This is a genomic window from Pseudomonas sp. WS 5412 (genome assembly GCF_012985615.1).
GTDB classification, from domain to species: domain Bacteria; phylum Pseudomonadota; class Gammaproteobacteria; order Pseudomonadales; family Pseudomonadaceae; genus Aquipseudomonas; species Aquipseudomonas shahriarae.
The window spans coordinates 1-56735 of sequence record NZ_JAARMB010000011.1 but is presented as its reverse complement, the minus strand read 5'-3'; the positions used below and the strand labels follow the sequence as shown (position 1 = coordinate 56735).

51 protein-coding genes, 1 pseudogene and 1 riboswitch (1 of these 53 running past the window's edge) are annotated in these 56735 nt (G+C 61.2%); of the genes and pseudogenes, 32 read left to right on the top strand and 20 right to left on the bottom strand.

The genetic code is table 11. The annotated features are described in order from the left end of the window. The 3 genes from HBR94_RS16045 to choV form a co-directional block, all read left to right on the top strand. Positions 1-10 carry the final stretch of a choline ABC transporter substrate-binding protein gene (locus tag HBR94_RS16045; RefSeq protein WP_057960844.1) on the top strand. The gene continues 938 nt to the left of window position 1, outside the view, so the window shows 10 of its 948 coding nt (coding positions 939-948); its start codon lies beyond the left edge, outside the window; it ends in the stop codon at positions 8-10. 66 nt (positions 11-76) lie between these two features. Beyond that, a complete protein-coding gene (gene choW, locus HBR94_RS16040; protein ID WP_057440251.1) occupies positions 77-922 on the top strand; it encodes a choline ABC transporter permease subunit in 846 nt (281 codons plus the stop codon). After that, positions 919-2097 carry a choline ABC transporter ATP-binding protein gene (gene choV / locus HBR94_RS16035; protein WP_029300678.1) on the top strand — a complete coding sequence of 393 codons (1179 nt, stop codon included), beginning with the start codon at positions 919-921 and terminating at the stop codon, positions 2095-2097. The genes choW and choV overlap by 4 nt, the downstream gene beginning before the upstream one ends. 152 nt (positions 2098-2249) lie before the next feature. Here the strand turns inward: choV and HBR94_RS16030 are convergent, their stop codons facing one another. Then, on the bottom strand, positions 2250-4187 hold the full coding sequence (locus tag HBR94_RS16030; RefSeq protein WP_232545555.1) for a BCCT family transporter: 1938 nt from the start codon (positions 4185-4187) through the stop codon (positions 2250-2252). Between the two features lie 378 nt (positions 4188-4565). Here HBR94_RS16030 and betI point away from each other — a divergent pair, with 378 nt between their 5' ends. The 11 genes from betI to yccS all read left to right on the top strand — a co-directional run bounded on the left by betI (position 4566) and on the right by yccS (position 20216). Next, positions 4566-5159: a transcriptional regulator BetI gene (gene betI / locus HBR94_RS16025; protein ID WP_057440248.1), complete on the top strand. Its 594-nt coding sequence runs from the start codon at positions 4566-4568 to the stop codon at positions 5157-5159. A 111-nt stretch (positions 5160-5270) separates the two neighbouring features. After that, complete coding sequence (gene betB, locus HBR94_RS16020; protein ID WP_057444317.1) at positions 5271-6743, top strand: betaine-aldehyde dehydrogenase; 1473 nt, start codon at positions 5271-5273, stop codon at positions 6741-6743. 124 nt (positions 6744-6867) lie between these two features. Next, on the top strand, positions 6868-8568 hold the full coding sequence (gene betA / locus HBR94_RS16015) for a choline dehydrogenase (RefSeq protein WP_057440344.1): 1701 nt from the start codon (positions 6868-6870) through the stop codon (positions 8566-8568). Positions 8569-8814: 246 nt separating this feature from the next. Next, the gene (locus HBR94_RS16010) at positions 8815-9510 is read left to right on the top strand and encodes an RraA family protein (RefSeq protein WP_029297314.1); all 696 of its coding nucleotides are present in this window, start codon (positions 8815-8817) and stop codon (positions 9508-9510) included. A 127-nt stretch (positions 9511-9637) separates the two neighbouring features. Beyond that, entirely contained in the window at positions 9638-11080 is a 1443-nt protein-coding gene (locus tag HBR94_RS16005) for a TldD/PmbA family protein (protein ID WP_057440247.1), read from the top strand. Next, the gene (locus tag HBR94_RS16000; RefSeq protein ID WP_170045179.1) at positions 11080-12396 is read left to right on the top strand and encodes a TldD/PmbA family protein; all 1317 of its coding nucleotides are present in this window, start codon (positions 11080-11082) and stop codon (positions 12394-12396) included. The genes HBR94_RS16005 and HBR94_RS16000 overlap by 1 nt, the downstream gene beginning before the upstream one ends. Positions 12397-12651: 255 nt before the next feature. Then, positions 12652-13542 carry an alpha/beta hydrolase gene (locus HBR94_RS15995; RefSeq protein ID WP_057444320.1) on the top strand — a complete coding sequence of 297 codons (891 nt, stop codon included), beginning with the start codon at positions 12652-12654 and terminating at the stop codon, positions 13540-13542. Between the two features lie 36 nt (positions 13543-13578). After that, on the top strand, positions 13579-15006 hold the full coding sequence (gene mdtD, locus HBR94_RS15990; RefSeq protein WP_057960848.1) for a multidrug transporter subunit MdtD: 1428 nt from the start codon (positions 13579-13581) through the stop codon (positions 15004-15006). Positions 15007-15137: 131 nt separating this feature from the next. Further along, positions 15138-16475: an ATP-dependent RNA helicase DbpA gene (gene dbpA, locus HBR94_RS15985; RefSeq protein WP_232545553.1), complete on the top strand. Its 1338-nt coding sequence runs from the start codon at positions 15138-15140 to the stop codon at positions 16473-16475. Between the two features lie 159 nt (positions 16476-16634). Next, on the top strand, positions 16635-17813 hold the full coding sequence (locus tag HBR94_RS15980) for an NAD(P)/FAD-dependent oxidoreductase (protein ID WP_057440244.1): 1179 nt from the start codon (positions 16635-16637) through the stop codon (positions 17811-17813). Positions 17814-18032: 219 nt separating this feature from the next. Then, entirely contained in the window at positions 18033-20216 is a 2184-nt protein-coding gene (yccS, locus tag HBR94_RS15975; RefSeq protein ID WP_057440243.1) for a YccS family putative transporter, read from the top strand. Positions 20217-20294: 78 nt separating this feature from the next. On the opposite strand, the gene HBR94_RS15970 is transcribed toward yccS, so the two are convergent. Continuing rightward, entirely contained in the window at positions 20295-21032 is a 738-nt protein-coding gene (locus HBR94_RS15970; RefSeq protein WP_057440242.1) for a transporter substrate-binding domain-containing protein, read from the bottom strand. Positions 21033-21289: 257 nt separating this feature from the next. Between HBR94_RS15970 and HBR94_RS15965 the strand changes: the two genes are divergently transcribed. Next, entirely contained in the window at positions 21290-21742 is a 453-nt protein-coding gene (locus HBR94_RS15965) for a GNAT family N-acetyltransferase (protein ID WP_057960849.1), read from the top strand. A 96-nt stretch (positions 21743-21838) separates the two neighbouring features. Here the strand turns inward: HBR94_RS15965 and HBR94_RS15960 are convergent, their stop codons facing one another. From HBR94_RS15960 to HBR94_RS15950, 3 genes are read right to left on the bottom strand one after another with little or no spacing between them, the layout of a single operon-like run. Beyond that, entirely contained in the window at positions 21839-22135 is a 297-nt protein-coding gene (locus HBR94_RS15960) for a winged helix-turn-helix domain-containing protein (protein ID WP_038444032.1), read from the bottom strand. Between the two features lie 17 nt (positions 22136-22152). Further along, positions 22153-22659, bottom strand: coding sequence for a M48 family metallopeptidase (locus tag HBR94_RS15955; RefSeq protein WP_057440240.1), 507 nt, complete (start codon positions 22657-22659; stop codon positions 22153-22155). 42 nt (positions 22660-22701) lie between these two features. Next, on the bottom strand, positions 22702-24822 hold the full coding sequence (locus tag HBR94_RS15950) for an EAL domain-containing protein (RefSeq protein ID WP_057440239.1): 2121 nt from the start codon (positions 24820-24822) through the stop codon (positions 22702-22704). Between the two features lie 318 nt (positions 24823-25140). Between HBR94_RS15950 and HBR94_RS15945 the strand changes: the two genes are divergently transcribed. Both HBR94_RS15945 and alr read left to right on the top strand, forming a co-directional pair. Next, positions 25141-25806, top strand: a complete 666-nt coding sequence (locus tag HBR94_RS15945; protein ID WP_170045178.1) for a polysaccharide lyase family 7 protein — start codon at positions 25141-25143, stop codon at positions 25804-25806. 131 nt (positions 25807-25937) lie between these two features. Continuing rightward, entirely contained in the window at positions 25938-27167 is a 1230-nt protein-coding gene (gene alr / locus HBR94_RS15940) for an alanine racemase (protein ID WP_115129181.1), read from the top strand. Between the two features lie 181 nt (positions 27168-27348). On the opposite strand, the gene fba is transcribed toward alr, so the two are convergent. The 6 genes from fba to tkt all read right to left on the bottom strand — a co-directional run bounded on the left by fba (position 27349) and on the right by tkt (position 33614). Beyond that, on the bottom strand, positions 27349-28413 hold the full coding sequence (gene fba / locus HBR94_RS15935; RefSeq protein WP_029297347.1) for a class II fructose-bisphosphate aldolase: 1065 nt from the start codon (positions 28411-28413) through the stop codon (positions 27349-27351). Positions 28414-28582: 169 nt separating this feature from the next. After that, positions 28583-28918, bottom strand: coding sequence for an MliC family protein (locus HBR94_RS15930; protein WP_057960853.1), 336 nt, complete (start codon positions 28916-28918; stop codon positions 28583-28585). 60 nt (positions 28919-28978) lie between these two features. Beyond that, on the bottom strand, positions 28979-29203 hold the full coding sequence (locus HBR94_RS15925; protein ID WP_057440235.1) for a hypothetical protein: 225 nt from the start codon (positions 29201-29203) through the stop codon (positions 28979-28981). 29 nt (positions 29204-29232) lie between these two features. Beyond that, a complete protein-coding gene (locus HBR94_RS15920) occupies positions 29233-30396 on the bottom strand; it encodes a phosphoglycerate kinase (protein ID WP_170045177.1) in 1164 nt (387 codons plus the stop codon). Next, on the bottom strand, positions 30393-31478 hold the full coding sequence (gene epd, locus HBR94_RS15915) for an erythrose-4-phosphate dehydrogenase (RefSeq protein WP_057960854.1): 1086 nt from the start codon (positions 31476-31478) through the stop codon (positions 30393-30395). Before epd ends, HBR94_RS15920 begins: the two co-directional genes overlap by 4 nt. 138 nt (positions 31479-31616) lie before the next feature. Further along, positions 31617-33614 (bottom strand): transketolase, encoded by a 1998-nt coding sequence (tkt, locus tag HBR94_RS15910; protein WP_057440233.1) that lies wholly within the window; start codon positions 33612-33614, stop codon positions 31617-31619. Between the two features lie 260 nt (positions 33615-33874). Between tkt and HBR94_RS15905 the strand changes: the two genes are divergently transcribed. The 5 genes from HBR94_RS15905 (at position 33875) to HBR94_RS15885 (ending at position 38932) form a co-directional block, all read left to right on the top strand. Further along, a complete protein-coding gene (locus HBR94_RS15905) occupies positions 33875-34870 on the top strand; it encodes a metalloregulator ArsR/SmtB family transcription factor (protein ID WP_170045176.1) in 996 nt (331 codons plus the stop codon). A gap of 19 nt (positions 34871-34889) precedes the next feature. Further along, complete coding sequence (metK, locus tag HBR94_RS15900; protein WP_057960856.1) at positions 34890-36080, top strand: methionine adenosyltransferase; 1191 nt, start codon at positions 34890-34892, stop codon at positions 36078-36080. A gap of 250 nt (positions 36081-36330) precedes the next feature. Continuing rightward, positions 36331-36678 carry a DUF1090 family protein gene (locus HBR94_RS15895; protein ID WP_057440231.1) on the top strand — a complete coding sequence of 116 codons (348 nt, stop codon included), beginning with the start codon at positions 36331-36333 and terminating at the stop codon, positions 36676-36678. 95 nt (positions 36679-36773) lie between these two features. Beyond that, entirely contained in the window at positions 36774-38456 is a 1683-nt protein-coding gene (gene ligB, locus HBR94_RS15890; RefSeq protein WP_170045175.1) for an NAD-dependent DNA ligase LigB, read from the top strand. A gap of 80 nt (positions 38457-38536) precedes the next feature. After that, entirely contained in the window at positions 38537-38932 is a 396-nt protein-coding gene (locus tag HBR94_RS15885) for a DUF1090 domain-containing protein (RefSeq protein ID WP_057440229.1), read from the top strand. A gap of 18 nt (positions 38933-38950) precedes the next feature. On the opposite strand, the gene HBR94_RS15880 is transcribed toward HBR94_RS15885, so the two are convergent. Next, positions 38951-39400, bottom strand: coding sequence for a cytochrome c (locus tag HBR94_RS15880; protein ID WP_057440228.1), 450 nt, complete (start codon positions 39398-39400; stop codon positions 38951-38953). A 127-nt stretch (positions 39401-39527) separates the two neighbouring features. Here HBR94_RS15880 and HBR94_RS15875 point away from each other — a divergent pair, with 127 nt between their 5' ends. After that, positions 39528-40709, top strand: coding sequence for an MltA domain-containing protein (locus HBR94_RS15875; RefSeq protein WP_170045174.1), 1182 nt, complete (start codon positions 39528-39530; stop codon positions 40707-40709). Between the two features lie 78 nt (positions 40710-40787). Here the strand turns inward: HBR94_RS15875 and HBR94_RS15870 are convergent, their stop codons facing one another. Next, positions 40788-41174: an MAPEG family protein gene (locus HBR94_RS15870; RefSeq protein WP_057960859.1), complete on the bottom strand. Its 387-nt coding sequence runs from the start codon at positions 41172-41174 to the stop codon at positions 40788-40790. A 31-nt stretch (positions 41175-41205) separates the two neighbouring features. Next, positions 41206-42039, bottom strand: coding sequence for an EamA family transporter (locus HBR94_RS15865; RefSeq protein WP_057440225.1), 834 nt, complete (start codon positions 42037-42039; stop codon positions 41206-41208). A gap of 234 nt (positions 42040-42273) precedes the next feature. On the opposite strand from HBR94_RS15865, the gene HBR94_RS15860 reads away from it, so the two are divergent. Genes HBR94_RS15860 through HBR94_RS15850 form a run of 3 tightly spaced genes read left to right on the top strand, consistent with a single transcriptional unit; the run spans position 42274 to position 43453 of the window. After that, positions 42274-42600, top strand: a complete 327-nt coding sequence (locus HBR94_RS15860) for a metalloregulator ArsR/SmtB family transcription factor (RefSeq protein ID WP_057440224.1) — start codon at positions 42274-42276, stop codon at positions 42598-42600. Next, positions 42597-43031, top strand: coding sequence for a YeeE/YedE family protein (locus HBR94_RS15855; RefSeq protein ID WP_115129186.1), 435 nt, complete (start codon positions 42597-42599; stop codon positions 43029-43031). The genes HBR94_RS15860 and HBR94_RS15855 overlap by 4 nt, the downstream gene beginning before the upstream one ends. A 2-nt stretch (positions 43032-43033) precedes the next feature. Then, complete coding sequence (locus tag HBR94_RS15850) at positions 43034-43453, top strand: DUF6691 family protein (RefSeq protein ID WP_057440342.1); 420 nt, start codon at positions 43034-43036, stop codon at positions 43451-43453. A gap of 58 nt (positions 43454-43511) precedes the next feature. Here the strand turns inward: HBR94_RS15850 and HBR94_RS15845 are convergent, their stop codons facing one another. The 3 genes from HBR94_RS15845 to HBR94_RS15835 form a co-directional block, all read right to left on the bottom strand. Continuing rightward, entirely contained in the window at positions 43512-44399 is an 888-nt protein-coding gene (locus HBR94_RS15845) for a formate/nitrite transporter family protein (protein ID WP_057440222.1), read from the bottom strand. Positions 44400-44470: 71 nt separating this feature from the next. After that, positions 44471-46402, bottom strand: a complete 1932-nt coding sequence (locus HBR94_RS15840; protein ID WP_170045173.1) for a patatin-like phospholipase family protein — start codon at positions 46400-46402, stop codon at positions 44471-44473. Positions 46403-46500: 98 nt separating this feature from the next. Next, positions 46501-46905 (bottom strand): hotdog domain-containing protein, encoded by a 405-nt coding sequence (locus HBR94_RS15835; protein WP_057440220.1) that lies wholly within the window; start codon positions 46903-46905, stop codon positions 46501-46503. 198 nt (positions 46906-47103) lie between these two features. Next, positions 47104-47211: riboswitch (S-adenosyl-L-homocysteine riboswitch) on the top strand. A gap of 21 nt (positions 47212-47232) precedes the next feature. Here HBR94_RS15835 and ahcY point away from each other — a divergent pair. The 4 genes from ahcY (at position 47233) to HBR94_RS15815 (ending at position 52700) form a co-directional block, all read left to right on the top strand. Then, positions 47233-48642, top strand: a complete 1410-nt coding sequence (gene ahcY / locus HBR94_RS15830; RefSeq protein ID WP_038444076.1) for an adenosylhomocysteinase — start codon at positions 47233-47235, stop codon at positions 48640-48642. Between the two features lie 175 nt (positions 48643-48817). Next, complete coding sequence (gene metF, locus HBR94_RS15825; protein ID WP_057440341.1) at positions 48818-49663, top strand: methylenetetrahydrofolate reductase [NAD(P)H]; 846 nt, start codon at positions 48818-48820, stop codon at positions 49661-49663. 129 nt (positions 49664-49792) lie between these two features. Next, entirely contained in the window at positions 49793-50596 is an 804-nt protein-coding gene (locus HBR94_RS15820; protein ID WP_170045172.1) for a transporter substrate-binding domain-containing protein, read from the top strand. Positions 50597-50819: 223 nt separating this feature from the next. Next, positions 50820-52700, top strand: coding sequence for a DEAD/DEAH box helicase (locus tag HBR94_RS15815; protein ID WP_057440348.1), 1881 nt, complete (start codon positions 50820-50822; stop codon positions 52698-52700). A 228-nt stretch (positions 52701-52928) separates the two neighbouring features. Here HBR94_RS15815 and HBR94_RS15810 read toward each other — a convergent pair whose 3' ends face one another. Further along, positions 52929-53507: a YceI family protein gene (locus HBR94_RS15810; protein ID WP_057440349.1), complete on the bottom strand. Its 579-nt coding sequence runs from the start codon at positions 53505-53507 to the stop codon at positions 52929-52931. 32 nt (positions 53508-53539) lie between these two features. Continuing rightward, entirely contained in the window at positions 53540-54091 is a 552-nt protein-coding gene (locus HBR94_RS15805) for a cytochrome b (protein ID WP_057440350.1), read from the bottom strand. 274 nt (positions 54092-54365) lie between these two features. On the opposite strand from HBR94_RS15805, the gene HBR94_RS15800 reads away from it, so the two are divergent. Both HBR94_RS15800 and HBR94_RS15795 read left to right on the top strand, forming a co-directional pair. Next, positions 54366-55772, top strand: coding sequence for an adenosylmethionine--8-amino-7-oxononanoate transaminase (locus HBR94_RS15800; protein WP_115129189.1), 1407 nt, complete (start codon positions 54366-54368; stop codon positions 55770-55772). An 89-nt stretch (positions 55773-55861) separates the two neighbouring features. After that, positions 55862-56581, top strand: coding sequence for a 16S rRNA (uracil(1498)-N(3))-methyltransferase (locus tag HBR94_RS15795; RefSeq protein WP_170045171.1), 720 nt, complete (start codon positions 55862-55864; stop codon positions 56579-56581). Positions 56582-56618: 37 nt separating this feature from the next. Here the strand turns inward: HBR94_RS15795 and HBR94_RS28720 are convergent. Then, a pseudogene (locus HBR94_RS28720) lies at positions 56619-56735 on the bottom strand (IS110 family transposase); the annotation flags it as partial.

Genomic DNA, 56735 nt, shown 5'->3' with positions numbered 1-56735 from the left:
CGACAAGTAACCGCTGACCCTGGGCCGGCGCGCCGGCCCAGGATGTTTCCCTCTTCGCATGTGGACATTCACTACCATGCTGACTGAACAGAAAATCCCACTAGGCCAGTACATCGCTGCCTTCGTCGAATGGTTGACGCAGAACGGCGCCGATTATTTCGACGCGATCGCATCGACACTGGAAACGATGATCCACGGCGTGACGTTTGCGCTGACCTGGTTCAATCCGCTGGCATTGATCGGTCTGATTGCGCTGCTTGCTCACTACATTCAACGTAAGTGGGGGCTGACTGTATTTGTGATTGCCTCCTTCCTGCTGATCCTCAACCTGGGGTACTGGCAGGAAACCATGGAGACCCTGGCCCAGGTGCTGTTCGCCACCCTGGTCTGCGTGGTCATCGGTGTGCCGCTGGGCATTGTTGCCGCGCACAAACCGATGTTCTACACCGTGATGCGCCCGGTGCTCGACTTGATGCAGACCGTGCCAACCTTTGTTTACCTTATCCCGACCCTGACCCTCTTCGGGCTGGGTGTGGTGCCTGGCCTGATCTCCACGGTGGTGTTCGCGATTGCCGCGCCGATCCGCCTGACCTACCTGGGCATCCGCGATGTACCGCAAGAGTTGATGGATGCCGGCAAGGCCTTTGGCTGCTCGCGCCGCCAGTTGCTCTCGCGCATCGAACTGCCCCACGCCATGCCGAGCATCGCTGCCGGTATTACCCAATGCATCATGCTGTCGTTGTCGATGGTGGTAATTGCGGCCCTGGTGGGCGCCGACGGCCTCGGCAAACCCGTGGTCAACGCGCTGAACACCGCCGACATTGCCCTGGGCTTTGAAGCCGGCCTGGCGATTGTGCTGCTGGCCATCATGCTCGACCGCATCTGCAAACAACCCGACGCCAAAGTAGGGGGTGATGCATGAGCATTATCCGATTCGACAATGTCGATGTGATTTTTTCCAAAGACCCACGCGAAGCCCTCAAGCTGCTGGACGAGGGAATGCACCGCAATGAAATCCTGAAAAAGACCGGGCAGATCGTCGGAGTGGAAAAGGCCAGCCTGGATATCGAGAAAGGCGAGATCTGCGTGCTGATGGGCCTGTCCGGCTCCGGCAAATCCAGCCTGTTGCGCTGTATCAACGGCCTTAACACCGTGAGCCGTGGCCAGTTGTTTGTCGAGCATGAAGGGCGCCAGATCGACATCGCCTCATGCACCCCGGCAGAGCTGAAAATGATGCGCACCAAGCGTATCGCCATGGTGTTCCAGAAGTTCGCCCTGATGCCCTGGCTGACCGTGCGTGAAAACATCAGCTTTGGCCTGGAAATGCAGGGCCGCCCCGAAAAGGAACGGCGCAAGCTGGTGGACGAGAAGCTTGAGCTGGTGGGCCTGACCCAATGGCGCAACAAGAAGCCCGACGAACTTTCGGGCGGCATGCAACAGCGCGTCGGCCTGGCCCGCGCCCTGGCGATGGACGCCGATATCCTGCTGATGGACGAACCCTTCTCGGCCCTCGACCCGCTGATCCGCCAAGGCCTGCAGGATGAGTTGCTGGAGCTGCAACGCAAACTGAGCAAGACCATCGTGTTCGTCAGCCACGACCTGGATGAGGCGCTGAAACTGGGTAGCCGGATCGCGATCATGAAAGACGGCAAGATCATCCAGTACAGCGTGCCGGAAGAAATTGTGCTGAACCCGGCGGACGACTATGTGCGCACCTTCGTCGCCCATACCAACCCGCTGAACGTATTGTGCGGCCGCAGCCTGATGCGCACCCTGGACAACTGCAAGCGAGTCAACGGCTCGGTATGCCTGGATCCGGGCGGCGATTCGTGGCTGGACCTGGCCGAAGGCAACACCATCCAGGGCGCACGGCAAAATGGCGTGGCAATGAACCTGCAGAACTGGGCGCCGGGGCAAGCCGTGGAAGGCCTGGGGCGGCTACCGACCTTGGTGGATTCGAATATCGGCATGCGCGATGCCTTGCAGATTCGCTACCAGACCGGCAACAAGCTGGTGCTGCACGACAACAACAAAGTGGTGGGGATTCTGGGGGACAGCGAGCTGTACCACGCCCTGCTGGGCAAGAACCTGGGCTAAAAGGCAACACAAAACAAATGTGGGAGCGGGCTTGCTCGCGATTGCAATGTATCAGTCAATGAATCTGGTACTGATACACCGCAATCGCGAGCAAGCCCGCTCCCACATTTTGACCAGATGGTGTCAGTGACGACACCACCCGCCTTCAACCATCAGCTATAGACACGGCCAAGGAGCTGCCGATGGCTTTCAAACTGATCGAGCACATCCCGGGTGATCTGCTCCTGGGTGAAGCCCATCAGGTCGTACTCCTGGCCGCCGTTGTGCAGGTAAACCTCGGCGCGGTAGTAGCGCGCACGCTCCTCGTCGGCCTCGATCGACTCACTCGGCGCCGCCAGGTAGCCGTCCAGGCTCACCTCGTAGACAAACGGGTTGCCTTCCATCTCGATCCGCACGCCAATGCAGCGCTTGGATTTACCCAGCAGCGTCTGCACATCCAGCCCTTGGGCGCGCAGGGCCACGGCGGCTTCTTCCAGCGCCGGGGTGACCTTCTTGTCCATAAAGCGCTGCACCACGGCCTGGCTCGGCTGCAGGTCCTGGGCAGTCAGGCGCTCGCTGAAACCACGACGGCCGCGTTCGGCCAATTGCGCCTGCTCCTGTTCGATGGCCACGTCCTGGCGCATGGCTTTGTGCAAACCGAACATAAAGAAGATCAGCACCACCGAGAACGGCAAGCCCGCCAGCACCACCATGGTCTGCATGGCTTCAAAGTTGCCAGCAAACAGCAAGCCGATGGTCACCAGGGTGATCACCGCCGACCAGAAGATCCGCAGCCAGTGCGGCGCATCCTCATCCACGTTGCCACCTTTGCACGACAGGTTGGCCATCATCACCGCGCCGGAATCCGCCGGCGTCAGGAACAGCACAAAACCCACAAAGATCGACACGCCGATCACCACTTTCGACGCCGGGTAGTACTCCAGCAACTGGTAGATCGCCATGGAGGGTTGCTCCAACGCGGTCTTGCCCAGCTCCACGGCGCCATGGTTGAGTACCAGGTCCAGGGCCGAGTTGCCGAAGATCGACAGCCACGCCAGGGTAAAGCCCAGCGGGATCAGCAGCACGCCCGCCACCAGTTCGCGCACCGTACGGCCACGGGAAATACGCGCGATGAACATGCCCACGAACGGTGCCCAGGAAATCCACCAGGCCCAGTAGAACAGGGTCCACAGGCCCATCCAGCGCTCGGACTTCTCACCATCGCCTTCGTACACGTAGAGGTCGAAGGTTTTCAGCACCAGACCGTTCATGTAGTCGCCGATGTTCTGCACAAAGCCGTTGAGCAGGTGCAGGGTCGGGCCAAACAGCAGCACAAAAATCAGCAGGCCGCTGAACAGCACGATGTTCAGGTTGGACAAGCGACGAATGCCGTTCTCCACGCCCGACACGGCGGCGATGGTCGCCACGGTGCTCATCACGATGATCACGATCAGCAGGTTGGTGTTGCTGTGCTCCATGCCGAACAGGTTTTCCAACCCGGACGACACTTGCATCGAACCAATCCCCAGGTTTGTCACCAGACCCAGCAGGGTCACGAACATGCCGAAGCCGTCCACCGCGTGACCCGCCGCGCCTTTGACCCAACGCTCGCCCATCAATGGGTACAGCGCCGAACGCAGGGCCAGCGGCTGGTTATGGCGGTAGGCGAAGTACGCCACGGCCAGGCCGACCAGCGCGTAGATCGCCCAGCCATGCAGGCCCCAGTGCAGGAAGGTCAGCTGCAACGCCTGGCGCGCGGCCATATGGGTGGCGGCGGCGCCTTCGGGCGGGTTGAAGTAGTGGTCCAACGGCTCGGACGCGCCGAAGTACAGCAACGAAATGCCGATGCCCGAGGAGAACAACATGCCGGCCCAGGCGCCGTAACTGAAGTCCGGGGTATCAGCCTTGCTGCCCAGCTTCAGTTTGCCGTAGGACGAAAACGCCAGGCCCACCACAAATACCAGGTAGGCGGCGATAACCACCATGTAATACCAGCCAAAGCTTTTCGAGAGCCAGGTCTGGGCGACTCCCAGCATTCTGCCGGCCTCTTGCGGGGCGATGATCAGAACGGCGGTCAACAACAGGATCAACGCGGTAGAGGTGTAGAACACCCAACCGTTGACCCGCACTTTTTCCGGTGGGGTCTTTATTAGAGAGGCAGAACTCATGGCACAGAGGCTCCGGGCAGTGCGAGAGAGGACACAAGGCAGCGCTTGACCCACGCCATCGATTTTTCGGCAGTCGACGGACGGGTGTTATAAAGACATCCCGAAAAACCCCAGACCCCAGCAACGCGCTGTCATGGGCTGTTTCAAGGGTTTTTACGGATGTCAGATGCGTCTGCCGACACGTAGGAAATACCTGTAGGCAGCGACCATTTGTCGCAGATCTTATTCTTTGTTGATTGAACGTTCAATCAAAACAAAATAGACTGGCCTTCACGCCGACGAACGTTTACGCCCGTTGGCAGGCCTAAGGAGAGGTGCTACATGCCCAAGGTCGGTATGCAACCCATACGCCGCCAGCAGTTGATCGAAGCCACATTGACGGCCATAGATCAGGTCGGGATGGGGGATGCCAGCATTGCGCTGATCGCCCGTTTGGCCGGCGTCTCGAACGGCATCATCAGTCACTACTTTCAGGACAAGAACGGCCTGATCGCCGCAACGATGCGGTACCTGATGAATGTGCTGATCGAGAATGTCCACGAACGCCGGCAGGCATTGAAGGAAGACACCCCGCGGGCGCACCTTCAAGTGATTATCGGCGGCAACTTCGACGCCAGCCAGGTCAACGGCCCGGCAATGAAAACCTGGCTGGCCTTCTGGGCCACCAGCATGCACCACCCGTCTTTGCACAGGTTGCAGCGGATCAACGATCACCGCCTGTATTCCAACCTGTGCTGCCAGTTCCGCCGTGTGCTGCCGCTGGAAGATGCACGCAGCGCAGCCCGAGGCCTGGCGGCCTTGATCGACGGTTTGTGGTTGCGCGGCGCCCTGTCGGGAGACGCTTTCGACACGGAGCAGGCGCAACGGATCGCTTACGAATACATGGATTTCCAATTGGCCAAGCAGGTGAGTTAGAGCACACATAAACGCTCAACCCCTGAACGGCTACTGAACGGTGTTGCCAGAACCTTATGGCTGCACCTTTTGGTGGTTAACGCCAACCACTTATGCACTTGCGAGGACTTTATGGCCCGTTTCGAACTGCAAAAACTCTACATTGACGGCGGCTACAGCGACGCTGGCAGCGATGCCACCTTCGAAGCCATCAACCCGGCTAACGGTGAAGTTCTCGCCAACGTGCAACGCGCCACATTCGAAGACGTTGAGCGTGCGGTGGTCAGCGCCGAAAAGGGCCAGAAAATCTGGGCCGCCATGACCGCCATGGAGCGTTCGCGCATCCTGCGTCGCGCCGTGGAAATCCTGCGCGAGCGCAATGATGAACTGGCGGCCCTGGAAACCCTGGACACCGGTAAATCCTTCTCTGAAACCAAGTACGTCGACATCGTCACCGGCGCCGATGTGCTGGAATACTACGCAGGCCTGGTGCCCGCCATCGAAGGCGAGCAGATCCCGCTGCGTACCACCTCGTTCGTCTACACCCGCCGCGAGCCGCTGGGCGTGGTCGCCGGTATCGGCGCGTGGAACTACCCGATCCAGATTGCCCTGTGGAAGTCCGCCCCAGCCCTGGCTGCCGGCAACGCGATGATCTTCAAGCCAAGCGAAGTCACCTCGCTGACCACCCTGAAGCTGGCCGAAATCTACACCGAAGCTGGCGTGCCGGATGGCGTGTTCAACGTTCTGACCGGTAGCGGCCGTGAAGTCGGCACCTGGCTGACCGAGCACCCACGCATCGAGAAAATCTCCTTCACCGGCGGTACCGACACCGGCAAGAAGGTCATGGCCAGCGCTTCGAGCTCCTCGCTCAAAGACGTCACCATGGAACTGGGCGGCAAATCCCCGCTGATCATTTTCGACGACGCCGACCTGGATCGCGCCGCCGACACCGCGATGATGGCCAACTTCTACAGCTCCGGGCAGGTCTGCACCAACGGCACCCGTGTGTTCATTCCAAAGCACCTGCAAGCCGCCTTTGAAGCCAAGATCGTTGAGCGTGTTGCGCGTATCCGCGTTGGCAACCCAGAAGACGAAAACACCAACTTCGGCCCACTGGTCAGCTTCGCCCACATGGAAAGCGTGCTGGGCTACATCGCCAAGGGCAAGGAAGAAGGCGCACGCCTGCTGTGCGGCGGCGACCGCCTGACCGACGGCGACTTCGCCAAGGGCGCATTCGTGGCACCGACCGTGTTCACTGACTGCACCGACGACATGACCATCGTGCGTGAAGAAATCTTTGGCCCGGTGATGAGCATCCTCACCTACGAGACCGAAGAAGAAGTGATCCGTCGTGCCAACGACACCGACTTCGGCCTGGCCGCTGGTCTGGTGACAAAGGACCTGAACCGCGCCCACCGCGTGATTCATCAGTTGGAAGCGGGTATCTGCTGGATCAACGCCTGGGGCGAGTCCGACGCGAAAATGCCGGTTGGCGGCTACAAGCAGTCGGGTGTGGGCCGTGAGAACGGCATCAGCTCGCTGAACAACTTCACCCGCATCAAATCGGTACAGGTTGAGCTGGGCGACTACGCCTCGGTGTTCTAAACCCGAGTTCTGTATTGCCTGCGGGGCCGCTATCGCGGGCGAGCCCGGCTCCCACATTTTGATTGTGGGAGCTGGCTTGCCTGCGATGGGGCCCGACCTGACCAACTCCAAAGAGGGTGCATTTATGTCCCAAGAATACGACTACATCATTGTGGGTGCCGGCTCCGCCGGTAACACCCTGGCGACCCGTCTGACCGAAGACGAAGGCGTCACCGTTTTGCTGCTGGAAGCCGGCGGCCCCGACTACCGCCTGGACTTCCGCACCCAGATGCCCGCCGCCCTGGCATTCCCGCTGCAAGGCCGCCGCTACAACTGGGCCTACGAAACCGATCCAGAGCCACATATGGACGGGCGTCGTATGGAATGTGGTCGCGGCAAGGGCCTGGGTGGCTCGTCGCTGATCAACGGCATGTGCTACATCCGTGGCAACGCCATGGACTACGACAACTGGGCAAAACTGCCAGGCCTGGAAGACTGGAGCTACCTCGACTGCCTGCCGTATTTCCGCAAGGCCGAAACCCGCGACATCGGCCCGAACGACTACCACGGTGGCGAAGGTCCGGTCAGCGTGACCACGCCTAAAGCCGGTAACAACCCGCTGTTCCACGCCATGGTTGAAGCTGGCGTGCAGGCCGGTTACCCGCGTACCGAAGACTTGAACGGCTACCAGCAGGAAGGTTTCGGCCCGATGGACCGTACCGTGACGCCGAACGGCCGTCGCGCCAGTACCGCCCGTGGCTACCTGGACACCGCCAAGAAGCGCTCGACCCTGACCATCGTCACCCATGCCCTGGCCGACAAAGTGTTGTTCGAAGGCAAGCGTGCGGTCGGCGTGCGTTACCTGATCGGTGCCGCCGAAGAGCGTGTTGAAGCCCGCGCGCGCAAGGAAGTGCTGGTGTGCAGCGGCGCCATCGCCTCGCCGCAATTGCTGCAACGTTCCGGTGTAGGCCCGGCCAAACTCCTGGAAAGCCTCGACATCCCGGTGGTCCACGACCTGCCAGGCGTCGGTGAAAACCTGCAGGACCACCTGGAACTGTATCTGCAATACGCCTGCACCCAGCCGGTCTCGCTGTACCCGTCGCTGCTCTGGTACAACCAGCCAGCCATTGGTGCCGAATGGCTGTTCAACGGCACCGGCATCGGCGCCAGCAACCAGTTCGAAGCGGGCGGTTTTATCCGCACCCGTGAAGAATTCGAGTGGCCGAACATCCAGTACCACTTCCTGCCGGTCGCGATTAACTACAACGGTAGCAACGGTGTGAAAGAGCACGGTTTCCAGGCGCACATGGGCTCCATGCGTTCGCCGAGCCGTGGCCGCGTGCAAGTGAAGTCGAAGAACCCACGGGACTACCCGAGCATCCTCTTCAACTACATGGCCACCGAGCAGGACTGGCAGGAGTTCCGCGATGGCATCCGCCTGACCCGTGAAATCATGCAGCAGCCGGCACTGGACGCGTTCCGTGGCCGTGAAATCAGCCCGGGCATCGACGTGCAAACCGACGAGCAACTGGACAAGTTCATCCGCGAGCACGCCGAAACCGCGTTCCACCCGTCCTGCTCGTGCAAGATGGGCACCGACGAAATGGCTGTGGTCGATGGCGAAGGCCGCGTGCATGGCATGCAGGGCCTGCGGGTGGTCGATGCGTCGATCATGCCGATCATCACCACCGGCAACCTGAACGCGCCAACCATCATGATCGCCGAGAAAATCGCCGACAAGATGCGTGGCCGCCAGTTGCCGCGCAGCACCGCGGACTACTACGTGGCCGGCGATGCGCCGGTGCGTGGCAAGCCGTTGCGTGAAGTGGGTCCGACCGCGCAGTAACCGTTACACCGCGGCGCTCTTATCGCAGGCAAGCCCGCTCCCACATTTGAACGTATTCACACATCAAAATGTGGGAGGGGGCTTGCTCCCGATAAGACCCGACCAGCCAACACCCATCTTCCCAGACTCTTCCTACACTGCCCCGCCCTTGATCCCACCCCCCGCGCCGGCCTAATCTAGTCCCTCGCGCAAACGTTTCACCTTCCTACCGACACGCCGGCTTCTGCCTGGCCACGAGGCTTTCTCATGTTTGATGTCGTTTCTTCGAGCAAATGGCCTACCGGCTTCCTGATCAATCCAAACGTTGAACCGCTGGACCCGAAATGGCTGAAGGAATTCAGCAAGATCCCGGCGGCGGCCGTCAGCGACTGCCTGGGCCGTAACGTCGGTGGCCTGGGCCTGAAAGCCTTCCACGGCAATGCACCAATGCTCGGCAGCGCCCTCACCGTGCGGGTGCGCCCCGGTGACAACCTGATGATTCTCAAAGCCATGCAGATGGCCCGCCCGGGCGATGTGCTGGTGATCGACGGCAGCGCCGACCTGACCCGCGCGGTGTTCGGCGGCATCATGCGCGCCATGGCCCTGAAGGCCGGCATTGTCGGTGTGGTGATCAACGGCGCCCTGCGCGACCTCGACGAATGGCAGACCGGCGAACTGCCGGCCTACGCCATCGGCGGCGTACACCGTGGCCCGAGCACTGACGGCGGCGGCGAGATCAACGTGCCGATCTCCTGCGCTGGCATGCTGGTAGCCCCTGGCGACCTGATGATCGGCGATGGCGACGGCGTGGTCGCCGCCTCGCGCAGCGAACTGCCGGAATTGCTGGTGCGCTGCCATGACCTGCTGGCCCGCGAGAAAGCCACACTGGCTGCCATCGAAGCCGGCACCCTGGACCCTGACCGCTTTGACGCCATCCTGCGCGCCAAGGGTTGCCCGGTCTAAAGCCAAGGCAAAAGCATCGCAGGCAAGCCAGCTCACACATTTTGATTTGTGAGCACATTCAAAAGGTGGGAGCTGGCTTGCCTGCGATGGGGCCCTCAAAGCCATCACCGCCCACAAGGAAGGCCCCATGTTCGACAAACACCCGCAACTCAAACAACATTTCGCCGCCCTGCGCACCCGCGCCGAATTCTTCTCCCTGCGCTACGTGCGCGAGTCCGGCCAGTACCTGTCGGTGCGCAAGAATGTCGCCGAACCGCCGCACCTGGGCCGCGACGAAGGCGCCATGCTCACCGTGCGCCTCAACGGTGTCGAAGCCTACGCGGCCACCCACGATATTTCCCTGGCCGGCCTGCAAGCGGCCCTCGAGCGTGCCGAACAACAGGCCCGGCGGATCAAGCCCCACGCCCTGCTCGACCTGCGCGACCAGCCGGTGTCCAGCGACATCGCCGACTACCTGTCGCCAGAGCTCGACCAAGCCTTCCCGTCCCTGAGCGACTGCTACCAACTGCTCGGCGCAGAGTCAGCGGCCGTGCCCAGGGACGAGCGCCTGGTGAACTGGGAAGTCAGCCTGGGCACCACCCACGTTGAACAGATCTACCTCAACAGCGCCGGCGCGCAACTGCGCCAGGCCCAGCGTTTTGTGTTCCCCGGCGTCAACGTGACCGCCTACCACGGCAACGACAGCCAGACCCGCACCCTGGGTGGCAGCAACTTTGGCCAGCAAGGCGGCTTTGATGTGATCAGCCGCTTCGGCCTGGTAGGCGCCGCGCCACGGGTGGCCGACGAGGCCCTGCAACTGCTGCTGGCCCCCAACACGCCCCAGGGCCCGCGGAACCTGCTGTTGATGCCCGACCAGATGATCCTGCAGATCCATGAATCCATCGGCCACCCGCTGGAGCTGGACCGCATTCTCGGCGACGAGCGCAATTACGCCGGCACCAGCTTCGTCAAGGCCAGCGACTTCGGGCACCTGCAATACGGCTCCAACCTGCTCAACGTGACCTTTGACCCGGACATTCCCGAGCAACTGGCCAGCTACGCCCATGACGACGACGGCACGCCCGCCAACAAGCAGTTCCTGATCCGCAACGGCCTGCTGCTCAAGCCCCTGGGCGGGGCGCTGTCGCAGTACCGCTCGGGCATGGGCGGCGTGGCCAACAGCCGCGCCAGCAGTTGGAACCGCGCGCCCATCGACCGCATGGCCAACCTCAATATCGAGGCTGGCGACCAGAGCCTGGCGCAACTGATCGGCGGCATCGAGCACGGCATCCTGATGTCGACCAACCGTTCCTGGTCGATCGACGATGCGCGCAACAAGTTCCAGTTCGGCTGCGAGTGGGGCCAGTTGATCGAGAACGGCGAACTCAAGGGCGTGGTGAAGAACCCCAACTACCGGGCGATTTCCGCGCAGTTCTGGCGCAAGCTCAGTGCCGTGGGCGATGCCAGCACCTTCAAGGTGCTGGGCACGCCCAACTGCGGCAAGGGCGAGCCGAACCAAGTGATCCGCGTCGGCCATGCATCGCCGGCGTGTGTCTTCAGCGATGTGGATGTGTTTGGGGGAGACGCCTGATGAAGGCTTTCAAGGACCTGGTGGAATGGCTCAAGCAGGCCATCGCCGATGGGGAACAGTTTCATCTGGGCTACGCGGCGGAGTCGTCCGAATTCGTGCGTTTCAACCACGCCAAGGTGCGCCAGGCCGGCCAGGTACAGCAGGCCAGCGTCAACCTCAAGCTGATCAACGATGGCCGGCACGCCGACCTGGCCATCACCCTGGCCGGCGCCCCCGAGGTGGACCGCCAGCGCCTTGCCGAGGGCCTGCAGCAATTGCGCGACACCTTGCCCTTGCTGCCCAAAGATCCTTACCTGCTGCTCAATCACACGGCCTGGCAAAACAGCAGCGAGCAGGCCCAGGCGCTGCCGGACCTCGATCAAGTCCTGGGCGAAATCAGCCAGGGCGCCCAAGGTTTCGACCTGGTCGGCATCTATGCCGCCGGGCCGATCAGTCGCGGGTTCGCCAGCTCGTCGGGGGCTTTTGGCTGGCACCAGGCCAATAGCTTCAACTTTGATTTCAGCCTGTTCCATGCCAATGGCGAAGCGGTCAAGGCCAGCTACGCCGGCGATGCCTGGGACAGCGCGGCATTTGCCCAGCGCTTGCAGCAAGCCCGCGAACAACTGGAGTTTCTTGGCCGGCCCTTGCACACCCTGGCGCCCGGCCAATACCGCGCCTACCTGGCACCGGCGGCCATGGAAGAAATCATCGGCATGCTCGCCTGGGGTGGTTTTTCTGCGCAGGCCATCGCCAGCAAGGGCAGCCCGTTGCAGCGCCTGTATGCCGGCGACCAGGCCCTGAGCCCGCTGGTGGGCATGGGCGAACAGATCACCGGTTCCCTGAGCCCGGCGTTTTCCCGGGACGGTTACCCGCGCAACGACGTGACCTTGATCGCCAATGGCCAGGCGCAAGGGCAACTGGTCAACTCGCGCAGCGCCGCCGAATACGGCTTGAGCACCAACGGCGCCAGCGGCGATGAGTCCCCCAGCGCCTTGCAGATGGCCGCCGGCAGCCTGGCCCAGGCCGATCTCCTCAAGCAACTGGGCACCGGCCTGTACATCAGCAACCTGTGGTACCTGAACTACTCCGACCAGCCGGCGGCGCGCCTGACGGGCATGACCCGCTTCGCCACGTTTTGGGTCGAAGACGGCGAGATCAAGGCACCGGTCAGCACCATGCGCTTTGACGATAGCGTCTACCACCTGCTGGGGTCGCAGTTGGAAGCGCTGACCGCCGAGCGCGAGTTACTGCTGTCGGCCAGCACCTATGGCGAACGCAACACCTCGTCCAACCTGCTGCCGGGCGCGTTGGTAAAACGCCTGACCCTGACCTTGTAAACGCCCGGCTTGTGCTGTGGCGAGGGGGCTTCTCGCCACAACAAGCGCGCGCCTTGCCACAATTTAAGCTGGCTCCTACAGGGGAATACCCTGGGTTCTGATGAACCTTCCCTGGCAGCATCCCGTTGGTTGGCGGACTGTTGTCGACGCTCGAAAACCTCGTTATAACGGTTAGTGGCATCCCGCCACTCTCAACCCATTTGTTCGCAAATGATGCATGACCTCGCCCGGGACTGGGCGAGCCGGAGCGTTGACATGTACCAAGGAAGTTTTGTCATTGATAAGTTGTTCAAGCACTACAACGTTCACGTAGAGCAATTGGGTAACGATCCGCAACGCAAGACCGTGCTGTTGGTCAACGGCGCGCTGTCCACCACCCGCTCATTCGCCCGCACCAGCAAGTGCCTGGCCGAGCATTTCAATGTGTTGATGTTCGACTTGCCGTTTTCCGGCTATTCGCGCCCCCACAACACTGATCTGGACCTGGTGACCAAGGACGACGAAGTCGAGATCCTGCGGGCGCTGGTGGAGCGTTTCCAGGTCAACCACCTGGTGTCGGCCTCCTGGGGTGGCATCTCGACCCTGCTGACCCTGGCGCACAACCCGCCTTCCATCGAAAGCTCGGTGGTGATGGCCCTGGCACCCAATCTCAACCCGGCAATGCTCGAATATGTGGAGCGGGTGCGGGTGCTGATCGAGGCCGATGACAAGTCTGCCGTCGGCCACTTGCTCAATGAGACCGTCGGCAAATTCCTCTCCAGCCGGCTCAAGCGCAATAACCATCGGCACCTGTCGACCATGGCCACCACCGAGTACCGCCAGGCGCGCTTTCATATTCATCAGGTGCTTGCCCTGGGCGATGGCAACTACCTGCCGCAATTGCGCCAGATCGAAACCCCGGTGCATTTTCTCAACGGCACCCTGGACGAATACACCCCGGCCAATGAAGCCCAACTGTTCAAGCAATACGTGGGCCGCAGCAGCTTTGCCAGCGCCGAGCACACCGGCCATTTGCTCGACCTGGAGTCGCGGGAGGCGGCGCTGGCGGTGCATCGCGCGCTGATCGACTTCCTGGTGGGCAAGGACGTGGCCATCGCTGATATAGACGAACCGCCAGTGGGAAAATCGGCAGAGGTTGGCGCATAATCGGCAACCCATAGCCTGCTAACAAAAAGGGATCTCATGCCGAATCGTGTCGTGCTCGATGCCAAGACCGCCCGCTGGTTACCCTGGGTGGTAGCGATTGCCTTCTTCATGCAGTCGCTCGACGGCACGATTCTCAACACGGCACTGCCCGCCATGGCCGAGGACCTGGCGGAAAACCCGCTGCGCATGCAGGGCGTGATCATCGCCTACATGCTCACCGTGGCCTTGCTGATCCCGGCCTCGGGCTGGATCGCCGACCGTTTCGGCACCAAGAAGATTTTCTTCGGCGCGATCATGCTGTTCAGCATCGGCTCGCTGCTGTGCGCCCTGTCCAGCAGCCTGAGCATGCTGGTGGGCGCACGGGTGATCCAGGGTCTGGGCGGCGCGCTGATGCTGCCGGTGGGCCGGCTGGTGGTGCTGCGCGCCTACCCGCGCTCGGAGCTGGTGCGGATCATGGGTTTTATCACCATTCCCGGCCTGCTCGGCCCCCTGCTCGGCCCGACCATGGGCGGCTGGATGGTGCAGTACCTGACCTGGCACTGGATTTTCCTGATCAACCTGCCGGTGGGCATGATCGGCTGCTACGCCGTGTGGAAATTCATCCCCGACCTGCGCGGCAGCGAGCGTACTCGCTTCGACAGCCTGGGCTTTTTGCTGTTTGGCGCGGCAATGGTGCTGATCACCATTGCCATGGAAGGCCTGGGCGAGCTGCACCTGCCGCACTTGCGCGTGATGTTGTTGCTGTTCGGTGGCATGGCGTGCCTGGCGGCCTACTGGCTGCGCGCCGGGCATATCGAAAACCCACTGTTCTCGCCGGTGCTGTTCAAGACCCGGACCTTTGCCGTGGGCATTCTCGGCAACCTGTTCGCGCGCCTGGGCAGCGGCGCCCTGCCGTTTCTCGTGCCGTTGCTGCTGCAGATCGCCCTGGGTTACTCGCCGTCCCAGGCCGGGATGAGCATGCTGCCCCTGGCGGCAGCGGCGATGGTCGCCAAGTCGGTCGCCCGGCCGTTGATCGAACGCCTGGGCTATCGCGTCGTGCTCACCGGCAACACCCTGCTGCTGGGCATGATGCTGGCGAGCATGGGCCTGGTCAGCGAACAGACGCCCTACCCGCTGTTGCTGGCGATGCTCGCGGTACTGGGGGCGATCAACTCCCTGCAATTTACCGCGATGAACACCGTGACCCTGATCGACCTCGACGATGCCCAGGCCAGCAGCGGCAACAGTCTGCTGTCGGTGGTGGCGCAACTGGCCCTGAGCCTGGGGGTGGCCTGCGCCGGTGCCCTGCTTGGCGGGTTTACTGCCCAAGCCGGTAACGATGGGGTCAACACCGTGCTCGAGGCGTTCCAGTTGACGTTCCTCACCGTGGGCATCATGGCGATGCTGGCGGCGGCGATCTTCCTGCAATTGTCGCCAAAAGACGGCAAACGAGTGGTCAGCCGCGAGCACGACATTGAGCATTAGGCGGCGTCTCGTCTAGAACTTGCAGGGAAATTCCCACGGGGCTGGTACACTGCGCGACATTTTGTTTTTGCAGAGTCTGTCCCGTGACCACCATCGCCACCGCTTTTAATACTTTGCCGCTCTCCGCCGCCATGCTGGCTAACCTTGACTCGCTGGGTTATGCCGAGATGACGCAGATCCAGGCGCAAAGCTTGCCGGTGATCCTCAAGGGGCTGGACCTGATCGCCCAGGCCAAGACCGGCAGCGGCAAGACCGCCGCCTTCGGCATCGGCCTGTTGAACCCGATCAACCCGCGCTACTTCGGTTGCCAGGCCCTGGTGATGTGCCCGACCCGCGAGCTGGCTGACCAGGTGGCCAAGGAAATCCGCCGCCTGGCCCGCGCCGAAGACAACATCAAGGTGCTGACCCTGTGCGGCGGCGTGTCCCTCGGCCCGCAGATCGCTTCCCTGGAACATGGCGCCCACGTCATCGTCGGCACCCCGGGCCGCATCCAGCAACACCTGCGCAAGGGTTCGCTGGTGCTGGACGGTTTGAACACGCTGATCCTCGATGAAGCCGACCGCATGCTCGACATGGGTTTCTACGACGCCATCGAAGACATCATCAGCAAGACCCCGGCCCGTCGCCAGACCCTGTTGTTCTCGGCCACCTACCCGGTGAGCATCAAGCAACTGGCCTCCAAATTCATGCGCGCGCCGCAGCAGGTCAAGGCCGAAGCGTTCCACTCCGATGAGCAGATCGAGCAGCGTTTCTACGAAATCTCCCCGGAAGAACGCATGGACGCGGTGACCAAGGTGCTGTCGCACTTCCGTCCGGCCTCTTGCGTGGCCTTCTGCTTTACCAAGCAGCAAGTGCAGGAAACCGTGGATCACCTGACCGCCAAGGGCATTTCTGCAGTCGGCCTGCATGGCGACCTGGAACAGCGCGACCGTGACCAGGTGCTGGCAATGTTCGCCAACCGCAGTACTTCGGTACTGGTGGCCACCGACGTGGCGGCCCGAGGCCTGGACATTGACTCGCTGGACATGGTGATCAACGTCGAACTGGCCCGCGATTCGGAAATCCACATCCACCGCGTCGGCCGTACCGGGCGTGCCGGTGAGACCGGGATCGCCATCAGCCTGGTGGCGCCGTCCGAGGCACACCGTGCCCAGGCCATCGAACTGCTGCAAAAGGCCCCGCTGAACTGGGATCAACTGAGCAACCTCAAATCCCAGGGCGGCGCGCCACTGCTGCCGGTGATGAGCACCTTGTGCATTGCTGCCGGTCGTAAAGACAAGGTCCGCCCAGGCGACATCCTCGGCGCGCTGACCGGTGAAGCCGGGATCCCGGGCGCCCAGGTGGGCAAGATCGCGATCTTTGACTTCCAGGCCTATGTGGCAGTGGAACGCAGCGTCGCCAAGCAGGCGTTGCAGCGTTTGAATGACGGCAAGATCAAGGGCCGCTCGTTGCGCGTGCGGATCCTGTAAAGTTCTTCGATTCAATGGAGATCCAATGTGGGAGCGGGCTTGCTCGCGAATGCGGTGTACCAGTCGCCAGATGGGTTGGCTGACAGTCCGTATTCGCGAGCAAGCCCGCTCCCACATTTCTGATTGCATTTGAGATCAATATTTTGTGAGGACACCGTTTTGCGCTCGACCGAAGTTGTGATCATTGGCGCTGGCGCCGCAGGCTTGATGTGCGCGCTGACCGCCGCCGGGCGTGGGCGCAAGGTGATGTTGATCGACCATGCGAACAAGGCCGGCAAGAAGATCCTGATGTCCGGCGGTGGCCGTTGTAACTTCACCAATATGTACACCGAGCCTGCCAACTTCCTCTCGCACAATGCGCACTTCTGCAAATCCGCCCTGGCCCGCTACACCCAGTGGGATTTCATCGGGCTGGTGGCCAAGCATGGCGTGCCGTACCACGAGAAGAAGCTCGGCCAGCTGTTCTGCGATAACAAATCCAGCGACATCCTCGGCATGCTGCTCGACGAATGCATCCAGACCGGCGTGAGCCTGCACCTGGACACCTCGATCCAGGAGATCGCCAGGCTCGACAGCGGCTACCAACTGCAGACCACCCTCGGCGAGTTGCGCTGCGAGTCCCTGGTGATTGCCACCGGTGGCCTGTCGATTCCGACCCTGGGCGCCACCGGCTTTGGTTATCAGGTGGCCAAGCAGTTCGGCCATGAACTGCTGCCGACCCGTGCAGGCCTGGTGCCGTTTACCATCACCGATCAGCTCAAGGAACTGTGTGGCGAGCTGTCCGGCACCTCGGTCGATTGCCTGGTCAGCTGCAACGACCAGAGCTTTCGCGAGAACATTTTGTTCACCCATCGCGGCCTGAGCGGGCCGGCGATTTTGCAGATCTCCTCGTACTGGGAGCCCGGCGACACGGTAGAAATCAACCTACTGCCCGACCACGACGCCCACGCCTGGCTGCAACAGCAACAGGCCGAGCGCCCCAACAGCGAGCTCAAGACCCTGCTGGGCGAGATCTTCACCAAGAAGATGGCCAACCTGCTGGCCGAGACGTGGTTTGTGTCCAAGCCGATGAAGCAGTACACCCACGCCGAACTGGCAGATATCGCTACCAAGCTGGGCAGTTGGCAATTGGTCCCGGCCGGCACCGAGGGCTACCGCACCGCCGAAGTCACCCTGGGCGGGGTGGATACGCGGGAAGTGTCGTCCAAGACCATGGAGTCGCTGAAAAGCCCCGGCCTGTACTTTATCGGCGAAGTGCTGGATGTGACCGGGCACCTGGGCGGGTTCAACTTCCAGTGGGCCTGGGCTTCGGGGTATGCGGCGGCGCAGTACGCCTGAACGGTAATGTGATCAACTGTGGGAGCGGGCTTGCTCGCGAATACGGTGGGTCAGTCAGCTCATTCAGCGACTGACACTCCGCATTCGCGAGCAAGCCCGCTCCCACATTTTGATGGGGTGTGCCAAAACAATTTTTGCTTATGAATGTGATCGCCACGCTTGCCGTGACGTCATTACTGGCTCAATTTAGCGGCATCGTCCCGGAAGACCCCAGACTTCATGTCCTCGACCTCGTTCAAGCAGTCCATGCGGCGCCTTTGGGCACTGGATAAGTTCAGTTACAGCGTACGGGTGTTTATCGCCCTCACCGGCAGCATGGCGCTGTGCTGGTATCAGGATGAAATGTCGCTGCTGATCCCGCTGTTCCTGGGGATTATCGCCAGCGCCCTGGCCGAAACCGATGACAGCTGGCAGGGCCGCCTCAATGCGCTGGCGGTGACGCTGGTGTGTTTCAGCGTGGCGGCGCTGTCGGTGGAGTTGCTGTTTCCCTACCCGTGGATTTTTGCCATCGCCATCGCCCTGGCGAGTTTCTGCCTGACCATGCTCGGCGCCCTGGGCGAGCGTTATGGCGCCATTGCCTCGGCCACTTTGATTCTGTCGGTCTACACCATGATCGGCGTGGACCAGCGCGGCGGCGCCGTCACCGACTTCTGGCACGAACCCTTGCTGCTGGTAGCCGGTGCCGCCTGGTACGGCGCGCTGTCGGTGCTGTGGCAGGCAATGTTTTCCAACCAGCCGGTGCAACAGAGCCTGGCCCGGCTGTTTCGCGAGCTGGGGCGTTACCTCAAGCTCAAGTCATCGCTGTTCGAGCCCATTCGCCAACTGGACGTCGAAGCGCGGCGCCTGGAGCTGGCGCAACAAAATGGCCGGGTGGTGGCGGCGCTCAATGCGGCCAAGGAAATCATCCTGCACCGTGTCGGCAATGGCCGGCCTGGTTCCAAGGTCAGTCGCTACCTCAAGCTGTACTTCCTGGCCCAGGACATCCACGAGCGCGCCAGTTCCTCCCACTACCCCTACAACGCCCTGGCCGAAGCCTTCTTCCACAGCGATGTGCTGTTCCGTTGCCAGCGCCTGCTGCGCCAGCAAGGCAAGGCCTGCCAGGCCCTCGCCGAGTCGATCCAGCTGCGCCAGCCGTTTGTCTATGACGCCAGCTTCGCCGAGGCCCTGGGCGACCTGAATGCCTCCCTCGAACACCTGCGCATCCAGAGCAACCCGGCCTGGCGTGGCCTGCTGCGTTCGTTGCGCGCGCTGGCGGCCAACCTGTCGACCCTCGACCGCCTGCTCAGCGACGCCAGCAACCCCGACAGCCTGGCAGATGCCAGCGACAGCAGCCTGCTGGACCGCTCGCCGCGCAACCTCAAGGAAATGTGGACGCGCCTGCGTACCCAACTGACCCCGACTTCGCTGCTGTTCCGTCACGCCCTGCGCCTGCCCCTGGCGCTGAGTGTCGGCTACGGCATGGTGCATTTGATCCACCCGTCCCAGGGCTACTGGATCATCCTCACCACCCTGTTCGTCTGCCAGCCCAACTACGGCGCCACGCGGCGCAAGCTTGGCCAGCGGATCGTCGGCACGGCCATCGGCCTGACGGTGGCCTGGGCCCTGTTCGATCTGTTCCCTAACCCCTTGGTGCAGTCGATGTTCGCCATCGCCGCCGGGCTGGTGTTCTTTATCAACCGCACCACCCGCTACACCCTGGCCACCGCCGCCATTACCCTGATGGTGCTGTTCTGCTTCAACCAGGTGGGCGATGGGTATGGGCTGTTCCTGCCGCGCCTGTTCGATACCTTGCTCGGCAGCCTGATCGCCGGGCTGGCGGTGTTCCTGTTCCTGCCGGACTGGCAAGGCCGACGCCTGAACAAAGTGCTGGCCAACACCCTGACCTGCAACAGCATCTACTTGCGCCAGATCATGCAGCAATATGCCGCCGGCAAGAGCGACGACCTGGCCTACCGCCTGGCCCGGCGCAATGCGCACAACGCCGACGCCGCGCTGTCCACCACCCTGGCCAATATGCTGATGGAGCCGGGGCACTTCCGTAAGGAAGCCGACGTTGGCTTCCGCTTCCTGGTGCTGTCCCACACCTTGCTCAGTTACCTGTCGGGGCTGGGTGCCCACCGCGACACCCAACTGCCGGCCGATGTGCGTGAGCACCTGATCGAAGGCGCGGGCAAGACCCTCGCCACGAGCATCGACGAAATCGCCAGTGGGTTGGCGAACAAACAGCCGATTGCGGTGCAGAGCGATGCCGAGGAAGCGCTGGCAGTGGAGCTGGAGCAGATGCCGGATGAGATCGACGAAGCACAGCGCCTGGTGCAGACGCAGTTGGCATTGATCTGTCGGCAACTGGGGCCGCTGCGCACGCTGGCGGCGCATTTGATCAAGGAAACCAGTGCGGCTTAGAGCCCTATCGCGAGCAAGCCCGCTCCCACATTTTGATCTGCGAATACGGGCATGCTCGCGATGGCGGCCTCAAGAACACTACATCCCGTGTTGCTTGAGAAGACGCGCATAACTGCCATCTGCCTTCATCCGGGCAATCTCCCGATCAAACCCGGCAACAATCTGCTCATGCCTGGGATTTTTCAGGCTGACCAGAATATGCAGGCTGTTCTCACTCAAGGTCTTGGGCAGGAATTCCACCGCGTTGCGCACCCTGGGTGATTCCCGCGCCAGGTGAAAACGCGCGACATACTCATCCTCGACCGTCAGCCGCACGCGCCGGGCCGCGAGCATGCGCACGGCCATGGCGAAGTTATGCACCGGGACTTTTTGCAGTTGGGGATCGGCATCGAACTCCGCCGAATAGGCGTAGCCGCGTACCACGGCGACGGGATAGTCATGCAGTTGCTGCAGGTTCTGGAACTCGATGGGATCATCACGGCGCTTGATAAAACGCACGCGGTTGAGCAGGTACTCGTCGGAAAACTGCCCCAACTGCGTACGCGCCTCGTCGTACCAGGCATTGATCAACACGTCATAACGCCCGTCGCCCACCCCCATCAACGCCCGCGCCCACGGCACCTGCTCGAAATCGCTGGCAAAGCCGGCACGCGCCAGGGCGGTGCTGACGATATCGGTGGCCAGCCCGCCATTGAGCAGGGTCGCATCGGTAAACGGCGGCCATGCATCTGCCACCAGGCGCAAACGTTCTGCGGCCACCGTCGGGACCAGCAACAGCAATACCAGCAAAGCAACGGCACGAGACAGTCGCAGCATGCTTAATGTCCTTGCACAGCGGGCAGTTCCTTGCGGGCAATGGCGTCTGGAAGAACAATGCCCAGGCACCTGACTGTAGCTTATCGCTCGCGGTGTACAGCAGATTACACAAAGAACTGAACCGCGAAAGCACTCAAAGATGGCAAATTGACGTCATTCACAAAAAATAAGGTTTCACAGGTGTTTATGCCACCCCCCAAGACAGTTGCCGGCCAGGGCATTACTATCCAGGCCAGGTCTTTATGCGAGATGGAACGATGACTGTCGATTGGGTTTGCAAGCACCACAATGATCTGGGCAAGGAACAGCTCTACGCCATTTTGCGTCTGCGGGCAGAGGTATTTGTCGTCGAGCAGAAATGCATCTACCAGGACATCGACGATCAGGATCTGGAGGGCGACACCCACCACCTGATGGCCTGGAAGGACAACCAATTGGTGGCTTACCTGCGCCTGCTGGACCCGGAGCTGCATGGCGGTGACGTGGTAATCGGCCGCGTGCTGGTGGCCGAGGCAGCCCGGGGCACTGGCCTGGGCCACCAGATGCTGGAGGAAACCCTCAAGCAGATCGACGATATCTGGCCGCAGACACCGATTTTTCTTTCAGCCCAGGCGCATTTGCAGGGGTACTACGGCAGATACGGGTTCAAGGTCGAGGGTGAGGAATACCTGGAGGATGATATTCCGCATATTGGGATGCGGCGCGCTTGAGGATGCTATCGCGGGCAAGCCCGCTCCCACAGGTTGATTGCGGTCAAATGTGGGAGTGGGCTTGCCCGCGATAGCGTCAGGCCTGCCAACCCAGTTTCAGGGATAACCCAACACCTGCTTGACCTGCACCAGGTTGCGCTCGATCCAGCCACGGTCAATCGCCCCCCAATCGCGAATCCGATAGCGCCCGGCATGATTGCGGGCGCCGTCTTCCTGCTCGAACTCGCAGACGATATCCAGGTCCGCCAATGCGGCGATGGTGTCCTGGGCCGTGCGCCGGGGCATGCCGGTCACTTCGGTCAACGCCGGGACGCTGCTGGCCAATTGGCTGTCGATCAGATACGCCACATACAGGCGGCGGTAGAAACTGCTCTTGGTCTTGCTCACATCCATGCTCGCTTCCTCTTGGTTCAATCCCGCGCTGCGCCCTGCAAGTCGCGATAGGTCAGGTACACCCGCAGGTCGAATTCCACCTGATGGTAGCCGGGCAACATATATTCGCAGAGTTTGTAGAACGCCTTGTTGTGGTCCGATTCCTTGAAGTGCGCCAGCTCGTGGACAACGATCATCTTCAGGAACTCCGGCGCCGCGTCCTTGAACAACGCGGCGATGCGGATCTCTTTCTTGGATTTGAGATTGCCGCCCTGCACCCGCGAAATCGTGGTGTGCAGGCCCAGGGCGCGATGGGTCAGGTCCAGGCGGTTGTCGAACAGCACTTTGTCGATGGCCGGTGCATTGCGCAGGTGCTCCTGCTTCAGGGCCAGGGCGTAGCTGTACAGCGCCTTGTCACTCTGCACCGCATGGCGCTCGGGGTAACGCTGGTGCAGGTAGTCGCCCAATTGATCCTTGGCGATCAATTGGCGCACTTGCTCTTGCAGGGCGGCGGGATAGGCCTGGAGGTATTTCAGCGCAGTCATGGGTTCGAACGGCAGGGGCGTGAGACCGCCAGTGTAGCGAATTCAGCAGGGGCCTGCGCGCAGCGCGAAAGGCTGCGGCCACTGGGAAATATCGTCGGCCATCAGCGACGGGGCCACCAGCGGGCCCTGGATGAATTGGCAGCCATTGGCCTGCAGCCAGTGGCATTGCTCAAGGGTTTCCACGCCCTCGGCAATCACCAGCAAGCCGAAGTGCCCACACAGCTCGATAATACTGCGAGCCAGCGCGGCCTCCCGTGGCGAGTTGAGTACGCGGGCAACCAGGCCGGGGTCGAGCTTGAGCGTGTCGAACTCCAGGTCACGCAGATGCGCCAGGGAGCAGTTGCCCGAGCCAAAGTCATCGAGGGCTATTCGCACACCCAGGCGCCGGAGTTGCTTGAGCTGCTTGGTGGACTCTTCGATATTGTGCATCAGGCTTTCTTCGGCTATTTCCACTTCCAGTTGCCGCCCCTGCAACCCATGTCGCTCCAGTGCCTGCTGCAGCTGGGTCGCCAGGTTGGGCATATTGAACTGGCTGCTACTCAGGCTCACGCTCAGCACCCAGTCATCACTCATGACCGGGGCCCAGGCCTGTCGCGCCAGCGCCACCTGGTGGAAGATCCAACTGCTGAGCTGACTGATCAGGCGCGCCTCCTCCAGCAAGGGCAGGAACAACCCGGGCGGCACATCGCCGACACTCGGGTGCTGCCAGCGCAACAAGGCTTCGACCCCGCGCAAGTGCCCGTCCACCAGGGACACCTGGGGTTGGTACACCAAGGTCACCTGCTTATGGTCGATGGCCTCGCGCACACTGCTTTCAAGCATCAGGCGCGAGCGGGCCCGGCCGTTCATTTCCTGATCGTAATAGCGATATTGCTGACGCCCGGCGCGCTTGGCTTCGTACATGGCGATATCGGCAGCGCGCAGCAGGCCGCTCAGGTCGCGGCCGCAATCGGGGAAGATGGCAATGCCGATACTGACCCCCAGCATCACCTCCAGGCCGTCCACTTGCTGGCAGATCGACACCCGCTCGATCAACTGTTCGGCAAGCTTGGCAGCCTGCTCCGGGTATTCCAGTTCCAGCAACGCGACGAACTCATCCCCACCAAGGCGGCCGAGAATGTCGCAACTGCGCAGGCACAGCGCCAATTGCTCCGAGACCCAGCGCAGTACCCGGTCGCCGGCATCGTGCCCTACGGAATCATTGACCCGCTTGAAGCCATCCAGGTCCATATACAGCAGCACCGTGGAATGCTCGCTGCGCTCGTTGCGCAACAGGATCGTCTCCACGGTCTGATAGAAACCACGCCGATTGAGCAAACCGGTGAGGGGGTCAGTGACGGCCTGGGACTCCAGTTGCTGATGCAGATGGCGCACTTGCGACATGTCCTGCACGGTCACCACCATGGCCTTCTGTTCGCGGGGCAAGGGCGCACAGGACATGGCCACCGGCAGTTGCTGGCCGGGCGCCGTGCGCAGGATCGCGTCGTGCAGGCGCCAGGTTTCACCGCGCAGGTAGCCGGTGTACAACTCGCAGGCAAACCAGTCGGGCATATGGGGTTTTTGCAGGAAGCCCAGGAACGCCTGGCCTTGCAACTCGCCCACCGTGGCGTTGAGCAGTCGCGAAATAGCCGGGTTGGCGTAGCTGATCACCCCGTCTTCGCCCACCACGAGAATGCCCTCGGCGGCGTTGTCGAGCACCGAGGCATTGAAGGCCCGGGCCAGCTCCAGGTCATGACTCAAGCGCTGCAAGGCCCGCCGGTTGCGCTGATGCTCCAGCAAGGCCTGGACCTTGGGCTTGAGGATCAGCGGGTCGAAGGGCTTGAACAGGTAGTCGATAGCGCCGCTGGCATAGCCCTCCAGCACTGCGGCGGGCGATTGCTCAGTGGCACTCAGGAAGATGATCGGGGTCATGCGGGTGCGCTGGCTGCCGCGCATCAAGCGCGCCACTTCGAAGCCGTCCATACCCGGCATCCGCACATCCAGCAGCACCAGGTCCACGTCAGTTTCGAGCAAAAGCCCCAGGGCCTCCTCGCCGGAGGCTGCCGTCACCACCTGCCAGTCGTCGCGCTGCAGGAGCGCGCGCATGCTGATCAGGTTTTCCGGGTAGTCATCGACCACCAGGAGCACTGAGCAGCCTTCGGCCGGGGTTGGAGCGCATTCCATGCTGCATCTCTTCCTTGAGGGTTCATTCCGGTCATTTTTGCGACAAAACCGGACATTCAATGTGGAGTCACTCTAGCCTTGGATCCCATAAAGCAGAAGGTGCGCCGATGCCATCATTGCGCCAAAGGCCACACAACCGACTAACGGTCAGCGCCTACAGCCCACGGATTACGGGAAGGATGGCTTTTTGACAGACCACTGGCGCCAATAAACCGCCATAAAATCATTAACAAACCGTTACCAGCCGCTTATAAAGAACGCGCCAGCCCTTGGGCCAAAGCCTTTTGACCCTTCTTTCGTACAGCAAAGGCGCACTCAATGATTGATCTGTCCACCTGGAACCTGAGCATCCCTGTTGGCACCCCGCCAGCCACCATCGACACCCCCAAACTGCTCAGTGGTTTCAATGGCAAATACTTCCAGGCCGAAGGCAGCAGCGTGCAATTCTGGTCCCCCGTCACCGGTACCCGTACCGAAAACGCCATCTACCCGCGCAGCGAACTGCGGGAAACCTATGCCGACGGCCGGCTGCGCAACTGGACCTACCCAGAGGCCGACAACTACCTGCGCGCCACCCTGGCCATCAACCAGGTGCCCTCCTCGGGCAAGATCGTGATCGGTCAGATTCACGCCTATGACAGCCAGAAACCGCTGGTCAAAGTCGAATACCAATACAAGGAAAAAAACCAGACCGGCAACATCGTCGCCAAGGTGCGCATGCGCCCCGATGACAGCAAAGGCCGGGTGATTATCGTGGCCGAGAATGTGCCCCTGCAGCGCAACTTCACCTACGTCATCCACCTGAACAAAGCCGGTCTGCTGAGCATCGAGGCCGCCAACGGCCAATGGAACGAACGCCTCGGTGCCGCCTGGGGCAAGAAGCCGTTGTACTTCAAGGCCGGCGTATATGTGCAAGACAACAGTGGCGACAGCAAGGAAGGCGGCAAGGTGACATTTGCCAAGCTGGATATTGATCACAACTGACAGTCTGATCATTCTCACGACGCTTTAGGACAGAACCGCGACCCTGGGTCTCGACTTTCTTGTAGGACAATTCGAGTATGGCGCCGCGCATGCGCAATGCTTACCTATAAGAAAGTCATGGAGACTCATCAATGCCCTTCACTCGCACCCTACTCGCCCTGTCCATGGGCATGGTTCTGCTGCAAAACCCGGCCTTCGCTGCCCCGCCCTTGTCGATGACCGACGGGGTGGCCCAGGTCAGTATCCAGGACAGCAACGCCTGGGTTGAGATCAGCAAAGCCGCGTTTGAACACAACATCCGTACCCTGCAAACCAGCCTCGCCGACAAGTCGAAAATCTGCGCCGTGCTCAAGGCCGACGCCTACGGTCACGGCATTGGCCTGCTGATGCCATCGGTGATCAAGCTCGGTGTGCCTTGCGTGGGCGTGGCCAGCAATGAAGAAGCCCGCGTCGTGCGCGAAAGCGGCTTCAAGGGTCAACTGATCCGCGTGCGTACAGCCGCCCTGAGCGAACTGGAAGCGGCGCTGCCGTACAACGTCGAAGAACTGGTGGGCAACCTCGACTTCGCCGTGCGCGCCAGCCTGATCGCCGAACATCATGGCCGCCCGCTGGTGGTACACCTGGGCCTGAACTCCAGTGGCATGAGCCGCAATGGCGTAGAAATGACCACTGCCCAGGGCCGCCGCGACGCCGTAGCCATCACCAAGGTGCCGAACCTGGAAGTGAAGGCGATCATGACCCACTTCGCCGTCGAAGACGCCGCCGACGTACGCACCGGTCTCAAGGCCTTCAACGAGCAGGCCAATTGGCTGATCAACGTCGCCCAACTGGACCGCAGTAAAATCACCCTGCACGCGGCCAACTCCTTCGCCACCCTGGAAGTGCCCGAGTCCCGCCTGGACATGGTACGCCCCGGCGGCCTGCTGTTTGGCGACACCGTGCCGTCGTTTACCGAATACAAGCGGGTGATGCAGTTCAAATCCCACGTAGCCTCGGTCAACAGCTACCCGAAAGGCAACACCGTCGGCTACGACCGCACCTACACCCTGAAGCGCGATTCAAAACTGGCCAACATCACCGTGGGCTATTCCGACGGCTATCGCCGGGCGTTCACCAATAAAGGCATCGTGCTGATCAACGGGCATCGGGTGCCGGTGGTGGGCAAGGTGTCGATGAACACGCTGATGGTGGATGTGACGGATGTGCCAACCGTGAAGAGCGGGGATGAGGTGGTGCTGTTTGGCAAGCAGGGGAATGTCCAGACCACCCAGGCGGAGGTAGAGGATATCAATGGGGCGTTGTTGGCTGACCTTTATACGGTGTGGGGGAATTCAAACCCCAAAATACTGGTCGATAAATAAGCCGAACACCATCCAAATGTGGGAGCGGGCTTGCCCGCGATGAGGGCGTATCAGTCATCCATTTATCGACTGATACACCGCTATCGCGGGCAAGCCCGCTCCCACACTGGTTTGTAGGCGGCCTCAAATAGCGAGCACAAAAAACCCGCATCTCTGCGGGCTTTTTATTAACACCTGAGGCTTAGTTGACCTTAGCGTTCAACTCACCTTTCAAATACCGCTGATACATCGCTTCCAACGACACCGGCTTGATCTTCGAAGCATTACCGGCCGTGCCGAACGCTTCGTAACGCGCAATACATACATCACGCATCGCAGTCACAGTGGCGCCGAAGAACTTACGCGGGTCAAACTCGCTCGGGTTGGTGGCCATCAGGCGACGCATCGCACCGGTGGAAGCCAGGCGCAGGTCGGTGTCGATGTTGACCTTGCGCACGCCGTGCTTGATGCCTTCGACGATTTCTTCAACCGGTACTCCGTAGGTTTCTTTGATGTCGCCGCCGTACTGGTTGATGATCGCCAGCCACTCTTGCGGTACCGAGGAAGAACCGTGCATCACCAGGTGGGTGTTGGGGATGCGCTTGTGGATTTCCTTGATGCGGTCGATGGCCAGCACGTCGCCGGTAGGCGGCTTGGTGAACTTGTACGCGCCGTGGCTGGTGCCGATGGCGATGGCCAGGGCGTCGACCTGGGTGCGCTTGACGAAGTCAGCGGCTTCTTCCGGGTCGGTCAGCATCTGGCTGTGATCCAGCACGCCTTCGGCGCCGATCCCGTCTTCTTCACCGGCCATGCCGGTTTCCAGGGAGCCCAGGCAGCCCAGCTCGCCTTCTACCGAAACGCCGCAGGCATGAGCCAGGGCCACGGTTTGTTGGGTCACGCGCACGTTGTAGTCGTAGTCGGTCGGAGTCTTGCCGTCTTCGCCGAGGGAGCCGTCCATCATCACCGAGCTGAAGCCCAGTTGGATGGAGCGCTGGCATACGTCAGGGCTGGTGCCGTGGTCCTGGTGCATGCACACCGGGATGTGTGGGAATTCTTCGATTGCCGCGAGGATCAGGTGACGCAGGAACGGTGCGCCGGCGTATTTGCGGGCACCGGCCGAAGCCTGGACGATCACTGGGGAGTCGGTCTTGTCAGCGGCTTCCATGATGGCGCGCATCTGCTCAAGGTTGTTGACGTTAAAGGCTGGGACGCCGTAGCCGAACTCGGCTGCGTGGTCCAGCATTTGACGCATGCTGATAAGTGCCATTGTGTCTCTCTCCCGGTCGAGGGTCGTTAATCGTGCAAGCCTGCCGTAGCGGCGGCTGCTATTCAAGTTATTGCAGATCAAGGGGTTGAGCCTTGGCCTGCTGAATCGTTATTGCAGGGTGCGGTTCGCAATCTTTATCGAATTGGAACCGGATCCCATGTGCTCTGTATTACTGGGCCTTGCAGCCCCGGCCGATCAAATCATCGGTGGCAACCCAGTAAACCAGGCCTTCCTCACCTTTTGTGTGAAACGCCAGTTGCTCATTGCTGTACAGCGCGCCGGAAGCGGCCACATCTTCCTTGAGGCGATACACCAGGTCGGAGCCGCCGAGGCGCACATCCACCTGCTTGTGGTCGGTATCAACAAACCGCCAGTTCACCTGGGCCTGGCTGTCGCATACCCAGGTTGTCCATGGTTCTTGCTGCGCTGGTGCCTTGTTGAACATGTTCAGGTTGGCACAACCGGCCAATAGAGCCAGTGCTGCCAGGGCGATAACGCCTTTCATTGCCAATCCTCGAACGGCGGCCCGAGGCCGCCACTGCTGTCGGTTAGTGAATCAGACCCATCAAGGGCAACCCTGTTCCTTACCTTTGGGCGGGGAATCGTATTTCTCCAGCCCGTCGGGCCCTATGCGCTTGCTGATCACCGGCATGGTTTCAGCCTGCCAGTCGGCCTGGTAGCAGCCCTTGTGCGGTGCAGCCCCTGGGGCGTCGTCTGCCGGCGCCTTGGGCGCGCTGCCGCAGCCAGCCAACAGGCCTGCTGCAATCACCAGCGCGAATGGCTTGATCATGGGAATGCTCCTTTTCCAGGCTGCGGGTCTCAGCCCTTGGCTCGACTTTCCAGCACTTCAACGGCTGGCAGGACCTTGCCTTCGACAAACTCAAGGAACGCGCCACCACCGGTAGAAATGTAGGAGATCTGCTCAGCAACGCCATACTTGTCGATGGCCGCCAGGGTGTCGCCACCGCCGGCAATGGAGAATGCCGAGCTTTCAGCAATCGCCTTGGCCAGCACTTTGGTGCCGTTGCCGAACTGGTCGAACTCGAACACACCGACCGGGCCGTTCCACAGGATAGTCCGGGAGGCTTTCAGCAGCTCGGCGAAGTTGGCCGCCGTTTGCGGGCCGATATCCAGGATCATGTCGTCAGCCGCCACATCTGCGATCAGCTTGACGGTCGCTTCGGCGCTTTCGGCAAATTCCTTGGCAACCACCACGTCAACCGGCAGCGGTACGCTGACCTTGGCCGCGATGGCACGGGCGGTGTCCAACAGGTCCGGCTCGTACAGCGACTTGCCTACCGGATGGCCAGCAGCGGCCAGGAAGGTATTGGCAATGCCGCCGCCCACGATCAGTTGGTTGCAGATCTGGCTCAGGCTGTTGAGCACGTCCAGCTTGGTCGACACCTTGGAACCGGCCACGATGGCAGCCATTGGCTGGGCTGGTGCGCCCAGGGCCTTGCCCAGTGCATCCAGCTCGGCAGCCAGCAACGGGCCAGCAGCGGCCAGCTTGGCGAACTTGGCCACGCCATGGGTCGAACCCTCGGCGCGGTGCGCGGTGCCGAAGGCGTCCATCACAAACACGTCGCACAGCGCAGCATATTGCTGGGCCAGTTCGTCGCTGTTCTTCTTCTCGCCTTTGTTGAAGCGCACGTTTTCGAACAGCACGATGTCGCCGGCCTTGACGTCAACGCCGCCCAGGTAGTCAGCCACCAGCGGCACTTCGCGGCCCAGGGCCTTGCTCAGGTAATCGGCTACAGGCTTGAGGCTGTTTTCGGCGGAGAACTCACCTTCGGTCGGACGACCCAGGTGGGAGCAGACCATCACGGCCGCGCCTTTTTCCAGGGCCAGCTTGATGGTCGGCAGCGAAGCCAGGATTCGCGCATCGCTGGTGACTACACCGTCCTTGACTGGGACGTTGAGGTCTTCGCGAATCAGTACGCGCTTACCTTGCAGATCGAGGTCGGTCATCTTCAACACGGTCATGGTCGCAGTTCCTGAATTACTTGATTTTGAAGGGCTAATTTTGAAGAAGCGATGTGCAGATAATGCTCCGCAACATCCAGCATGCGGTTGGCAAAGCCCCATTCGTTATCGAACCAGGCCAGGATATTCACCAGCCTGGGGCCGGAAACGCGGGTCTGGCTGGCATCGACGATGGCCGAATGCGGGTCGTGGTTGAAATCACAACTGGCGTGCGGCAACTCGGTGTACGCCAGCAGGCCTTTGAGCGGGCCGCTGGTGGCAGCCTCGCGCAGGATCCGGTTGACCTCGCTGGCGTCGGTGTCGCTGACAGTCTGCATGGTGATATCCAGGCACGACACGTTCACCGTCGGCACGCGCACTGCTTTGGCCTGGATTCGCCCGGCAAGTTCCGGCAGCAGGCGTTCAATACCACGAGCCAGGCCGGTGGACACCGGAATCACCGACTGGAACGCCGAGCGGGTACGGCGCAGGTCTTCATGGTGATAGGCGTCAATCACCGGCTGGTCGTTCATCGCCGAGTGAATAGTGGTAATCGACACATACTCCAGGCCAATCGCCTGGTCCAGCAGGCGCAACAACGGCACACCGCAGTTGGTGGTGCAGGAGGCGTTGGACACCAGCAACTCGTCACCGGTCAGGCAGTCCTGGTTGACCCCATAGACGATAGTGGCGTCGACATCCGCCTCGCTGGCCATCGGCTGGGAAAACAACACGCGCGGCGCGCCGGCGTCGAGGAACCGCTGGCCATCGGCCCGGGTGTGGTAGGCCCCGGAGCATTCCAGCACCAGGTCGACGCCCAGCGCCGCCCAGTCGATGCCCTCGGGCGTGGCACTGCGCAAAACCTTCACGCAGTTGCCATTGATATGCAGACAATCGCCGTCGATCCGCACTTCGCCGGGGAACCGGCCGTGGGTGGAGTCGAAGCGCGTCAGGTATTCGATGCTGGCCATGTCGGCCAGATCGTTGATGGCGACAATTTCAAACCCGGCCGCCGCCCCTCGCTCGAACAGCGCACGCAAGACGCAACGACCAATCCGGCCGTAGCCGTTGAGTGCAACTTTGTAGGGACGGGGTTGAGGCATGGGGTTCTCGATCAATGTTCGTTCAGTGTTGAATGTTCCATCGCTATCGCGGGCAAGCCCGCTCCCACATTAGACCGAGATCCAAATGTGGGAGCGGGCTTGCCCGCGATGGCGCCAGTACAGACAACGCAGACTGACTTAGTCTTCCAGCAGCTCTTCAGCCTGACCCAGGATGTTTTCCAGGGTGAAACCGAACTCTTCGAACAACGCTGGCGCCGGCGCCGACTCACCGTAGGTGGTCATGCCGATCACGCGACCTTCCAGGCCCACGTACTTGTACCAGTAGTCGGCATGCGCCGCTTCGATGGCAATACGCGCGCTGACCTGCAACGGCAGGACCGATTGCTTGTAGTCGGCGTCCTGGGCTTCGAACACGCTGGTGCACGGCATGGACACAACGCGCACGTTACGGCCTTGGGCGGTCAGCTTGTCGTAGGCCTGAACGGTCAGGCCCACTTCGGAACCGGTGGAGATCAGGATCAGCTCCGGCTCACCGATGCAGTCCTTGAGCACGTAGCCACCACGGCTGATGTCGGCGATCTGCGCGTCAGTACGCACCTGGTGTTGCAGGTTCTGACGGGAGAAGATCAGCGCCGAAGGGCCATCCTTGCGCTCGATCGCGTGCTTCCAGGCCACCGCGGATTCCACCGCGTCGGCTGGGCGCCAGCAATCCAGGTTCGGCGTGGTGCGCAGGCTGGTCAGTTGCTCGACCGGCTGGTGCGTCGGGCCGTCTTCGCCGAGGCCGATGGAGTCGTGGGTGTACACATGGATCACACGCTTCTTCATCAGCGCGGCCATGCGTACGGCATTGCGCGCGTATTCCATGAACATCAGGAAGGTCGCGCCGTAAGGCACCAGGCCGCCGTGCAGGGCAACGCCGTTCATGATGGCGCTCATGCCGAACTCGCGCACGCCGTAGTACATGTAGTTGCCGCTGGCGTCTTCAGCCGAGACACCTTTGCAGCCTTTCCACAGGGTCAGGTTGGAACCGGCCAGGTCAGCCGAACCGCCGAGGAACTCAGGCAGCAACGGGCCAAAGGCGTTCAGGGTGTTCTGGCTGGCCTTACGGCTGGCGATGGTCTCGCCCTTGGCCGCGACTTCGGCGATGTAGGCCGAGGCTTTTTCCGAGAAATCAGCAGGCAGGTCACCGGCCAGGCGGCGTACCAGTTCGTTGGCCAGCTCCGGGAACTCTGCGGAGTAGGCCGCAAAACGCTGGTCCCACTCGGCTTCTGCGGCGCGACCGGCTTCCTTGGCGTCCCACTCGGCGTAGATATCAGCCGGGATTTCGAACGGGCCATGGTTCCACTTCAGCGCTTCACGGGTCAGGGCGATTTCCGCGTCACCCAATGGGGCGCCGTGGCAGTCTTCCTTGCCTTGCTTGTTCGGCGAACCGAAGCCGATGGTGGTCTTGCAGCAGATCAGGGTCGGCTGTTCGCTTTTGCGCGCGGTTTCGATGGCGGTCTTGATCTCTTCCGGATCATGGCCGTCAACATTGCGGATCACCTGCCAGTTGTAGGCTTCGAAACGCTTTGGCGTGTCGTCGGTGAACCAGCCTTCGACTTCGCCGTCGATGGAGATGCCGTTGTCATCGTAGAAAGCAATCAGCTTGCCCAGGCCCAGGGTGCCGGCCAGGGAGCTGACTTCATGGGAAATGCCTTCCATCATGCAGCCATCACCCAGGAACACGTAGGTGTGGTGGTCGACAACATTGTGGCCAGGACGGTTGAACTGCGCCGCCAGGACTTTTTCTGCCAGGGCGAAGCCCACCGCATTGGCCAGGCCTTGGCCCAGGGGACCGGTGGTGGTCTCGACGCCTGGGGTGTAGCCGAATTCCGGGTGGCCCGGGGTGCGGCTGTGCAGTTGGCGGAACTGCTTGAGGTCGTCGATGGACAGGTCATAGCCGGTCAGGTGCAGCAACGAATAGATCAACATCGAGCCATGGCCGTTGGACAGCACGAAGCGGTCGCGATCGGCGAACGACGGGTTGCTCGGGTTGTGTTTCAGGTAGTCACGCCAAAGTACCTCGGCGATATCCGCCATGCCCATTGGGGCACCGGGATGGCCGCTGTTGGCTTTTTGCACGGCATCCATGCTGAGGGCACGAATGGCGTTGGCACGCTCACGACGGCTGGGCATCGCTGATCTCCTGGAGGTTGAATAAAAGAAACGGAAAAAAGGACCGGCATTTTCCCTCAGCCAAGGCCTCAGGGGCAATGACAGATACCGACTTATGTAGGTTTTTCCTGTGGTTTGGACTGCATTGGCGGCAAGAACACTTCCCGCCGTTCGTCTAAAGGTTATAGCGCCTGCTTATAACCACCGATTATCGACCAATATCAAAACTTTTTGATATTGGTCTTGCGAGGATTTGACCTCATCACTAGACTGCTGGCCTTATGAACTTACCTGCGCCTTCCATTCGCCCCGACGATTGCGATGAGCTGGCGGCCCTGTGCAAGGCCGGCGGTGATCCGCTGCGCCTGAATGTACTGCGCGCCCTGGCCAACGACTCGTTTGGTGTGCTGGAACTGGCGCGGATCTTTGCCATTGGCCAGTCCGGTATGAGCCACCACTTGAAAGTGCTGGCCCAGGCCCACCTGGTGGCCACCCGCCGTGAAGGCAATGCGATTTTTTACCGTCGCGCCCTGCCCCACACCGATTTGCTGGGTGGCAAGCTGCACGCTGCATTGCTCGAAGAAGTGGACAACCTGGCCCTGCCGGCTGACGTGCAGTCGCGGATCGCCCAGGTCCACGGGCAACGCGCTGCGGCCAGCCAGGACTTTTTCTCCCGGGTGGCAGACAAGTTCCGCGCCCAGCAGGACCTGATTGCCGGGCTGCCTCAATACCGCGAAAGCGTATTGGCGCTGCTCGACAAGCTGAGCTTCAACCCAGGTGCCACGGCGCTGGAAGTCGGCCCGGGCGACGGCGGGTTCCTGCCGGACCTGGCACGACGCTTCCACCAGGTGACGGCGCTGGACAACAGCCCGGCCATGCTGGAACTGGCGCGCCAGCTGTGCGAGCGCGAACAATTGGGCAACGTCCGCCTGCAACTGGCCGATGCCTTGAATGAGGTCGGGCTGCAAGCCGATTGCGTGGTGTTGAACATGGTTCTTCACCATTTTGCCGCGCCGGCCGATGCTCTCAGGCAGATGACCGGTTTGCTGCAACCGGGTGGCAGCCTGCTAGTAACTGATTTATGCAGCCACAACCAGAGTTGGGCCAGGGAGGCCTGCGGTGATCTATGGTTGGGGTTTGAACAGGACGATCTGGCCCGTTGGGCCACCGCTGCGGGACTCGTTCCCGGGGAAAGCCTGTATGTAGGCTTACGTAATGGTTTCCAGATTCAGGTCCGCCACTTTCAGCGGCCAACTGGCGACACTCACCATCGGTAAATATCAGGAAAACATCGAGATGAGCGAATATTCCCTTTTCACCTCCGAGTCCGTGTCTGAAGGGCATCCGGACAAAATCGCCGACCAGATTTCTGATGCGGTGCTGGACGCCATCATTGCTGAAGACAAGTTCGCCCGCGTGGCGTGCGAGACGCTGGTGAAAACGGGCGTGGCGATCATCGCCGGTGAAGTCACCACGTCGGCCTGGGTCGACCTGGAGCAGATCGTCCGTGACGTGATCACCGACATCGGCTACACCAGCTCTGACGTCGGCTTCGACGGCGCGACCTGCGGCGTGATGAACATCATCGGCAAGCAGTCGCCCGACATCAACCAGGGTGTCGACCGCGCCAAGCCAGAAGACCAGGGCGCCGGCGACCAGGGCCTGATGTTCGGCTACGCCAGCAACGAAACCGACGTGCTGATGCCTGCACCGATCACCTTCTCGCACCAATTGGTCAAGCGCCAGGCCGAGGCCCGTAAATCCGGGCTGCTGCCTTGGCTGCGCCCGGACGCCAAGTCCCAGGTGACCTGCCGTTACGAAGGCGGCAAAGTGGTGGGCATCGACGCGGTGGTGTTGTCGACCCAGCACAATCCGGAAGTCTCCTACAAAGACCTGCGCGAAGGTGTGATGGAGCTGATCGTCAAGCACGTGCTGCCTGCCGAACTGCTGAGCAAGGACACCCAGTTCCACATCAACCCGACCGGCCAGTTCATCATCGGCGGCCCGGTGGGCGACTGCGGCCTGACCGGGCGCAAGATCATCGTCGACAGCTACGGCGGCATGGCCCGTCACGGCGGTGGCGCGTTCTCCGGCAAGGATCCCTCCAAGGTTGACCGCTCGGCAGCCTATGCCGGTCGTTACGTGGCCAAGAACATCGTCGCCGCTGGCCTGGCCGAGCGTTGCGAGATTCAGGTGTCCTACGCCATTGGTGTGGCCCAGCCTACGTCGATCTCGCTGAACACCTTCGGCACCGGCAAGATCAGCGATGACAAGATCGTCAAGCTGGTGCGTGAGATCTTCGACCTGCGTCCGTACGCAATCACCACCATGCTCGACCTGCTGCACCCGATGTATCAGGAAACCGCGGCCTACGGCCACTTCGGTCGTACCCCTGAACAGAAGACCGTCGGCGACGACACCTTCACCACGTTCACCTGGGAAAAAACCGACCGCGCCGACGACCTGCGCACCGCTGCCGGTCTGTAATCGCAGCACGTAGTACCCAAAGCCCCACCGGGTTTTCCCCGGTGGGGCTTTTTGTTGCGCTTTTTTGCGGGCGGGGGTTAGCGCGACGGCGAACCTGGCAAATAGTTCACATTTATTGGATCCAAACCTTGCAGGCTAAATGATGGCCCACTAGAATTCGCGCCCTCCCGAGCCCTTAACCACATTGGATACTGCACTGCGCCTGCTCGGGACAGCCAAGTGCGCAGGCAATCGAACATTGAGGTTTTTCATGCGTATTTCCACCTTCGCTCCTGCTGCCGTACTGCTCAGCCTGTTCGCCCTGCCAGTGCAAGCCGCTGACCTGAGCGGCCTGACTGGCGCCCTGACTTCCCAACTGGGCGGCGCTACCGGCAACTGCGAAAAACAGAGCCAGGAGCTGCAAGCAAAAGTCGACGCCGCCAAAGCCAATGGCGAAGACCTGAAAGTGAAGGCCATGCAGGCAGCACTGGACCAGGTAAACAAAGGTTGCAAAAAAGTCGGCGAGTCCCAAGGCAAGCTCGACGAAACCGCGCAAAAGCAGCAGGCCAAGGCTGACAGCAACGACACCGTGAAAGCCCTGGGCGGTCTGTTCAAGTAAGCAGAAACACCCGGTAAAAAGCCTCGCGCCTGCGGGGCTTTTTTATGGGCGTTTGCTTGCTTTAGGCTGGGCGCCCCTTCAGAGCAAGGATGCTCATGATGACACCACGCCTGCTGACCTACCTGCTATTGATGCTCTTCCCTATCGTCGCTTGGGCGCAGGGCTGCCCGGACTGGCAAGCCGACAAGGCCCGGGACGAAATCACCGCCCTGCAACGACAGATCGACCTGTGGGACGACAGCTACCACCGACTCGGCCAATCCCTGGTCAGCGACGAGCTCTATGACCAGGCCCGCATGCGCCTGGAGCAATGGCGGGCTTGCTTTGCGCAGACGCCGTCACCTGCGCAAAATCCCCTGGCCAGCTCGCGGGGCACTGTCGCCCATCCCGTCCCGCACACGGGCCTTGAAAAGTTGGTCAACGACCGCGCCGTGGCAGACTGGATCGGCACACGCAGCGACCTTTGGATACAACCCAAGGTCGATGGGGTGGCCGTGAGCCTGGTCTATCGTGGGGGCCGCCTGGCCCAGGTGATCAGCCGCGGCGACGGCCTGTTCGGCCATGACTGGACGGCCTCGGCCCGCAAGATCCCCGGCCTTGTGCAACAACTGCCCGAGGCCATCGACCTGCTCTTGCAGGGCGAGCTGTACTGGCGCCTGGACACCCATATACAAGGGGAGACGGGCGGCATGAATGCCCGCAGCAAAATCTCCGGGCTGATGAACCGCCAACACCTCAATGACGCCGACGCCGCCGGCATCGGCCTGTTTGTCTGGGCCTGGCCGCAAGGGCCGGCGGACCTCAAGCAGCAGTTGGACACCCTTGCACACTGGGGTTTTACCGACAGCCGTCGCTACAGCCAGCCCATCGACACCTTCGAGCAGGCCCGTCACTGGCGAGCGTTCTGGCATGGGCACCCTTTGCCCTTCGCCACTGATGGCGTGGTGCTGCATCAAAGCCAGCGCGCCCCGGCCGAACGCTGGCAGGCCAGTACGCCTTACTGGGCTGTTGCCTGGAAATACCCGGTCATCACAGCCCTGGCCCATGTGCGCCAGGTGCAGTTCAAGATCGGCCGCACCGGCCGTATCACCCCGATCCTGGAGCTGCACCCGGTAATGCTCGACGATCGCCAGATCAAGCGCGTCAGCATCGGCTCGTTGAAACGCTGGCAACAACTCGATATCCGGCCCGGCGACCAGGTGTCCATCAGCCTTGCCGGCCAAGTGATTCCCAGGCTCGACCAGGTCATCCTGCGCAGCTATCCACGGGTCGATGTCGCGGCCCCGGTGGCGGGCGACTTCCATCACCTGAGCTGCTTGCGTCTGGCCCCGGCCTGCGAGGAGCAACTGCTGGCCCGACTGACCTGGCTCAGTGGCAAGCAGGGGCTGGATCTGCCCCACATTGGCCGCGAGACCTGGAACTCCTTGATCCAGGCCGGTCAAATCAGCGGTTTGGTGGATTGGTTGAACCTTGATGAGACAGAGCTTGCTACCATTGACGGATTCGGCGACCGCAGCACGACGCGCCTGCTTGCGAGCCTGCAGACCGCACGTCAGCGACCGTTCGCTCAATGGCTGATGGCGCTGGGGGTTCCACCGACCGCCCGCAATAACCTGGTGGGTGGCTGGCATGCCCTGGCCGCCCGCGACACGCAAGCCTGGCAGGCCGAGGCAGGAATCGGCCCGGGACGCGCGGCGCAGTTGAGCGCCTTTTTTCGCGACCCTCAGGTGGTGGCCATGAGCGAAACACTACGGGCTGCCGGGATCGACGGTTTTTAGGCCCGGCCCGCTACATTCATCGGTACCGGCAGAAATCATCCTGCCCACCTGACAACGATCTTGTTTATTTTGGAGTTTTTATGAAGTTTCTTGCACCGCTTGCCCTGTTGACCGTCACCAGTTTTCTGACCACTCCCTTGCTGGCTGCCGAGACAGCCCCGCAACTGACCGGTTGCGCTGCCAAGCGCCAGGCCATCAGCCTGCAGATCGAACAAGCCAAGGCCCATGGCAACAGTGAGCAACAAGCCGGTCTGGAAAAAGCCTTGAGCGAAGTCACCGCCCACTGCACCGACGCCTCCCTGAAAAAGGAACGCGAGAACAAGGTGCTGGATGCCAAGCACGAAGTCAGCCGTCGTCAGGCTGACCTCGACAAGGCCATGAAAAAAGGCGACTCCGAGAAGATCAACAAGCGTAAGGACAAGCTCGCCGAGTCGCGCAAAGAGCTTCAGCAAGCCCTCGACGACCTGGACAAGTAAGACGCATCCGACCGAGCCTCAATGGTCGCGAAACTGCTTATGACAGGCGCTGCACGCATCTTCGACTTTCTGCACGGCCGGCTTCAGGTCACTGGCTTTGTACGGCTGCACCTGACTGGCGATCACCAACTCACCGGTGGCCGCCTCAAGGTTGCGCGCCAGTTCCTGGAACTGGGCCTGTTTCTGCCATACATCGTCCTTGGCACTGGTGTGATCTTCTTCGCGCACCGTTGGAAAGTGCTTCCACGGCTCATGGGACAGGGTGTCGAGCTTGACCGCACCCTCGGCAAATTTCGCCCCGTCGAACGGAATACGGCCGCGCAGCATGCCACCCAGGTCTTCGCCGGTCTTGAGCATCTGCTTGAAGATGGCCTTGCGCTGGCCCAATGGCGAGTTCGGATCCACGCCGCCGCAGGCGGTCAGCGTCAAAGCGGCCAGCAATACAACAGTCAGTTTTTTAAAAGTCATGGTGGCTCAGGGTCACGGGAAACGGCGGCCAGTATCCCCGCCCCGCCCGGAAAGACCAATAGCCCTATTAATAATATGGACGCTTGTGCCGTAATCGGTACCGGCTACCGCCTTGGGAATTACTTGCATGAATAACCTGTTGAACCCCTGGAGCCGCCGACTGGCATGGGCTCTGCCGATGATCGCGCTGCTCGCCGGATGCGACGGTGGCAACGCCCCGGCCCCCAAGCCCGAGCCGGAAAAACCCCACGCCGTGGCGACCTATGTCAGCGCCACCTGGGAAGCCCTGCCGGAAGTTTCGGACACTGACCTGCAAGCCGGCTTCGAATCCTGGCGCAGTGCCTGCCAACGCCTGAAGAACGATCCGGTGTGGGGCACCACCTGCGCTGCCGCGGCCAATGTGCCGGGCAATGCCGGTGATATCCGGGGTTTCCTCAAGCAACAGCTGGACGTGTATGGCTTGCGCTCGGCAGACAACACGCCCAATGGCTTGATCACCGGCTACTACGAACCGGTCTACCCCGGCAGCCTTACCGAAACCAAGACCGCCCATGTTCCTGTGTACGGGGTGCCGGACGACCTGATCATCGTCAACCTGGAAAGCATCTACCCGGAGCTCAAGGGCAAACGCCTGCGTGGGCGCCTGGAAGGGCGGGTACTCAAGCCCTATGACGATGCCGGCACCCTCAACCAGCAAGGCTCCAGCGCCAAGCCCATCGCCTGGCTGACCCATCCGATGGACCTGCAATTCCTGCAAATCCAGGGTTCGGGCCGCATCCAGTTGGCGAACGGTCGTCAACTGCGCGTGGGCTATGCCGACCAGAACGGTTTCCCCTACCGCCCTATCGGCCGCTGGCTGGTGGAGCAAGGCGAGTTGAAGAAAGAAGAAGTGAGCATGGGCGCCATCAGTGCCTGGGCCAAGGCCCATCCCGAGCGGATCCCGGAGTTACTGGCGAGCAACCCCAGCTACGTGTTCTTCAGCACCCGGCCCGACAGCAATGAAGGCCCGCGCGGCTCGCTGAACGTACCGCTGACCGCAGGCTACAGCGTGGCCGTGGACCGCAAGGTGATCCCACTGGGCAGCCTGCTGTGGTTGTCCACCACCCGCCCCGATGGCGCACCGATCGTACGGCCGGTAGCGGCCCAGGATACGGGGGGCGCGATTGTCGGCGAGGTGCGTGCCGACCTGTTCTGGGGCACGGGTGATGCAGCGGGCGAGCTGGCCGGGAACATGAAGCAGCAAGGCCAGATCTGGATGCTGTGGCCCAAGGGTGCGGCGCTGCCTCAAGTGCCGGACGCGCCTTTGTAGGAACCGGTTTACCGACGATGGCGGTTTCAAATCCGCCATCGCTGGCATGCCAGCTCCCACAAGGGTTGGCTGCGTGCCTTAGATCGAAACGAAGAAGAAGCTTGCAATCAACGCCATGCCCACGAACCACACCAGCGAACGCAAGATCGCCCAGTCCGCCAGGTAGCAGATGATGTACAGCAGGCGGCTGGTGATAAACAGCACCGCCAGTACGTTGATGGTCACCAGTTCCGCGTTGCCCGCAAGGTGGGCAATGATCACCGCTGCGGCAAACGCCGGGGTCACTTCAAAGCTGTTGAGCTGTGCGCTATGGGCGCGTTTGGCAAAGCCTTCGAGGGTTTCCAGGAAGGCCCGGGGGTCGTGGTTCTGCCGGGGCCCGAATTTGCCACCACTGAACTTGGCCACGCCAGTACACAGGTAAGGCAGAAAAATTGCGATCAACACACACCAGAAAGCAACAGTCATCACTCATTCCTTTTTTAGTTTTATCCGCTGGTTAGAGTTTCATCACGAGCATGCCGATCAGTACCAACCCACAGGCTAAGAGCCGGGAGCGGCCGAAAGGTTCTTTCAGGTAACGCATACCGAACAACACCACCAGGATCACGCTGACTTCTCGCAGCGCGGCGGCCTCGGCAATTGAGCCCAACTGCATGGCCCAAAGCACCAGAGCGTAGCTCAACAACACGCACAACCCCACGCTCAGCCCCAACCGCCATTGCGTGCGCCAAAACAGGCTGAACGCCGCGCGCTTGCGCACCATGGCCAGCAGGGGAAAGGGCCAGGCACTGAGCAGGGTCAGCCATACCAGATAGTCCAACGGGTGCGACCAGCGCCGCAGCGCCTGGCCATCAAGGAAGGTGTAGCAGCCGATGCACAGGCCGATCAGCGCGACCACCGGCAACATCGACCAGGGCAGCCGCTCCCCGCCACCGCCCTGCCAAAGCAGGCACAGCATGCCGAACGGGATCAGCAGGATGCCGACAATCTGCTGGGTACTGAGCACTTCCCCGGCAAACACCAGGGTCAACGCCAGCACCACCAGCGGTGATAAGCCGCGCATCAGCGGATACACCAGCCCCAGGTCGCCAACGCGGTAGGCCTGGATCAGCAGGTAGCGATAGAGCAACTCGAACAAGGCCGATGCGATGATCCACGGCCAGATTTCCAGGGGCGGCAACGACACAAATCCCACTGCCAGCAGAACAAACAACAGGGCCACGCTGTCCATGCAGGCGATCACCAACAGGCGCTCGCCGCTGAACTTGATCAAGGTGTTCCACGTCGCATGCAACAGCGCCGCTACCAGCACCAAGGCTGTCGCAACCACAGGGAGCCCCTTGTCAGAATGGCCAGATTTGATTCGTCATGTGTCAGCACCCTGCACGCTTATGTGGGTTTCCGCTTTATCGGCCTGCCACCCACCATCGGTGGATAAGGTTTAGTCTCACTGGCGTCGACTTTTTCAGGTCTGGATACAGGCTACACCCGTCTAGACACCACAGCCTTAGCTGCTCACTATGTAAATATATATATTATATAAACACTAAATGAGTCAGCAGTCATGCCACCTCTTGAACATGAACTTGATATCCAGCAACTGCGAGCTAGTGCTGAAGCCGCTGGCCAACTACTGAAAGCGCTGGCAAACCCTGAACGATTGCTCCTCCTCTGCCAGTTGTCGCAGGGCGAGCTAAATGTTACCGATTTAGAGGCCTTGTCAGGCATTCAGCAACCTACGTTGTCTCAGCAACTCGCGGTGCTACGTCGCAAGGAGATGGTGGAAACGCGACGGGCAGGAAAGCAAGTCTATTACCGAATCAGCAGCTCTGTAGCGCTCGCGGTGATCCATGTCCTTTATCAGCACTTCTGTGCAGGAGATGCAAAATGAGCATTGATTGGATCAACTTTACGCCTTGGACTTCCGTAGGCGGAGGGGCCTTGATAGGGCTGGCGGTTAGCTTGTTTGTTCTCGCAAATGGCCGTATCGCAGGAATCAGTGGCTTGATTGGAAGCGTGATGCATTTTGGCAGTGAAGGCTGGAGCGAAAAGGCGCTATTTCTTCTTGGCCTGGTGATGGCGCCATTGTTGTGGGGGGCGTTTACCGTATTGCCGGAAATCGAGATCAAGGCAGAGTGGCCGGCCCTGATTATCGCAGGCCTGCTCGTCGGTGTGGGAACTCGCTACGGCTCCGGTTGTACAAGCGGTCATGGTGTTTGTGGGATCTCTCGATTGTCTCCCCGCTCCATTGCAGCAACGATCTGCTTTATGTTCGCAGGCATTGCAACGGTGTACATCATTCGTCATGTGGTGGGAGCATGAAGATGATCAAGTCGAGCGCATTTTTTGCAGGGCTGATCTTCGGCCTGGGTCTACTCCTGGCAGGCATGGCGAACCCCGCCAAGGTATTGGCTTTTCTTGATGTGGCCGGGGCCTGGGATCCGTCACTCGCACTGGTGATGGGAGGAGCTATCGCAGTGGCGGTTATTCCCCTGAGTTGGGCGCGCAAGAACAAGCGATCGTTGCTAGGTGCCCCCATGCAGTTACCGATTAGCCGAGAGTTGGATACCCGCTTGATTGGCGGCAGCCTGGTGTTCGGTATAGGTTGGGGAGTTGCGGGGATCTGCCCTGGGCCAGCCGTCGCTATTCTGCTTACGGGGCATGGGCAAATCATCATATTCGTATTGGCCATGTTGGCCGGTATGTACGTGTTCTCTCTATTGGATCGTCGACGCACGACCTGATTAGGCGATAGACGTGAAAGCGAATGACCCAGGCTGAACCCCAGGCCACGTCTGAACATCACTGATCCTTGTCGATCGACTGCGGATGCCTCGGGTCCGCAGCCTGCTTGCCCGGCAGGCTGCCTTCGCTGCGAATCTGCGCATGGCTGATCAGCGCGAAGATAAAACTGCCGCCGATGATATTGCCCGCCAGGGTCGGCCCGGCAAATACCAGCCAGAAGTCCTTCCACGGTAGCTCGCCGGCAAATACCAGATAGGACACCTCCGCCGAACCGACGACAATGTGGGTGAAATCACCCAGGGCCATCAGGTAGGTGATCAGGATAATGATCCACATCTTGGCGCTTTCCATGGACGGGATCATCCACACCATGGTGGCGATCATCCAGCCGGAGACGATGCCTTTGGCAAACATCTGGCCCGTGTCGTTCTCCATGACCTTGCGCCCGATGTCGAGGAAGGCCAGGTCGGTCTTGGTGTCGAAAATCGGCAGGTGCAGCATCACGTAGGCCACCAGCAAGGTGCCGCAAAGATTGCCCACCAGTACCACCGTCCACAACCGCAGCAGGCGCCCGGCATTGCCCAGGGTCGGCTTGCTCATCACCGGGAGCACGGCGGTCAGGGTGTTTTCGGTGAACAGTTGCTGGCGCGCAAGGATCACCGCGAGAAAACCTGCGCAGTAGCCAAAGCTGGCAATCACCTTGAAGCCTTCACCGCCCGGCAGGCGTGAGTTGAGCAGCCCCATGGCCATTAATGACAGGCCCATGGTCAGGCCGGCGGCCAGCGCCGACCACCACAGCGCCGCGACGCTGCGCTCCAGTTCCTGGTCGCCCTGGGTGCGAATGATTTCATGCAGCACCGCTGCCCTGGGCGGTTGGTTCTTGTCCACATCCTGCTGCTCTTCCTGCGACAGGTTGGGAGTTTTGCCGTCTTTTTGGGTGGCCATGATGTTCCAGTGTCCAAGGGGTGCCTGTAGCTACGACACGCTGGCGCAGTGGCTGTTCAGTGGCCGGAGAACTAAAGCGGGATGCGCCAGGCCTTGGCCATTTCCACGGTGGTCGAACTCAGTGGCTTGGACCAGGGTTTATTACGCGCACCATAGTGTTCAATGATGTCGTCGAGCACCCGATTGAACTCGGCCGGCGTCGTTGCCGTGGCCAGGTCGCGCGCGGCCCGCTGCAGAAGCTCGACGTTGGCGGCCGTCTGGCCTGCACGGTAGAGGGAGGGGTAGATGACTTCGCGGGTGAAGTTGTCGGCTTTTACGGCAATATCCCGTCGCTGCATTTGAGCCACGGCACTGGTCATGACCTTGGAGGTTGGCGTGGAAGCCCCCTGATTGTGCTTGGCAACCACCTGCAACAGTTGCTGGAAGTTATGCTGCCCAGGGGCGTTAAGCCGCCGCCCCAACCACTCGATATGCTGGGGCCGGGTAACCAGTGCATCCAGGTTACGCAGCGCAGAGAGCAACCCAGGCGTGAAGACCAAAGTATTGCCTGCCTTGTTGGCCTCGGTAATCGCTGCGTCCAGGGCTTGCAATGCCTGCTGTGCCTGCTTGCGAAAACGCAGCACATTCGCCGCGGCGGGATCCTTCTGGAGTGCCACTTGCACGCTGGCAAGCATTGCATCGTCCATCGCCAGCACCGCGTCGTCCAATGACTCGAACAAGTGCCGCTCACGCACCTTGCTGCGCTGCTCCTGGTGCTGTGTCACCGCTTGCCGGGCCTGGGCCTGCAAATGCTTTTTCTGCTCGGCGGTCATGGTGAAATTGACCGTGCCACTGAGCAGGCCACTAAAGTCACCTTTGGCGGATTTGAGCGGCAGCACCACGGTTTGCTCGTTAAATTCCTTGAGGCGTTGCTGTTGATAGGCGCCTGCAGCCGTATGGGCAGTGCCTGTCAGTTTGTCCGCAACAGCGCTTATGACGCTGCCGCTCTTTTTCTGCGATGCAGGAGCCTGGGACTCGAATTTGACGATCAACGACTCCGGCTGGCTCAGCGGGCTCTCGGGAAACGAGCGCTCGATCACCCCGGGTGCCGGGGTGTTGAGCACCAAGCCACCGTCCTGGAAAAAAGTGGTTTCCCCCCCTGCCTGAAACCCATGGCCTTGCTCGGCAGGGCTTTTGAACAGTCCCGGTAGGGAGCCCGAGATATGCGCGGCGCGGGCAATGTCCATATCCGGGGTCAGGCTGGCGTTGAACACCACCAACTGCGGGCGACCATCGAACATGCCGGTCCCCGTGATGTTCAGTTGTTTGATCGCCGGGATATGCCTGCTCAGCACGTCAAGATCAGCAAAGGTAGGTGCCCCTCCGGCGCTCAGCCTGTCGGCGATTTTCATCACTTCGTCGGGGCGGGCTGCCCTGGGCATGGCGGCAATATGGGCCAGGATCGACTTGCGTGACTCGTTACGGATCAGGTCTTCGAGCGAGTGCGCCTGGGTTTGCAGGCGCGGCATCATGGTCAGCAGCAATTGGGAAATGTTACCCGCCGGGCCTGGCAGGCGCCCGGCAAGTTTGCCGAGGCTCGCCCCGGCATTTTGCAGCCAGGCCGTCACAGGGTTGGGGCTGTTGAGCAGGCTGGGCAGATCAATGCTGTTTGAGAGCGTGCCGAAGGTCTTGGCTCCCATGCCACTGGCCAGCAGCGCTGCAGAAATCGCACCGGCAGATGAACCAGAAATGGCAGAGATGCCTGGCAGTGTTCCGGTTTCTTCAAGGGCCTGGACCATCCCGGGGAAGGCGATGCCCTTGGCACCACCGCCGCTGAGTACCAGATGGCTGACCGCAGGGGGTGACAGCACCACCTCCACCTGCCCCTTGCTGTCTCGAAACAGGCTCAGCTTTCGCGGGCCGACGCCCTCGACCAAGGGTGTCTTGTTGCCTTGGGCGGGGGGCGGCGGGGGTTGCCGCGATGACGGCTGAGTCTTGGCAGCCGGGTTGGCGGTCACTTTCATTGCGGGCTCTCTCTACAGGATGTGGTCCTGAGTGCAGAGAAAGCCTGGAAGCGATCCACCCGGACAGATTTGGTAAATCAAATCAGGCCGGGCCGGGGTTACTCAGTGAGGTTGTCATCCTGGAACTGGTCTTTCACGTACTTGATCTCGGTACGCCCGTGGGGTGCCGGCAGACCGTCTTCGCCGAGGTTGACGAAGACCATTTTTTCCACGGTGAGGATGCTTTTGCGCGTGATCTTGTTGCGCACTTCACAGGTCAGGGTGATGGAGGTGCGGCCAAACTCGGTGGCGGTGATGCCCAGCTCGATGATGTCGCCCTGGCGCGAGGCGCTGACAAAATTGATCTCGGAGATGTACTTGGTCACCACACGCTGGTTGCCCAGTTGAACGATGGCGTAGATCGCCGCTTCTTCGTCGATCCAGCGCAACAGGCTGCCACCGAACAGGGTGCCGTTGGGGTTGAGGTCTTCGGGTTTTACCCATTTGCGGGTGTGGAAGTTCATGTTCACTCCAAAGCGTCTTGCCGAATGATGGGCAACATCATGGCAGAGCGTCGGCCCAAGCTCTATGAGCCATTGCCTATCAGCACCATGAACGATCTTCATGCCCCCGACAGAAAGGCTTGGGAAGTCAGGCGCAGGCAGCTATAATCGCCACCGCTTCAAAACGGTCATCTGTGATTGATACCGTTCTCCCGCCACCTGTCCGAGGGGCGCTGCAGCAGGCCCTGGCCTGTCAGGCTCGGATGGGGCGTTGCCCGGCCGGGTTGTCCTGGCTGGATACTAAACGCACAACGGCGCCCATTCGCACACTACGAATGGAGGCTCTTCATGAGCGCTGTAATCACGCCTGCAGGTTTTACCGACTACAAAGTCGCCGACATGTCCCTCGCTGCCTGGGGCCGTCGCGAAACCTTTATCGCCGAATCCGAAATGCCAGCCCTGATGGGTCTGCGCCGTAAGTACGCCGCTGAACAGCCGCTCAAGGGCGCGAAGATTCTCGGCTGCATCCACATGACCATCCAGACTGCCGTGCTGATCGAAACCCTGGTTGCCCTGGGTGCCGAAGTGCGCTGGTCGTCCTGCAACATCTTCTCGACTCAGGACCAGGCCGCTGCCGCCATCGCAGCCGCTGGCATCCCTGTCTTCGCCTGGAAAGGCGAGACCGAAGAAGAGTACGAGTGGTGCCTGGAGCAAACCATCCTGAAAGATGGCGCGCCTTGGGATGCCAACATGATCCTCGACGACGGCGGCGACCTGACCGAGCTGTTGCACAAGAAGTACCCGGCCATCCTGGATCGCGTCCATGGCGTGACCGAAGAAACCACCACCGGCGTACACCGCCTGCTGGACATGCTGGCCAAGGGCGAGCTGAAAATCCCGGCCATCAACGTCAACGACTCGGTGACCAAGAGCAAGAACGACAACAAGTACGGCTGCCGTCACAGCCTCAACGATGCGATCAAGCGCGGCACCGACCACCTGCTGTCGGGCAAGCAAGCCCTGGTGATCGGCTACGGCGACGTGGGCAAGGGTTCGTCCCAGTCCCTGCGTCAGGAAGGCATGATCGTCAAGGTCTCCGAAGTTGACCCGATCTGCGCCATGCAAGCCTGCATGGACGGTTTCGAAGTGGTCTCGCCGTTCATCGACGGCCAGAACGACGGCACCGAAGCGAGCATCGACAAAGCCCTGCTGGGCAAGATCGACCTGATCGTGACCACCACCGGTAACGTCAATGTCTGCGATGCCAACATGCTCAAGGCCCTGAAAAAGCGCGCCGTGGTGTGCAACATCGGTCACTTCGACAACGAGATCGACACCGCTTTCATGCGCAAGAACTGGGCATGGGAAGAAGTCAAACCTCAGGTGCACAAGGTTCACCGTACCGGCGCTGGCGATTTCGACCCACAGAACGATGACTACCTGATCCTGCTGGCCGAAGGCCGCCTGGTAAACCTGGGTAACGCCACTGGCCACCCAAGCCGCATCATGGATGGCTCGTTCGCCAACCAGGTACTGGCGCAGATCTTCCTGTTCGGCCAGAAATACGCCGACCTGTCGCCCGCCCAGAAAGCCGAGCGCCTGACCGTGGAAGTACTGCCGAAGAAACTCGACGAAGAAGTGGCCCTGGAAATGGTCCGCGGCTTCGGCGGCGTCGTGACGCAACTGACCAAGACCCAGGCCGACTACATCGGCGTGACGGTTGAAGGTCCGTTCAAGCCGCACGCCTACCGCTACTGATCGGCCTGTTGCCTGCTCTCCATGTGGAGGGCAGGCTTCTGTGGGAGCGGGCTTGCTCGCGAAAGCGATGTTTCAGTATCAGGTATGTTGACTGAAACTCCGCTTTCGCGAGCAAGCCCGCTCCCACATTGACGGTGTATGTCTTCCGGTTTTTTGAGTTTCCAAGGGTATGACCATGTCCCAAGACCGTCGCTACAGCTTCGAGTTCTTCCCGACCAAGACCGATGCTGGGCATGAAAAATTGATGGCGACTGCCAAGCAGTTGGCCAGCTACAACCCCGACTTCTTCTCCTGCACCTACGGCGCAGGCGGCTCGACCCGTGATCGCACGATCAACACCGTGCTGCAACTGGAAAGCGAAGCCAAAGTGCCCGCCGCACCGCACCTGTCGTGCGTAGGCGACAGCAAGGCCGACCTGCGCAGCCTGCTGACCCAGTACAAGGCCGCCGGCATCAAGCGTATCGTCGCCCTGCGCGGTGACCTGCCATCCGGCATGGGCATGGCCAGCGGCGAGTTGCGCTACGCCAATGACCTGGTGAGCTTCATTCGTGAAGAGACTGGCGACCACTTCCATATCGAAGTGGCCGCCTACCCGGAAATGCACCCTCAGGCGCGCAATTTCGAAGACGATCTGCGCAACTTCGTGCGCAAGGCCGAAGCCGGCGCCAACAGTGCGATCACCCAGTACTTTTTCAACGCCGACAGCTACTTCTACTTCGTCGAGCGCGTGCAGGCCCTGGGTGTGAATATCCCAATCGTGCCGGGCATCATGCCGATCACCAACTACAGCAAGCTGGCGCGCTTCTCTGACGCCTGCGGTGCAGAAATCCCACGCTGGGTACGCAAGCAGCTGGAAGCCTATGGCGATGACGTCAAAAGCATCCAGGCCTTTGGCGAGCAAGTCATCAGTGAAATGTGCGAAACCTTGCTGCAAGGTGGCGCGCCGGGCCTGCACTTCTACACCCTGAACCAGGCTGACCCAAGCCTGGCGATCTGGAACAACCTCAAGCTGCCACGCTGAGGCTGCCCCTTTGTACCGCCAGCCGGGATTCCTTCCCGGCCCGGCGGCACAATAAAAGTTCAGGTTTGCGGCCTGAAGATCCCCGATCCAGAGCTTCTCTTTAACCTGCGACAGTCGTAACCTCAGGGTATGCCCGTCATTTTCCAGCTGTTGACCGCTGTCCTTTTCACTTGCCTGAGCCTGACCGCCCACGGCGAGAAATTGCGCATTGTCACCGAACCCTGGGCCCCTTACGTCTACGAAGAAAACGGCCAGATGCGCGGGCTCGACTACGAGGCCACCGTCATCGTGTTCGAGCGCCTGGGGATCGAGGTGCAATGGCAGTTCCTCCCCTGGAAACGTTGCCTGGCCATGCTCGACCAGGGCCTGGCCGATGGCGCGCTGGATATTTTCCACAGCCACGAACGCGACGCGGCGCTGCTTTACCCCAGCGAACCGCTGTCCCAGGTTGAGTTTGTGATGTTCTACGCCAACGAGCGCCCACATCCGTTCCAGACCCTGGATGACCTCAAAGGGCTGACCATCGGCACTTCCCCCGGCTACCTGTATAGCGCCGGGTTCAGCGAATCCACCCTGTTTACCCGCGAGCCGGCCCCCAGCCATGAGGCCAACTTCGGCAAACTGGCCCGTGGCCGGATTGATCTGGTGATCACCGACCGCCGGGTTGGCCAGCATGTGCTCAAGGAGTTGGGCCTGGAACACCACGTTACCCAGGCGTCGCCGGTGATCAGCAGCCAGAAACAATTCCTCGCCGTACGCCGTGGCGCGGGTATGGACTTGCTGGTGCAGCGCTTTGGTGCCGAGCTCAAGCGCTTCAAGCAAGAGCCCGCCTATGCCGCCCTGAGTGCAAAATATGCCGGCAACAGTGCCAAAACTGCCCCCGCGCCGCCGCTGGAGCAAACCGTTGAGCAGCAGGAAAGCGGCGCGCGGTGATTGCTCTGTTATACTCCGGCCTTTCCGCCAGGCTTACGCCCGGCCGTTGTGGTCGTATAACAGGCATCCAACCCCGCTACTGCGCAGCTTTGCAGCCCGCGCGAGCCGTTGGAGTGCCTGCCAGCCCCAGCAGGACCGGACGGGGTTGCGTTCCTCTAAACGCGATTCACGCCCGGCAAGATTATCCCTTTGGGCCAAGCCCTAACTACAAACAGGATTACTCATGTCCTTTGCTTCCCTCGGTCTCTCCGAGGCTTTAGTCCGCGCCATCGAGGCAGCGGGCTATACCGAGCCTACTCCGGTGCAACAGCGGGCTATTCCCGCCGTGTTGCAAGGTCGCGACCTGATGGTCGCGGCTCAGACAGGTACTGGTAAAACCGGCGGCTTCGCCCTCCCGATTCTGGAGCGGTTGTTCCCCAATGGTCACCCGGACAAATCCCAGCGTCACGGCCCGCGCCAACCCCGCGTACTGGTCCTGACCCCTACCCGCGAACTCGCCGCACAAGTGCATGACAGCTTCAAGCTGTACGCCCGCGACCTGAAGTTCGTCAGTGCCTGCATCTTCGGCGGCGTTGGCATGAACCCCCAGGTTCAGGCCATGTCCCGTGGGGTTGACGTGCTGGTCGCCTGCCCTGGTCGTTTGCTCGACCTGTGTGGCCAGGGCAGCGTCGATCTGTCCCACGTGGAAATCCTCGTGCTGGACGAAGCCGACCGCATGCTCGACATGGGCTTTGTCCATGACGTGAAGAAAGTCCTCGCGCGCCTGCCGGCCAAGCGTCAGAACCTGCTGTTCTCGGCAACGTTCTCCAACGACATCACCGCCCTGGCCGGCAAGCTGCTGCACAACCCCGAGCGCATCGAAGTCACGCCGCCCAACACCACGGTCGAGCGTATCGAGCAGCGGGTGTTCCGCCTGCCAGCCAGCCACAAGCGCTCGCTGTTGGCCCACCTGATTACCGCCGGTGCCTGGGAACAAGTGCTGGTGTTCACCCGCACCAAGCATGGCGCCAACCGCCTGGCCGAGTACCTGGACAAGCACGGCCTGACCGCCGTCGCCATCCACGGCAACAAGAGCCAGAACGCGCGGACCAAGGCCCTGGCCGACTTCAAGGCCGGCTCCGTACGGATCCTGGTCGCCACCGATATCGCCGCCCGCGGCCTGGATATCGACCAACTGCCGCATGTGGTCAACTTCGAGCTGCCAAACGTCGATGAAGACTATGTGCACCGTATCGGCCGTACTGGCCGTGCCGGTCGTTCGGGCGAGGCCATTTCCCTGGTCGCCCCGGATGAAGAAAAACTGCTGAAAAGCATCGAGCGCATGACCAAGCAGAAAATCGCCGACGGCGACCTGATGGGCTTCGATGCCAGCACCGTAGAAGCCGAAAAACCGGAAGTGCGCGAGCGTCCGGACGTGCGTAACCCGCGCAACCCACGTGGTCCTAAGGGCGATGGCCCGAACGGCGGCGGTGGTGGCGGTGGTCGTCGCGACAAAGGCAAGGACAAGGGTGGCAAAGACAAGGCACCTACCAACGGCCGTGGCGAACGCCCAGCCCGCGAGCAAAAGCCCCGCGAAGGCACCCCGGCCCGCGAACAGCGCCAGCCGAGCCAGCCGCCACGCGCCGCAGCCGACCGCGCACCGGACGAGTTCCTCGACGATGACGTGGATAACTTCGGTAACCGCGTGGACTACGTGCCACAGGCCAAACCGGCCCAGGGCCGTGGTCGTCGTCCAGGTGCCCCGGCACCGGGCGCTGGTGCGGGCGCTCCGCGCACCGGCGGCCAGCCACAGGGTCGCCAGAACGGTCCGCGCAGCAGCAACGGCGCTACCACCGGCACCCCACCGGCCAAGCGCAATGGTCCGCGTAACGGCGCACCGCGTGATGGCCAGGCCCGTCGCGAAGAGTCGCGCAACCGCCGCCCTGCACGTGATGAGCAGCCACGCGCCTCGGAACCTGCCGTGCAGAACCCGCGCAGCGGCACGACGCCGAAGATCATCCACAAGGAGTCGAAAAGCGATCGCTTCCCGACACCTGAGCAGTTGGATCAACTGCCAGGCCGCCCTCGTGGTGAAAAACCAGCGTTGCTGACCCGCAACCGCTGATTTTCAGAGCACCATGAAAAATGCCCCGCATCGAAAGATCCGGGGCATTTTTATGGGCTCGACAACGATCAACTGCAGGAGCTGGCTTGCCTGCGATGACGGTACTTCAGCCTGCATCGCAGGTGGCTGACCTGCCGCTATCGCAGGCAAGCCAGCTCCTACATTGAGCGTATTCCAGGCTAAAAAAAACCGAATCTCACGATCCGGTTTTTTATGCAGCCTGCGAATTTACTTCGTTTTGACACCTTCCAGCGTGATGTCCAGGTCTACAGTCTGGGAAGTCGGGCCAGGGCCTTTGACGCCAAAGTCATTCAGGTTCAGCGTAGTCTTGGCGTTGAAGCCAGCACGTTCGCCGCCCCACGGATCCTTGCCTTCACCGTTGAACGTGGCCTTGAAGGTCACAGGCTTGGTCACACCGTGGAAGGTCAGGTCGCCGGTCACGTCAGCCGTTTTTTCGCCGGTTGGTTTAACTGCGGTCGAAACGAACTTGGCATCGGCGAACTTGCCAACGTCCAGGAAGTCCTTGCTGGCGATGTGCTTGTCACGTTCAGCGTGGTTGGACCACAGGCTGGCGGTTTTCACGTCGACGGCGATTTTGCTGGCTTCAGGCTTGGCGGCATCCCAGCTGAACGTACCATCCCAGTCCTTGAAGGTACCGTGGATGTAGCTGTAGCCCAGGTGGCTGATTTTCCAGTCGATGAAGGCGTGCTGGCCTTCCTTGTCGATCTTGTAATCAGCAGCCATCACCTGACCGGCAGACAGCAGAGCAGTACCGATTGCCAGAGCGGCGAGAGTCTTTTTCAACATGCTTTCTATTCCTTGTGAGTCGAGGTTGAACATCAGGCTTTGCGCCCCAGCATACGAACCAGGGTCGCGTCACGATCAATGAAGTGGTGTTTCAACGCGGCCACGCCATGCAGGCCGGCAAACACCACCAGCACCCAGGCCAGGTAAAAATGCACCAGGCCGGCTACGTCTGCCTGGTCCGGTAGACCGGAAACCACGGCAGGAATTTCAAACAGGCCAAACACCGGGATCCCGACACCGTCTGCGGTGGAAATCAGGTAACCGGCAATCATCACGGCAAACAAGCCGACGTACAGGAACGCATGGCCAAACGCCGCGCCGATACGTGTCATGCGGCTATAGCTGGCCAGTGCGGGCGGCGGCGGGCTGAGCAGGCGCCAGACAATCCGCACCAGCATCACGGCGAATAGCGTAATACCGATGCTTTTGTGCAAGTCCGGGGCGTCTTTGCGCCACAGGCTGTAGTAGTCGAGGCCGACCATCCACAGGCCCAGCGCGAACAAACCAAACACCACCAGCGCCACACTCCAGTGGATAACGATGCTGACCCAGCCGTAGCGGGTCGATGTGTTTCGTAGTTGCATTCCCCAAATCCCGTAAGAGCCGTGCCCAAGACTAGCGTTTTACTTATCGACATAAAGCGGAAAATTTCGCTTCAAAAGATCGACTTATCCGATATTGAGCCTATGAACAGTAAATTAACTAGGGATTAAGGACTATTCAGCACAAACGTGACAGACCGTCCTACATTTACTGCCAATTCACCGCCCATGGGTTGTGACACAGCCCACCATTGCATAGGCTTGCGCGATTGTTTTGCCTGCGCAGGCAGTGGCAGCGCTTCGAGGAGACTAAAAGATGGGCTTGAATAACCAGTGGATGCAACGCGACCTCGCCGTGCTGTGGCATCCCTGCACCCAGATGAAAGACCACCAGCAACTGCCGCTGGTGCCGATCAAGCGCGGTGAAGGCGTATGGCTGGAAGACTTCGAAGGCAAGCGCTATCTCGATGCGGTCAGCTCCTGGTGGGTCAATGTGTTCGGCCACGCCAACCCGCGTATCAATCAGCGCATCAAGGACCAAGTGGACCAACTGGAGCACGTGATCCTCGCCGGCTTCAGCCACCAGCCGGTGATCGAGCTGTCCGAGCGCCTGGTCAAGCTCACCCCCGAAGGCCTGACTCGCTGCTTCTACGCCGACAATGGCTCGTCGTGCATCGAAGTCGCGTTGAAGATGAGCTTTCACTATTGGCTCAACCGCGGCCAGCCGAATAAAAAGCGCTTTGTCACCCTGACCAACAGCTACCACGGCGAAACCATCGCCGCGATGTCGGTCGGCGATGTGCCGCTGTTCACCGAGACCTACAAGGCCCTGCTGCTGGACACCATCAAGGTGCCCAGCCCGGACTGCTACCAGCGCCCCGCCGGCATGAGCTGGGAAGAACACTCGCGCAACATGTTCCAGGCCATGGAACAGACCCTGGCGGACAACCACGACAGCGTCGCCGCGGTGATCGTCGAGCCGCTGATCCAGGGCGCCGGTGGCATGCGCATGTACCACCCGGTGTACCTCAAGCTGCTGCGCGAAGCCTGCGACCGGTATGGCGTGCACCTGATCCACGACGAAATCGCCGTGGGTTTCGGTCGCACCGGCAGCATGTTCGCCTGTGAGCAGGCGGGCATCCGCCCGGACTTCCTGTGCCTGTCCAAGGCCCTCACCGGTGGCTACCTGCCGCTGGCCGCCGTGGTCACCACCGAAGATGTGTACAGCGCCTTCTACGACGACTACCCGACCCTGCGCGCCTTCCTGCACTCCCACAGCTACACCGGCAACCCGCTGGCGTGTGCGGCGGCCCTGGCGACCCTGGATATCTTCGAAGAAGACAACGTCATCGAGAACAACAAGGCCCTGGCCCAGCGCATGGCCACGGCCACCGCACACTTGGTGGACCACCCCCATGTGTCGGAAGTGCGCCAGACCGGCATGGTGCTGGCCATCGAGATGGTCCAGGACAAGGCTACCAAGACCGCCTACCCCTGGCAGGAACGGCGCGGCCTGAAGGTGTTCGAGCACGCCCTGGAACGCGGCGCATTGCTGCGCCCGCTGGGCAGTGTGGTGTACTTCCTGCCGCCGTACGTGATTACCCCGGAGCAGATCGACTTCCTCGCTGAAGTGGCCACTGAAGGCATTGATATCGCCACCAACAGCACAGTCAGCGTGGCCGTGCCCAAGGACTTCCACCCAGGCTTTCGCGACCCCGGCTGATTGAACCCACCCCATTAATCTGGCGCCTGGCCTGCCGCATCGCGGGCAAGTCCGGCTCCCACAGGTTTTGCATTTTCCCGAGAACAGAAATGAGACTGTCCCGCTTTTTCACCGATACCCCGTTGAGCCTTGGCGACCACGAGTTGCCCGAAGCCCAGGCGCACTACATCAGCCGCGTGCTGCGCATGAACGAAGGCGATGCCGTGCAACTGTTCGACGGTTCTGGCCAGGAATTTCACGGCAGCCTGCTGGAAGTCGGGAAAAAACGCGTGACAGTGCAACTGACCGAAGCCTTCGCCGGCCAGGTGGAGTCGCCTTTGCACATTCATCTGGGCCAGGGTTTGTCCCGTGGCGAGCGCATGGACTGGGCCATCCAGAAAGCCACCGAGCTTGGGGTCAACGCCATCACACCGATTTTCAGCGAGCGCTGCGAAGTGCGCCTCAAGGACGAACGCGCCGACAAGCGCCTGCTGCACTGGCGCCAGGTCGCAATCAGCGCCTGTGAGCAATGCGGGCGCTCCACGGTGCCGGTGATTCACCCACCGTTGTTGCTGGCCGATTGGTTGAAACAAGCCGAGGCGGATTTGAAGTTGGTGCTGCACCCGGTGGCCGAGCCACTGGTGAGCCATGCCAAACCGTCGAGCCTGGCGTTTTTGATCGGGCCGGAGGGAGGCTTGACCGATGGCGAAGTCCAGAGCGCGCAAAATGCTGGCTTCCACGCCGCACGCCTGGGCCCGCGAGTATTGCGCACCGAGACCGCGCCCGTAGTTGCGCTATCCGTCGCGCAACAACTGTGGGGCGATTTCTAACCCCACTGTGCAAACCCAATCAAAACGGTGGGAGATTCTATGGTTTTGGGGAAGCCCCCAAAACCGCTTTTGACTGGTATTCGCTCAGGTTTTTCATGAGCGAAAAGGCGATGCGCGCCAGCTTGCGGCCAATGATGACCAGGGCTTGAGTCGT

Excerpts from the sequence above, each read along its gene's own strand:
- choW (WP_057440251.1), top strand. The coding sequence starts at position 77 with ATGCTGACTGAACAGAAAATCCCACTAGGCCAGTACATCGCTGCCTTC.
- choV (WP_029300678.1), top strand. The coding sequence starts at position 919 with ATGAGCATTATCCGATTCGACAATGTCGATGTGATTTTTTCCAAAGAC.
- betI (WP_057440248.1), top strand. The coding sequence starts at position 4,566 with ATGCCCAAGGTCGGTATGCAACCCATACGCCGCCAGCAGTTGATCGAA.
- betB (WP_057444317.1), top strand. The coding sequence starts at position 5,271 with ATGGCCCGTTTCGAACTGCAAAAACTCTACATTGACGGCGGCTACAGC.
- betA (WP_057440344.1), top strand. The coding sequence starts at position 6,868 with ATGTCCCAAGAATACGACTACATCATTGTGGGTGCCGGCTCCGCCGGT.
- HBR94_RS16010 (WP_029297314.1), top strand. The coding sequence starts at position 8,815 with ATGTTTGATGTCGTTTCTTCGAGCAAATGGCCTACCGGCTTCCTGATC.
- HBR94_RS16005 (WP_057440247.1), top strand. The coding sequence starts at position 9,638 with ATGTTCGACAAACACCCGCAACTCAAACAACATTTCGCCGCCCTGCGC.
- HBR94_RS16000 (WP_170045179.1), top strand. The coding sequence starts at position 11,080 with ATGAAGGCTTTCAAGGACCTGGTGGAATGGCTCAAGCAGGCCATCGCC.
- HBR94_RS15995 (WP_057444320.1), top strand. The coding sequence starts at position 12,652 with ATGTACCAAGGAAGTTTTGTCATTGATAAGTTGTTCAAGCACTACAAC.
- mdtD (WP_057960848.1), top strand. The coding sequence starts at position 13,579 with ATGCCGAATCGTGTCGTGCTCGATGCCAAGACCGCCCGCTGGTTACCC.
- dbpA (WP_232545553.1), top strand. The coding sequence starts at position 15,138 with ATGCTGGCTAACCTTGACTCGCTGGGTTATGCCGAGATGACGCAGATC.
- yccS (WP_057440243.1), top strand. The coding sequence starts at position 18,033 with ATGTCCTCGACCTCGTTCAAGCAGTCCATGCGGCGCCTTTGGGCACTG.
- HBR94_RS15970 (WP_057440242.1), bottom strand. The coding sequence starts at position 21,032 with ATGCTGCGACTGTCTCGTGCCGTTGCTTTGCTGGTATTGCTGTTGCTG.
- HBR94_RS15965 (WP_057960849.1), top strand. The coding sequence starts at position 21,290 with ATGACTGTCGATTGGGTTTGCAAGCACCACAATGATCTGGGCAAGGAA.
- HBR94_RS15960 (WP_038444032.1), bottom strand. The coding sequence starts at position 22,135 with ATGGATGTGAGCAAGACCAAGAGCAGTTTCTACCGCCGCCTGTATGTG.
- HBR94_RS15955 (WP_057440240.1), bottom strand. The coding sequence starts at position 22,659 with ATGACTGCGCTGAAATACCTCCAGGCCTATCCCGCCGCCCTGCAAGAG.
- HBR94_RS15950 (WP_057440239.1), bottom strand. The coding sequence starts at position 24,822 with ATGGAATGCGCTCCAACCCCGGCCGAAGGCTGCTCAGTGCTCCTGGTG.
- HBR94_RS15945 (WP_170045178.1), top strand. The coding sequence starts at position 25,141 with ATGATTGATCTGTCCACCTGGAACCTGAGCATCCCTGTTGGCACCCCG.
- alr (WP_115129181.1), top strand. The coding sequence starts at position 25,938 with ATGCCCTTCACTCGCACCCTACTCGCCCTGTCCATGGGCATGGTTCTG.
- fba (WP_029297347.1), bottom strand. The coding sequence starts at position 28,413 with ATGGCACTTATCAGCATGCGTCAAATGCTGGACCACGCAGCCGAGTTC.
- HBR94_RS15930 (WP_057960853.1), bottom strand. The coding sequence starts at position 28,918 with ATGAAAGGCGTTATCGCCCTGGCAGCACTGGCTCTATTGGCCGGTTGT.
- HBR94_RS15925 (WP_057440235.1), bottom strand. The coding sequence starts at position 29,203 with ATGATCAAGCCATTCGCGCTGGTGATTGCAGCAGGCCTGTTGGCTGGC.
- HBR94_RS15920 (WP_170045177.1), bottom strand. The coding sequence starts at position 30,396 with ATGACCGTGTTGAAGATGACCGACCTCGATCTGCAAGGTAAGCGCGTA.
- epd (WP_057960854.1), bottom strand. The coding sequence starts at position 31,478 with ATGCCTCAACCCCGTCCCTACAAAGTTGCACTCAACGGCTACGGCCGG.
- tkt (WP_057440233.1), bottom strand. The coding sequence starts at position 33,614 with ATGCCCAGCCGTCGTGAGCGTGCCAACGCCATTCGTGCCCTCAGCATG.
- HBR94_RS15905 (WP_170045176.1), top strand. The coding sequence starts at position 33,875 with ATGAACTTACCTGCGCCTTCCATTCGCCCCGACGATTGCGATGAGCTG.
- metK (WP_057960856.1), top strand. The coding sequence starts at position 34,890 with ATGAGCGAATATTCCCTTTTCACCTCCGAGTCCGTGTCTGAAGGGCAT.
- HBR94_RS15895 (WP_057440231.1), top strand. The coding sequence starts at position 36,331 with ATGCGTATTTCCACCTTCGCTCCTGCTGCCGTACTGCTCAGCCTGTTC.
- ligB (WP_170045175.1), top strand. The coding sequence starts at position 36,774 with ATGATGACACCACGCCTGCTGACCTACCTGCTATTGATGCTCTTCCCT.
- HBR94_RS15885 (WP_057440229.1), top strand. The coding sequence starts at position 38,537 with ATGAAGTTTCTTGCACCGCTTGCCCTGTTGACCGTCACCAGTTTTCTG.
- HBR94_RS15880 (WP_057440228.1), bottom strand. The coding sequence starts at position 39,400 with ATGACTTTTAAAAAACTGACTGTTGTATTGCTGGCCGCTTTGACGCTG.
- HBR94_RS15875 (WP_170045174.1), top strand. The coding sequence starts at position 39,528 with ATGAATAACCTGTTGAACCCCTGGAGCCGCCGACTGGCATGGGCTCTG.
- HBR94_RS15870 (WP_057960859.1), bottom strand. The coding sequence starts at position 41,174 with ATGACTGTTGCTTTCTGGTGTGTGTTGATCGCAATTTTTCTGCCTTAC.
- HBR94_RS15860 (WP_057440224.1), top strand. The coding sequence starts at position 42,274 with ATGCCACCTCTTGAACATGAACTTGATATCCAGCAACTGCGAGCTAGT.
- HBR94_RS15855 (WP_115129186.1), top strand. The coding sequence starts at position 42,597 with ATGAGCATTGATTGGATCAACTTTACGCCTTGGACTTCCGTAGGCGGA.
- HBR94_RS15850 (WP_057440342.1), top strand. The coding sequence starts at position 43,034 with ATGATCAAGTCGAGCGCATTTTTTGCAGGGCTGATCTTCGGCCTGGGT.
- HBR94_RS15845 (WP_057440222.1), bottom strand. The coding sequence starts at position 44,399 with ATGGCCACCCAAAAAGACGGCAAAACTCCCAACCTGTCGCAGGAAGAG.
- HBR94_RS15840 (WP_170045173.1), bottom strand. The coding sequence starts at position 46,402 with ATGAAAGTGACCGCCAACCCGGCTGCCAAGACTCAGCCGTCATCGCGG.
- HBR94_RS15835 (WP_057440220.1), bottom strand. The coding sequence starts at position 46,905 with ATGAACTTCCACACCCGCAAATGGGTAAAACCCGAAGACCTCAACCCC.
- ahcY (WP_038444076.1), top strand. The coding sequence starts at position 47,233 with ATGAGCGCTGTAATCACGCCTGCAGGTTTTACCGACTACAAAGTCGCC.
- metF (WP_057440341.1), top strand. The coding sequence starts at position 48,818 with ATGTCCCAAGACCGTCGCTACAGCTTCGAGTTCTTCCCGACCAAGACC.
- HBR94_RS15820 (WP_170045172.1), top strand. The coding sequence starts at position 49,793 with ATGCCCGTCATTTTCCAGCTGTTGACCGCTGTCCTTTTCACTTGCCTG.
- HBR94_RS15815 (WP_057440348.1), top strand. The coding sequence starts at position 50,820 with ATGTCCTTTGCTTCCCTCGGTCTCTCCGAGGCTTTAGTCCGCGCCATC.
- HBR94_RS15810 (WP_057440349.1), bottom strand. The coding sequence starts at position 53,507 with ATGTTGAAAAAGACTCTCGCCGCTCTGGCAATCGGTACTGCTCTGCTG.
- HBR94_RS15805 (WP_057440350.1), bottom strand. The coding sequence starts at position 54,091 with ATGCAACTACGAAACACATCGACCCGCTACGGCTGGGTCAGCATCGTT.
- HBR94_RS15800 (WP_115129189.1), top strand. The coding sequence starts at position 54,366 with ATGGGCTTGAATAACCAGTGGATGCAACGCGACCTCGCCGTGCTGTGG.
- HBR94_RS15795 (WP_170045171.1), top strand. The coding sequence starts at position 55,862 with ATGAGACTGTCCCGCTTTTTCACCGATACCCCGTTGAGCCTTGGCGAC.